The 56,279-nt window shown below is 62.7% G+C and carries 55 protein-coding genes and 1 tRNA gene (1 of these 56 cut by a window edge); 19 read left to right on the top strand and 37 right to left on the bottom strand.

Features of this window, described 5'->3' with window-relative positions; all coding sequences use genetic code 11:
- The first annotated feature begins 132 nt into the window (after window positions 1–132).
- Window positions 133–1,041 carry an RNA polymerase sigma factor RpoH gene (gene rpoH, locus ACX82Z_RS21475; protein ID WP_459591116.1) on the top strand — a complete coding sequence of 303 codons (909 nt, stop codon included), beginning with the start codon at window positions 133–135 and terminating at the stop codon, window positions 1,039–1,041.
- A 51-nt stretch (window positions 1,042–1,092) separates the two neighbouring features.
- Here rpoH and ACX82Z_RS21470 read toward each other — a convergent pair whose 3' ends face one another.
- Window positions 1,093–2,664, bottom strand: a complete 1,572-nt coding sequence (locus ACX82Z_RS21470; protein WP_459591115.1) for a hypothetical protein — start codon at window positions 2,662–2,664, stop codon at window positions 1,093–1,095.
- A 61-nt stretch (window positions 2,665–2,725) separates the two neighbouring features.
- Window positions 2,726–4,024, bottom strand: coding sequence for an adenylosuccinate synthase (locus ACX82Z_RS21465; RefSeq protein ID WP_459591114.1), 1,299 nt, complete (start codon window positions 4,022–4,024; stop codon window positions 2,726–2,728).
- Window positions 4,025–4,219: 195 nt separating this feature from the next.
- On the opposite strand from ACX82Z_RS21465, the gene ACX82Z_RS21460 reads away from it, so the two are divergent.
- Genes ACX82Z_RS21460 through ACX82Z_RS21450 form a run of 3 tightly spaced genes read left to right on the top strand, consistent with a single transcriptional unit; the run spans window position 4,220 to window position 5,710 of the window.
- The gene (locus tag ACX82Z_RS21460) at window positions 4,220–5,113 is read left to right on the top strand and encodes a DMT family transporter (protein WP_459591113.1); all 894 of its coding nucleotides are present in this window, start codon (window positions 4,220–4,222) and stop codon (window positions 5,111–5,113) included.
- A gap of 55 nt (window positions 5,114–5,168) precedes the next feature.
- Complete coding sequence (locus tag ACX82Z_RS21455) at window positions 5,169–5,327, top strand: YqaE/Pmp3 family membrane protein (protein WP_459591112.1); 159 nt, start codon at window positions 5,169–5,171, stop codon at window positions 5,325–5,327.
- Window positions 5,324–5,710: a DUF4112 domain-containing protein gene (locus ACX82Z_RS21450; protein ID WP_459591111.1), complete on the top strand. Its 387-nt coding sequence runs from the start codon at window positions 5,324–5,326 to the stop codon at window positions 5,708–5,710. Before ACX82Z_RS21455 ends, ACX82Z_RS21450 begins: the two co-directional genes overlap by 4 nt.
- Window positions 5,711–5,758: 48 nt before the next feature.
- Here the strand turns inward: ACX82Z_RS21450 and serA are convergent, their stop codons facing one another.
- From serA to ACX82Z_RS21345, 21 genes are all read right to left on the bottom strand, one after another.
- Window positions 5,759–7,354: a phosphoglycerate dehydrogenase gene (gene serA / locus ACX82Z_RS21445; protein WP_459591110.1), complete on the bottom strand. Its 1,596-nt coding sequence runs from the start codon at window positions 7,352–7,354 to the stop codon at window positions 5,759–5,761.
- 56 nt (window positions 7,355–7,410) lie between these two features.
- Window positions 7,411–7,845 carry an L-alanine exporter AlaE gene (gene alaE, locus ACX82Z_RS21440; RefSeq protein ID WP_459591109.1) on the bottom strand — a complete coding sequence of 145 codons (435 nt, stop codon included), beginning with the start codon at window positions 7,843–7,845 and terminating at the stop codon, window positions 7,411–7,413.
- A gap of 3 nt (window positions 7,846–7,848) precedes the next feature.
- Window positions 7,849–9,051 carry a phosphoserine transaminase gene (locus tag ACX82Z_RS21435; protein ID WP_459591108.1) on the bottom strand — a complete coding sequence of 401 codons (1,203 nt, stop codon included), beginning with the start codon at window positions 9,049–9,051 and terminating at the stop codon, window positions 7,849–7,851.
- A 166-nt stretch (window positions 9,052–9,217) separates the two neighbouring features.
- On the bottom strand, window positions 9,218–9,901 hold the full coding sequence (locus ACX82Z_RS21430; RefSeq protein ID WP_459591107.1) for an outer membrane protein: 684 nt from the start codon (window positions 9,899–9,901) through the stop codon (window positions 9,218–9,220).
- Window positions 9,902–10,068: 167 nt separating this feature from the next.
- A complete protein-coding gene (locus ACX82Z_RS21425) occupies window positions 10,069–10,869 on the bottom strand; it encodes an outer membrane protein (protein ID WP_459591106.1) in 801 nt (266 codons plus the stop codon).
- Window positions 10,870–11,072: 203 nt separating this feature from the next.
- Complete coding sequence (glmM, locus tag ACX82Z_RS21420; protein ID WP_459591105.1) at window positions 11,073–12,425, bottom strand: phosphoglucosamine mutase; 1,353 nt, start codon at window positions 12,423–12,425, stop codon at window positions 11,073–11,075.
- Between the two features lie 154 nt (window positions 12,426–12,579).
- Entirely contained in the window at window positions 12,580–13,254 is a 675-nt protein-coding gene (locus ACX82Z_RS21415; protein WP_459591104.1) for a DUF1028 domain-containing protein, read from the bottom strand.
- Complete coding sequence (locus ACX82Z_RS21410) at window positions 13,251–13,766, bottom strand: RNA pyrophosphohydrolase (protein WP_459591103.1); 516 nt, start codon at window positions 13,764–13,766, stop codon at window positions 13,251–13,253. Before ACX82Z_RS21410 ends, ACX82Z_RS21415 begins: the two co-directional genes overlap by 4 nt.
- 10 nt (window positions 13,767–13,776) lie before the next feature.
- On the bottom strand, window positions 13,777–14,898 hold the full coding sequence (locus tag ACX82Z_RS21405; RefSeq protein ID WP_459591102.1) for a divergent polysaccharide deacetylase family protein: 1,122 nt from the start codon (window positions 14,896–14,898) through the stop codon (window positions 13,777–13,779).
- Window positions 14,899–15,011: 113 nt separating this feature from the next.
- Window positions 15,012–16,343: a S41 family peptidase gene (locus tag ACX82Z_RS21400; protein ID WP_459591101.1), complete on the bottom strand. Its 1,332-nt coding sequence runs from the start codon at window positions 16,341–16,343 to the stop codon at window positions 15,012–15,014.
- Window positions 16,333–17,625 carry a murein hydrolase activator EnvC family protein gene (locus tag ACX82Z_RS21395; RefSeq protein ID WP_459591100.1) on the bottom strand — a complete coding sequence of 431 codons (1,293 nt, stop codon included), beginning with the start codon at window positions 17,623–17,625 and terminating at the stop codon, window positions 16,333–16,335. The genes ACX82Z_RS21400 and ACX82Z_RS21395 overlap by 11 nt, the downstream gene beginning before the upstream one ends.
- A gap of 118 nt (window positions 17,626–17,743) precedes the next feature.
- Window positions 17,744–18,223, bottom strand: coding sequence for a 23S rRNA (pseudouridine(1915)-N(3))-methyltransferase RlmH (rlmH, locus tag ACX82Z_RS21390; protein ID WP_459591099.1), 480 nt, complete (start codon window positions 18,221–18,223; stop codon window positions 17,744–17,746).
- A gap of 67 nt (window positions 18,224–18,290) precedes the next feature.
- Entirely contained in the window at window positions 18,291–18,650 is a 360-nt protein-coding gene (gene rsfS / locus ACX82Z_RS21385) for a ribosome silencing factor (protein ID WP_459911934.1), read from the bottom strand.
- A 156-nt stretch (window positions 18,651–18,806) separates the two neighbouring features.
- Window positions 18,807–19,394 (bottom strand): nicotinate-nucleotide adenylyltransferase, encoded by a 588-nt coding sequence (locus ACX82Z_RS21380; protein ID WP_459911933.1) that lies wholly within the window; start codon window positions 19,392–19,394, stop codon window positions 18,807–18,809.
- 29 nt (window positions 19,395–19,423) lie between these two features.
- A complete protein-coding gene (locus ACX82Z_RS21375; protein ID WP_459591098.1) occupies window positions 19,424–20,707 on the bottom strand; it encodes a glutamate-5-semialdehyde dehydrogenase in 1,284 nt (427 codons plus the stop codon).
- A complete protein-coding gene (proB, locus tag ACX82Z_RS21370) occupies window positions 20,691–21,839 on the bottom strand; it encodes a glutamate 5-kinase (RefSeq protein WP_459591097.1) in 1,149 nt (382 codons plus the stop codon). Before proB ends, ACX82Z_RS21375 begins: the two co-directional genes overlap by 17 nt.
- A gap of 5 nt (window positions 21,840–21,844) precedes the next feature.
- Window positions 21,845–22,882, bottom strand: a complete 1,038-nt coding sequence (gene obgE / locus ACX82Z_RS21365) for a GTPase ObgE (RefSeq protein WP_459591096.1) — start codon at window positions 22,880–22,882, stop codon at window positions 21,845–21,847.
- Window positions 22,883–23,020: 138 nt separating this feature from the next.
- On the bottom strand, window positions 23,021–23,608 hold the full coding sequence (locus ACX82Z_RS21360) for a GNAT family N-acetyltransferase (protein ID WP_459591095.1): 588 nt from the start codon (window positions 23,606–23,608) through the stop codon (window positions 23,021–23,023).
- A gap of 127 nt (window positions 23,609–23,735) precedes the next feature.
- Complete coding sequence (gene rpmA / locus ACX82Z_RS21355) at window positions 23,736–24,005, bottom strand: 50S ribosomal protein L27 (protein WP_459591094.1); 270 nt, start codon at window positions 24,003–24,005, stop codon at window positions 23,736–23,738.
- Between the two features lie 25 nt (window positions 24,006–24,030).
- Complete coding sequence (gene rplU / locus ACX82Z_RS21350) at window positions 24,031–24,651, bottom strand: 50S ribosomal protein L21 (RefSeq protein WP_459591093.1); 621 nt, start codon at window positions 24,649–24,651, stop codon at window positions 24,031–24,033.
- Between the two features lie 178 nt (window positions 24,652–24,829).
- Window positions 24,830–25,663 (bottom strand): shikimate dehydrogenase family protein, encoded by an 834-nt coding sequence (locus tag ACX82Z_RS21345; protein WP_459591092.1) that lies wholly within the window; start codon window positions 25,661–25,663, stop codon window positions 24,830–24,832.
- An 87-nt stretch (window positions 25,664–25,750) separates the two neighbouring features.
- Here ACX82Z_RS21345 and ACX82Z_RS21340 point away from each other — a divergent pair, with 87 nt between their 5' ends.
- From ACX82Z_RS21340 to ACX82Z_RS21320, 5 genes are all read left to right on the top strand, one after another.
- Window positions 25,751–26,410, top strand: coding sequence for a GntR family transcriptional regulator (locus ACX82Z_RS21340; protein ID WP_459591091.1), 660 nt, complete (start codon window positions 25,751–25,753; stop codon window positions 26,408–26,410).
- Between the two features lie 63 nt (window positions 26,411–26,473).
- Window positions 26,474–27,478, top strand: a complete 1,005-nt coding sequence (locus ACX82Z_RS21335) for an ABC transporter substrate-binding protein (protein ID WP_459591090.1) — start codon at window positions 26,474–26,476, stop codon at window positions 27,476–27,478.
- Between the two features lie 66 nt (window positions 27,479–27,544).
- Window positions 27,545–28,315 (top strand): ABC transporter ATP-binding protein, encoded by a 771-nt coding sequence (locus ACX82Z_RS21330; protein WP_459591089.1) that lies wholly within the window; start codon window positions 27,545–27,547, stop codon window positions 28,313–28,315.
- Window positions 28,316–28,319: 4 nt separating this feature from the next.
- Window positions 28,320–29,156, top strand: coding sequence for an ABC transporter permease (locus ACX82Z_RS21325; RefSeq protein WP_459911932.1), 837 nt, complete (start codon window positions 28,320–28,322; stop codon window positions 29,154–29,156).
- A 10-nt stretch (window positions 29,157–29,166) separates the two neighbouring features.
- Entirely contained in the window at window positions 29,167–30,438 is a 1,272-nt protein-coding gene (locus ACX82Z_RS21320; RefSeq protein WP_459591088.1) for an FAD-dependent oxidoreductase, read from the top strand.
- A 47-nt stretch (window positions 30,439–30,485) separates the two neighbouring features.
- Here the strand turns inward: ACX82Z_RS21320 and ACX82Z_RS21315 are convergent, their stop codons facing one another.
- Window positions 30,486–33,896 carry an autotransporter domain-containing protein gene (locus ACX82Z_RS21315; protein WP_459591087.1) on the bottom strand — a complete coding sequence of 1,137 codons (3,411 nt, stop codon included), beginning with the start codon at window positions 33,894–33,896 and terminating at the stop codon, window positions 30,486–30,488.
- A gap of 263 nt (window positions 33,897–34,159) precedes the next feature.
- Here ACX82Z_RS21315 and ACX82Z_RS21310 point away from each other — a divergent pair, with 263 nt between their 5' ends.
- Window positions 34,160–34,918 (top strand): DeoR/GlpR family DNA-binding transcription regulator, encoded by a 759-nt coding sequence (locus tag ACX82Z_RS21310; protein WP_459591086.1) that lies wholly within the window; start codon window positions 34,160–34,162, stop codon window positions 34,916–34,918.
- Window positions 34,919–35,081: 163 nt separating this feature from the next.
- Here the strand turns inward: ACX82Z_RS21310 and ACX82Z_RS21305 are convergent.
- The 5 genes from ACX82Z_RS21305 to ACX82Z_RS21285 form a co-directional block, all read right to left on the bottom strand.
- Window positions 35,082–35,171, bottom strand: a tRNA-Ser gene (locus ACX82Z_RS21305).
- Between the two features lie 126 nt (window positions 35,172–35,297).
- Window positions 35,298–36,149: a PPC domain-containing DNA-binding protein gene (locus tag ACX82Z_RS21300; RefSeq protein WP_459591085.1), complete on the bottom strand. Its 852-nt coding sequence runs from the start codon at window positions 36,147–36,149 to the stop codon at window positions 35,298–35,300.
- Complete coding sequence (locus ACX82Z_RS21295) at window positions 36,146–36,880, bottom strand: SDR family NAD(P)-dependent oxidoreductase (protein ID WP_459591084.1); 735 nt, start codon at window positions 36,878–36,880, stop codon at window positions 36,146–36,148. Before ACX82Z_RS21295 ends, ACX82Z_RS21300 begins: the two co-directional genes overlap by 4 nt.
- On the bottom strand, window positions 36,880–38,481 hold the full coding sequence (locus ACX82Z_RS21290; RefSeq protein WP_459591083.1) for an acyl-CoA synthetase: 1,602 nt from the start codon (window positions 38,479–38,481) through the stop codon (window positions 36,880–36,882). The genes ACX82Z_RS21295 and ACX82Z_RS21290 overlap by 1 nt, the downstream gene beginning before the upstream one ends.
- Window positions 38,482–38,501: 20 nt before the next feature.
- Window positions 38,502–39,317, bottom strand: coding sequence for an IclR family transcriptional regulator (locus tag ACX82Z_RS21285; RefSeq protein ID WP_459591082.1), 816 nt, complete (start codon window positions 39,315–39,317; stop codon window positions 38,502–38,504).
- A 205-nt stretch (window positions 39,318–39,522) separates the two neighbouring features.
- Here ACX82Z_RS21285 and ACX82Z_RS21280 point away from each other — a divergent pair, with 205 nt between their 5' ends.
- From ACX82Z_RS21280 to ACX82Z_RS21265, 4 genes are all read left to right on the top strand, one after another.
- Entirely contained in the window at window positions 39,523–40,524 is a 1,002-nt protein-coding gene (locus tag ACX82Z_RS21280) for a DctP family TRAP transporter solute-binding subunit (RefSeq protein ID WP_459591081.1), read from the top strand.
- Between the two features lie 80 nt (window positions 40,525–40,604).
- Window positions 40,605–41,090 (top strand): TRAP transporter small permease, encoded by a 486-nt coding sequence (locus tag ACX82Z_RS21275; RefSeq protein WP_459591080.1) that lies wholly within the window; start codon window positions 40,605–40,607, stop codon window positions 41,088–41,090.
- Complete coding sequence (locus ACX82Z_RS21270) at window positions 41,083–42,405, top strand: TRAP transporter large permease (protein WP_459591079.1); 1,323 nt, start codon at window positions 41,083–41,085, stop codon at window positions 42,403–42,405. The genes ACX82Z_RS21275 and ACX82Z_RS21270 overlap by 8 nt, the downstream gene beginning before the upstream one ends.
- Before the next feature lie 52 nt (window positions 42,406–42,457).
- Window positions 42,458–43,423, top strand: a complete 966-nt coding sequence (locus ACX82Z_RS21265) for a threonine ammonia-lyase (protein ID WP_459591078.1) — start codon at window positions 42,458–42,460, stop codon at window positions 43,421–43,423.
- A gap of 5 nt (window positions 43,424–43,428) precedes the next feature.
- Here ACX82Z_RS21265 and ACX82Z_RS21260 read toward each other — a convergent pair whose 3' ends face one another.
- The 7 genes from ACX82Z_RS21260 to ACX82Z_RS21230 all read right to left on the bottom strand — a co-directional run bounded on the left by ACX82Z_RS21260 (window position 43,429) and on the right by ACX82Z_RS21230 (window position 50,525).
- Window positions 43,429–44,865, bottom strand: coding sequence for a sulfate adenylyltransferase subunit 1 (locus ACX82Z_RS21260; protein ID WP_459591076.1), 1,437 nt, complete (start codon window positions 44,863–44,865; stop codon window positions 43,429–43,431).
- Entirely contained in the window at window positions 44,865–45,818 is a 954-nt protein-coding gene (gene cysD, locus ACX82Z_RS21255) for a sulfate adenylyltransferase subunit CysD (RefSeq protein WP_459591075.1), read from the bottom strand. Before cysD ends, ACX82Z_RS21260 begins: the two co-directional genes overlap by 1 nt.
- Window positions 45,815–46,594: a phosphoadenylyl-sulfate reductase gene (locus tag ACX82Z_RS21250; RefSeq protein ID WP_459911930.1), complete on the bottom strand. Its 780-nt coding sequence runs from the start codon at window positions 46,592–46,594 to the stop codon at window positions 45,815–45,817. The genes cysD and ACX82Z_RS21250 overlap by 4 nt, the downstream gene beginning before the upstream one ends.
- Before the next feature lie 105 nt (window positions 46,595–46,699).
- A complete protein-coding gene (locus ACX82Z_RS21245) occupies window positions 46,700–47,740 on the bottom strand; it encodes a sulfate/molybdate ABC transporter ATP-binding protein (RefSeq protein ID WP_459591074.1) in 1,041 nt (346 codons plus the stop codon).
- 18 nt (window positions 47,741–47,758) lie between these two features.
- On the bottom strand, window positions 47,759–48,652 hold the full coding sequence (cysW, locus tag ACX82Z_RS21240) for a sulfate ABC transporter permease subunit CysW (RefSeq protein ID WP_459591073.1): 894 nt from the start codon (window positions 48,650–48,652) through the stop codon (window positions 47,759–47,761).
- Window positions 48,636–49,502, bottom strand: coding sequence for a sulfate ABC transporter permease subunit CysT (gene cysT, locus ACX82Z_RS21235; protein WP_459591072.1), 867 nt, complete (start codon window positions 49,500–49,502; stop codon window positions 48,636–48,638). Before cysT ends, cysW begins: the two co-directional genes overlap by 17 nt.
- Window positions 49,503–49,505: 3 nt before the next feature.
- Window positions 49,506–50,525 (bottom strand): sulfate ABC transporter substrate-binding protein, encoded by a 1,020-nt coding sequence (locus tag ACX82Z_RS21230; RefSeq protein ID WP_459591071.1) that lies wholly within the window; start codon window positions 50,523–50,525, stop codon window positions 49,506–49,508.
- 257 nt (window positions 50,526–50,782) lie between these two features.
- On the opposite strand from ACX82Z_RS21230, the gene ACX82Z_RS21225 reads away from it, so the two are divergent.
- Window positions 50,783–51,976, top strand: coding sequence for an AI-2E family transporter (locus ACX82Z_RS21225; RefSeq protein ID WP_459591070.1), 1,194 nt, complete (start codon window positions 50,783–50,785; stop codon window positions 51,974–51,976).
- Window positions 51,977–52,056: 80 nt separating this feature from the next.
- Here the strand turns inward: ACX82Z_RS21225 and fsa are convergent, their stop codons facing one another.
- Complete coding sequence (gene fsa, locus ACX82Z_RS21220) at window positions 52,057–52,710, bottom strand: fructose-6-phosphate aldolase (protein ID WP_459591069.1); 654 nt, start codon at window positions 52,708–52,710, stop codon at window positions 52,057–52,059.
- Window positions 52,711–52,790: 80 nt separating this feature from the next.
- Between fsa and ACX82Z_RS21215 the strand changes: the two genes are divergently transcribed.
- The 4 genes from ACX82Z_RS21215 to atpA form a co-directional block, all read left to right on the top strand.
- Complete coding sequence (locus ACX82Z_RS21215; RefSeq protein ID WP_459591067.1) at window positions 52,791–54,986, top strand: primosomal protein N'; 2,196 nt, start codon at window positions 52,791–52,793, stop codon at window positions 54,984–54,986.
- 63 nt (window positions 54,987–55,049) lie between these two features.
- The gene (locus tag ACX82Z_RS21210; RefSeq protein WP_459591066.1) at window positions 55,050–55,445 is read left to right on the top strand and encodes an AGROH133_08824 family phage infection protein; all 396 of its coding nucleotides are present in this window, start codon (window positions 55,050–55,052) and stop codon (window positions 55,443–55,445) included.
- A 211-nt stretch (window positions 55,446–55,656) separates the two neighbouring features.
- Window positions 55,657–56,217: a F0F1 ATP synthase subunit delta gene (locus ACX82Z_RS21205; protein WP_459591065.1), complete on the top strand. Its 561-nt coding sequence runs from the start codon at window positions 55,657–55,659 to the stop codon at window positions 56,215–56,217.
- Window positions 56,217–56,279, top strand: the 5' portion of a protein-coding gene (gene atpA / locus ACX82Z_RS21200) for a F0F1 ATP synthase subunit alpha (protein WP_459591064.1). 1,467 nt of this gene lie beyond the right edge of the window; only the first 63 of its 1,530 coding nucleotides appear in the window; it begins with the start codon at window positions 56,217–56,219; the stop codon falls past the right edge of the window. Before ACX82Z_RS21205 ends, atpA begins: the two co-directional genes overlap by 1 nt.

Below are 56,279 nucleotides of genomic sequence, written 5' to 3'. Positions count from 1 at the left end.
ATGTTTCTCGGCGAAATGCTCCGTGCAATTCGTCGTTTCGATCCCTATATTGACCGATATGGCGCAAAAGCTCGATGCCGAGCGCCTCCGTCCGCCGAAATCGGGGACGGGCTATGAGAGAGAGGGTGCTATATGGCCCAGACACTACCAAGCATTGCCACCGGAGAAGGCGGGCTTTCCCGCTATCTTGAGGAAATTCGGCGCTTTCCGATGCTTCAGCCGCAGGAAGAGTACATGCTCGCCAAGCGGTACCTCGAGCATGAAGACACGCAGGCTGCCCACAAGCTCGTCACAAGCCATCTGCGTCTCGTCGCAAAAATCGCGATGGGCTATCGCGGCTATGGCCTGCCGATCGGCGAGGTCATTTCGGAGGGCAATGTCGGCCTGATGCAGGCCGTCAAGAAATTCGAGCCCGAGCGCGGCTTCCGCCTCGCGACCTATGCGATGTGGTGGATCAAGGCCTCGATCCAGGAATACATCCTGCGTTCGTGGAGCCTGGTGAAGATGGGCACCACCGCCAACCAGAAGCGCCTGTTCTTCAATTTGCGCAAGGTGAAAGGCAAGATTCAGGCACTGGACGACGGCGACCTGAAGCCCGAGCACATCACCGAGATCGCCACGCGCCTCAACGTGTCGGAAGAAGAAGTCGTTTCGATGAACCGCCGCCTGTCGGGCGACGCGTCGCTCAACGCGCCGATCCGTGCGACGGAAGGCGAGTCTGGCGAATGGCAGGACTGGCTGGTCGACGATCAGGAAAGCCAGGAGGACATGCTCGTCCAGCAGGACGAACTGGAAAGCCGCCGCGCGCTTCTTGGCGATGCGATGGGTGTCCTCAACGATCGCGAGCGCCGCATCTTCGAGGCACGCCGCCTGTCGGAAGACCCGATGACGCTCGAGGAGCTTTCCGGCGAGTTCGACATCAGCCGCGAGCGCGTGCGCCAGATCGAGGTGCGGGCATTCGAAAAGGTTCAGGATGCGGTGAAGGCCGGGGCACGCCGTCAGGCACAGTCCCTGCGCACGATCGAAGCCGACGCTCGCTAGTATCTTCGCCCAATACGAAATGCGAAACGCCGGCCCTTGGGCCGGCGTTTTTTATTGGCCTTCTTCGCCGTCGCTTTCAACGAGCGGCGCTTGCGCGCTCCAAGCGCGAAGCGCTTCCTGGAAGACCCGGTCGCCCGGAATACCCTTTTCCATGGTCATGAGGGCACGTCGTCCCGACCCGTAGACGATCGGAACGTCGATCCAGCTCTGGCGGCTCAGGAGATTGGTGTTGGCATGCTGCTCCGCCGAAGAATCGGAAAGAGCAACGAGGAAGAAACCGTCCGCGATCTTGGCGGGAATGCCGATCAGGGGGCTGCCCGCCGCCTGCTCCGTGTCCTTCATCGCGATCCGCAGCACGTTGTCGATGGTGCCGCCCTCGAAATTGTCGGGCGTCAGGAAAATCATCTCGATGATATGGCTGGCCGGCAGCGACTGATCGCCATTTCGCCGGATCGTCATGCGCAGTTGCAGATCGCGCGCGGGAACCGTGACCTCCGCCCGGATCGCCGCTTCCGGCGGCAGATCGCCACCGGGCGATTCCTGCACGAGCGACCACAGAATCGTTCCCGTCTCGGCGGAACCCTCGGCGTTCGCCGTGCGCTCCTCATAAAAGATCGCGCGCTGACCGACCGCCAGTGGCGGCTGTTCTTCGTCCTGCGTCTCGCCGGGAGCCGGCGCGGATGTCGCGCCCTGCGCGTCATCGGGCGGCGTCACCGCCGCGATTGAGGTCCCCTCGCCGAGCCTGCGCTCGTCGCCGGCCGCGCCCTCGTCGACTTCGCTGCCATCTTCCATCAGGCGCTGGGTAAACTTTTCCGCATCTGCGTCCGCGTCAGTCGGTGCTGCCGCTTCCTCGTCGACGGGCGCTTCGGCGGCATCGTTACCCGTCGCCACTGGCGTGGTTTCCTCAGTCGTCGGCGCCGCACCGATGATCGATGCGAATTCGTCCCGGTTGAGCCATACGCCGTACCCTGCACCGGCGATCAGCAGAAGGAGGAGGAGCGACGCAATGGTCCCCGCACCAGGACGTCTCTTACGACGCGGCGGAACGCGCGGCGCATAGATCGGCTGTGCGGAAGCGAGCGTGTCGTTTTCGTCCTCGTCGTCCCGGCGAAAACGGTCGTCGTCTTCGGCCCGTCTGTCATCCGCCGGCCAACGATCCTCATCTTCGTAGCTGTCCACATACGAAGGTTCGACGCGGTCGTCGGAGTAATCGTCCCACTGGTCGCCGTCCGATGCGGGCGATTCGCGAGGGTAATCGTCGGCGTCGTCGCGTGCATATAGCTGATCGGCAACGAACGGCTCTTCCTGCCTGTACGGCTCCTCAACGGGATCGGCAGCACGCGGCGCTTCCGGCTCGTTACCGAAGAAGCTGGAAAAGTCGTCCTCGAAATCGGGATCGGCGGCGGGCGGCGGAACGTCATATTCCTCGCGAACCTGCGCGATGGCCGCTTCCAAAGAATTGCGCTGCCTGTCCGCCACAGCGGCCGGCGGAGCCGGGCTGAGCGCGGCGAGCTTCGCCTCGATGGTCGCACGCGCCTTGTCATAGACCTTCTCGCGCATCTGCGGCGAGTTGTCTTTCAGGCCGTCGATCGTCTTTTTGAGAACCGCTACGAAATCTGCCATGCGAAACTAATGCCTTATCTGGCCTCCATTGCGGAAGTCAGTGATCCCTATGGGTACGAACCTAGTCTTGAAAAGGATCGGTCACAAGTATGGTGTCGTCGCGCTCGGGGCTTGTCGAAAGAAGCGCGACGGGCGCACCGATCAACTCCTCGATGTGACGTACATACTTGACCGCCTGCGCGGGAAGGTCGTTCCAGGACCGCGCATTGGCCGTCGTGCCTTCCCATCCTTCGAGCGTCTCGTAGATCGGCTCGACACGCGCCTGTGCGCCCTGGCTTGCCGGCAGATAGTCGATCACCTCGCCGTCGAGACGGTAGCCGGTGCAGACCTTGATCTCATCCAGGCCGTCGAGCACGTCGAGCTTGGTCAGCGCGATACCGTCGATGCCGTTGACGGCGACGGCCTGACGCACGAGCACGGCGTCGAACCACCCGCAGCGCCGCTTGCGACCCGTCACCGTGCCGAATTCGTGGCCGCGCGTTCCAAGAAAATTGCCGATCTCGTTGTCCTGTTCGGTCGGGAACGGGCCTTCGCCGACGCGCGTCGTATAGGCTTTGGTGATGCCCAGAACGTAACCGATCGTGCTCGGCCCAACGCCTGAACCCGTCGCCGCCTGCCCGGCAACGACGTTGGACGACGTCACGAACGGATAGGTGCCATGGTCGATATCGAGAAGCGTGCCCTGCGCGCCTTCGAACAGGATGCGATCTCCCGCGCGCCGCGCATCGTCCAGCACCTTCCAGACCTTGTCCATGTAAGGAAGGATCGTGCCGGCGATCGAGGTTAGTTCCTCCATGATCGTCTCGTGGGCGACTTCCGGATGGCCAAGCCCGCGACGAAGCGCATTGTGGTGCGTCAGCAGGCGATCGACCTTGAGAGGCAGCGTGTCGAGGTCGGCCAGATCCATGACGCGCACGCCGCGCCGTCCGACCTTGTCTTCGTAGGCGGGACCGATACCGCGCCGAGTGGTGCCGATCTTGGTGCCCGAATTTGACGCGGCATCCTCGCGAAAACCGTCGAGTTCGCGGTGAAGCGACAGGATCAGCGCAGTGTTTTCGGCAATCTTCAGCCGGTCAGGCCCGATATCGACGCCCTGCCCCTTCAACCGGTCGACTTCGGCGACGAAAGCATGCGGATCGAAGACGACGCCGTTGCCGATGATCGACATCTTGCCCGGACGTACGACGCCGGACGGCAGGAGGGACAATTTATAGACCTTGCCATCGACGACCAGCGTGTGACCGGCATTGTGCCCGCCCTGAAACCGCACAACGACATCGGCGCGCTCGGAAAGCCAGTCGACGATCTTGCCTTTGCCCTCATCGCCCCATTGCGAACCGACGACCACCACATTGGCCATGAAAAACCTGCCTTCATCGATACCGGGGGAAAGCCCCGTGGAAAAACCAGTGGCTCTATAGCGGGCAATCAAGGCATGCGCGACCCCTTTGCGCACGAAAGCTTGCCCTCAGGACCAACGATTATTTGCATCGCGGCCCGTTTACCCTGCGGCGTGCGCTGAATAGACAGGATTTCCATCCAGTCGAAGGCCATCATGGTTCGCATCGCCTATATCCTCCTGATCCTGACAGCCCTGATGTGGGGCGGCAACGCCGTCGCCGGCAAGCTTGCCGTCGGCCATATCTCGCCGATGCTTTTGACTCTGATGCGCTGGTCGGTGGCACTCATCGTCGTCGGCGCGATCGGCTGGCGGCAATTGCGCGCGGACTGGGCGGTCGCCCGTTCCGGCCTCGTGCTCCTGCTCATTTTGGGCGCTGTCGGCTTCAGCGGGTTCAACGCCGCGCTCTACAGCGCACTTCTCTACACGTCCGCGATCAACGTCTCGATCGAGCAGGCCGCAATGCCCATGATCATCATGGCGGCGAACTTCCTGCTGTTCTCGATGCGCGTCACATCGCTGCAGATTGCAGGCTTCGTGCTTTCCATTATCGGCGTCGCCGTCGTGGCTAGCCATGGCGAACTTTCCCGACTGGTCGAACTCGACGTCAATCGCGGTGACGCGCTGATGGTGCTGGCCGTTTTATTTTACGGTGGCTACACGGTCTTCTTGCGTTTCAAGCCGGCCATCCACTGGCAAAGCACGATGATCGTGATGGTGTTCGGCGCAATCGTCGCAGCCCTTCCTTTCGTCGCGTGGGAAGCAGCAAGCGACAGGCTTATCCTGCCCGATCTGCGCGGCTGGGCGATCGTCGCCTATACGGCGCTGTTCCCATCGCTCTTGTCGCAGATATTCTTCATGCGCGGCGTGGAACTGATCGGTGCCAACCGCGCCGGTCTGTTCATCAATCTGGTGCCGATCCTCGGCACGCTCCTGTCGATCATCGTTCTCGGCGAAGCGTTTCACGCCTATCACGCGGCCGCGATCGTGCTCGTCATGAGCGGCATCGCAGTCGCCGAATATAGCGGGCGAAAGGCTGCGGGCGCCTGAGGGAAACTTAACGTCGCTCACGCGTTAAGAGCGGTCTTCATGGGGAATCTTGTGCATGGACATCGTCCGCATTCTGCTTGCTATCCTTTTGCCGCCGGTCGGCGTTTTTCTTCAGGTCGGTTTCGGCCTGCAGTTCTGGCTCAACATCCTTTTGACCCTGCTCGGCTACATTCCCGGCATTATCCACGCCATCTGGATCATCATGCGCAGATGAAGACGCCCGGCAGCGGCCGCGAAGTGGCGGTCGGTCCCGATTTCGCGGCCGAACTCAACGAGACGCAGAACCTAGCCTGGCTGCTCGACGCGCGCTGGCGCATTCCCTTGACGCGCATCCGCTTCGGCGTCGATCCGCTGCTCGGTCTCGTGCCGGGAGCCGGCGACGTCGTGGCGGGCGTCGTTTCCGTCTATGTGATCTTGAAGGCTCGGCGGCTCGGGGCGCCGAAAAGCCTCCTCTGGCGTATGGCGGCCAATGTCGCGATCGACACGGTCGTCGGCTCCGTGCCGATCGTGGGCGTTCTCTTCGACGTCTATTACAAGGCGTCGATGCGCAATCTGCGCCTTCTGCACGGCTGGCTGGAACAACGCGGCAAGATATGAAAAAGGCGCGGGATCGCTCTCGCGCCTTTTGATTGCGGTGGCCTTCGATCAGATAGCCACGTCGAAATGCAGCGGCTTGGCCGACTGGATCGCCGGATGCGCGCGCACTTCCTCGAGCACCTTTTCCGGGAAAGGTCCGTCGAGATAAAGCAGCGCGATCGCATCGCCGCCCGGCTTGTTTCGGCCGAGCTGGAAGTTCGCGATGTTCACGCCGTTCTTGCCGCACACCGTGCCGAGAAGGCCGATAATGCCCGGCGCGTCGGCATTGGTCGTGTAAAGCATGTGTTCGCCCACCTCGGCGTCGAGATTGATGCCCTTGATCTGGATGAAGCGCGGCTTGCCGTCCGAAAAGCACGTACCGGCGATTGAGCGCTCCATCGACGCCGTCTTGACCTTGAGACGGATATAGCCGTCAAAGACGCCCGACTTGTCGCGCTTGACCTCAGACAGGACCACGCCGCGTTCCTTGGCCATGATCGGAGCCGAGACCATGTTGACATCCGCGACCTGAGGCCGGATCAGGCCTGCCAGCGTGGCCGAGATCAGCGCGCGGGTATTCATCTGCGCCGTCGATCCGTCGAACAGGATCTCGACTTCCTCGATGGGCTCCTCCGTGACCTGCCCGACGAACGCGCCGAGCACTTCGGCAAGCTTGATGAATGGCTTCAGGCGCGGTGCTTCTTCGGCGGTGATCGAAGGCATGTTGATCGCATTCGTCACCGCGCCCTTGACGAGATAGTCCGCCATCTGCTCGGCGACCTGAAGCGCGACGTTTTCCTGCGCCTCGGAGGTGGATGCGCCAAGGTGCGGCGTCGCAACCACATTCTCCATGCCGAAGAGCGGGCTGTCGGTCGCAGGCTCCACTTCGAACACGTCGATGCCCGCGCCGGCGACCTTGCCGGACTTTAGTGCTTCGATCAGGTCCGCTTCGACGATCAAACCGCCGCGCGCGCAATTGATGATGCGCACACCATCCTTCATCTTCGCCAAGGCGTCCTTGTTGATGATGCCGCGCGTCTTGTCGGTCATCGGCGTATGAAGCGTGATGAAATCCGAGCGGGTGAAGATTTCGTCCAGTTCGACCTTTTCGACGCCGAGTTCGGACGCGCGCGATTCGGACAGAAACGGATCGTAGGCGATGACGCGCATCTTGAGGCCGACACCGCGTGCCGCGACGATCGATCCGATATTGCCGCAGCCGATCACGCCCAGCGTCTTGCCGGTGATCTCGACGCCCATGAAGCGGTTCTTCTCCCACTTGCCCGCATGGGTGGAGGCGTTAGCTTCAGGCAGTTGCCGCGCGATGGCGAACATCAGCGCGATGGCGTGCTCGGCCGTCGTGATCGAATTGCCGAAGGGCGTGTTCATGACGATGATGCCGCGCCGTGAGGCGGCCGGGATGTCGACATTGTCGACGCCGATGCCGGCCCGGCCGACGACCTTCAGGTTTGTCGCTGCGGCGATCAGCTTTTCGGTGACCTTGGTCGCCGAGCGGATTGCAAGGCCGTCATACTGGCCGATGACTTCAAGGAGCTTTTCCTTGTCCTTGCCGAAATCCGGCAGATAGTCGACTTCGACGCCGCGATCCTTGAAAATCTGGACGGCGGTAGGGGAGAGTTTGTCGGATACGAGTACGCGGGGCATATCGTTGCCTTTCGAGTGATCGGCCAAAGCCGCAATGAGATGAAATGGAGTGAACCTCAGCCGCCGAGCGACATCGGTTTTTGGCCCGGGCCATCCAGCCCGAAGCCTTTTCTGACGAATTCGAGCCAGAGCCCGTAAGGGCGTCCGAGAACGAACATGAGCGCGGCGAAACCGAGCGTGCCCCACAAGATGCCGCTGCCCTCAGCGCCGCCTGCGATGATGATCGCGATGTAGATCGGCACCTGGAACGCAAGCAGCGCGAAGCTGTCGACAGACAGCGAAGCCCATCTGGTCGTCGGCTTCGCCTTGTCGAACACAAAGTTCCGCCAAAGCGTGTAGGGACGCGCGGTCAGCACCATCAATGGCGCGCCGATCAACCGCGATGTCGTGACTTCGTCCCACGACATGCCGGCGATGAAGCGCTCATTCAATCCGCTGGCGATGGTGAAGAATATCACCAGCGCGAGCGTGTCCGCCACGAAGCTGCGCATGGATCACGCAGCCGCTTTGAGCGTGGCCTTCTGGCTGGCAAATGCCCAGTCGAGCCAGGGCATCAGGGCTTGAAGATCGGCGGCCTCGACCGTCGCACCGGCCCAGATGCGAAGACCCGCAGGCGCATCGCGATAGGCGCCGATATCGAAGGCGACGCCTTCCTTGTCGAGCGCGGAGACCATCGCCTTGGCAAATGCCTGCTGCTCGTCGTCGGCAAGTGCCGTAAAAGCCGGATCGACGATCGACAGGCAGACCGATGTGTTCGAGCGCGTCGCAGGATCGACGGCGAGATGCCCGGCCCAGTCCGACGCCGCAACGAAATCGTCGATGACCTTGAAATTGGCGTCGGCACGCGCGACCAGCCCGTCGAGGCCGCCCTGCGACTGCGCCCATTGCAGCGCGTCGATATAATCTTCGACGCACAGCATCGACGGCGTGTTGATCGTCTCGCCCTTGAAGATGCCCTCGATCAGCTTGCCGTTCGACGTCAGGCGGAAAATCTTCGGCAGCGGCCAAGCCGGCTTGTAGTTCTCGAGCCTTTCGACAGCGCGCGGCGACAGGATCAACATCCCGTGCGCGGCCTCGCCGCCCAGCACTTTTTGCCAGGAGAAGGTCACGACATCGAGCTTGTCGAAATCGAGCTTCTGGGCGAACGCAGCGGAAGTCGCGTCGCAGATCGTCAACCCTTCGCGGTCGGCCGGAATGAAATCGCCGTTCGGCACGCGAACACCGGAAGTCGTGCCGTTCCAGGTGAACACCACGTCGCGCGAAAAGTCGATCTGCGAAAGGTCCGGCAGTTCGCCGTATGGCGCTTCGATCTTGCGGGCGTCGTCGAGCTTCAACTGCTTGAGAACGTCGGTGACCCAGCCGGAGCCGAACGATTCCCACGCAACCATGTCGACGCCGCGCGCGCCGAGCAGCGACCACAGCGCCATCTCGACCGCGCCGGTGTCCGATGCCGGTACGATGCCGATGCGGTAGTCGGCAGGAACCTGAAGCACGTCGCGGGTCAGGTCGATAGCCTGTTGCAGCTTCGCCTTGCCGACCTTGGCGCGATGCGAGCGGCCGAGCGGCGCGTCGGCGAGCGCATCGAGCGACCAGCCGGGACGCTTGGCGCAGGGACCTGAAGAAAAATTGGGGTTTGCCGGACGGGTTTCCGGCTTGGACGTCGCACGCAATTCGGGCGTGGGAATAGTGGTCGTCATCGTGGCTATCCTTCCAGATAGATAGCTCCTCGTTGGGGAGGAGTGGCCCACGGACGGCGATATTCCTTTCGCAAAACGGCGTCAAGAGGAAAGCATCTGTCGCAAAACAGGCACGCGCAAAAAAGGCGGACCGAGGCCCGCCTGTTCATTCAGTATGGAAGCGCTCCTACCAGAGGTCGTAGCGCAGGCCGACCTTGATCTGGTGATAATCGACGCCTTCTTCGATGGTCGCGGTGTTGAAGTCGCGATATTCGGTCTTGGGCGAGTCGAGATACTGATAGCCGAGATCGACCGACAGATTGTCGCTGATCTGGTAGTTCACGCCTGCATTGAGCGCGTAGGCGAGACGGTACTGGTTGGAATCGATCTCGACAGGGAAGATGAAGTCGCTGGAATTGCGCGTATGAAGCACGCCGATACCCGCGCCCACATAGGGCGTAAACCCGGCAATCGTACCGAGATCGAGATAGGCGTTGGCCATTCCGTACCACGCCTTGTTCTCATCTTCGAGCGTACCAGAGAGAGCCGTGTCCACGCGGTAGCGATCGCTTCCGACGAACCCAACATTCACGTCGGAGCGCAGGAGATCGTTGAAGTGGTAGCCGATACCCACCGAGCCGGCGAACCGGTTGTTGCGAAGATCGCCGACGATGGGATCGAAATCATAGATCGGATCAGAGGCGATGTAGGTCACGTCGCCGCGCAGATACCAGCCCGAGCCGACTTCGACCGGCACGTATTCGGGCGCCTGCTCGATGAAGATCGGCGGATTGTAATCGGCGGCGAAAGCGCCGCCGCATAGCGTGGCGACGAATGCTGTGGAAGCGAGAAGGCGCAATGCGGTCCGCATATTGGTTGAACTCCGATGGCTGGCGACGGGCGTCCGAACTCCCGATTGCGAGCAGTATTAACCATGCCGGTTAATTCGCGGTTAAGGATAACAACCAGTTAGCAGGAGGCATCCGCGCGAAAACAAAAGGCCCGGACGATGCCGGGCCTCTCGTGAATGCGTTTCGCTTAGTTGAACTTGTAGCGGAAGCCCAGTTTCAGGTCGTGCGACTGAAGGTCCTTGAAGGTCCAGCCATCGTTCGGAACCGTGAAGGACGGATCGTAATTCTGCCCCGGTCCCGTCTGGCCGTCTCCGAGGAACGTATAGCTGTAGCCGAAATCGATGGCAGCGCGTTCGGTCAGGTCGTAGCTGACGCCCGCGTGAAGAGCCCAGGCCAGTTCCCACTGCGAGTTGCTGTCGGCATAGCCGCCGCCGCCGGTGAAGATGTTGCTGTCGTTGAACCCGGAAATGGTATTGCGCGACGCGCCGATGCCCGCGCCGATATAGGGCGACAGACCGGCATACTTGCCCAGATCGGCATAGACGTTCGCAAGAAGCAGAACTTCGGACTTCTTGGCGCGGTAATCGTTGATGCCGAAGATCGTGTCCGGATCGCCCGCAGCCGTGATCCGGTCGAGCGCCGTGAAGTTCGACTTGCCGCGATACTCGGCCGTCACGTCGGTGCGGAACCAGTCGTTGAACTGATAGCCGATGCCGCCACCGAAGATCGGCGCAGAACCGAAGCCGCCTTTGTCGAGCCAGATGACATCGATCGCCGGATCGTCATAACGGAAATAATCGAGGCCCTTGAAGCGCTGGTTCGACATGCCGATGTGGCCGCGCAGATACCAGCCGCCGAACGCGACGGGCTGCTCGGGAATGTAGTCCTTGTAGACCGGCTCTTGATAAATATCCGCCGCAAGGGCCGGAACGGCCGGGATGGCGATGATGCCGGCTACGGCCAATGCCGCGACGTTGATCGATTTCATGCTCTTCACCTCACGAAGCGCCGGGACGCTTAGCCACCCCCGGTAAACTGGTTCGGACGTGAAGATGCACGGCAAAGGTTAAATGCTGCTTAACCCTAATTATTTACCTTAATAAAGCGTATCCGAAACCATTCTTGGCGCAACAAAGACAAAGCCCCCGCGATACCGAGGCTTTGTCTTTGTTCGAATTCAAACGGACTTGATCAGGCGGCGCTGCGGGCAGTCGCGATCACCTGGACGAGCTCGTCCACGACCTTCTCGACCATCGCTTTGTCGTCCGCTTCCGCCATAACGCGGATCAGCGGTTCGGTTCCCGACGGCCTTATGACGAGCCGTCCCGTCTTGCCGAGCATGGATTCGGCATCCTTGATCGCCTGCTTGACCGGCTCGGTCTCGAGCGGTGATGCGCCGGAAAACCGCACATTCTTCAAGAGCTGCGGCACGGGTTCGAACTTGCTGCACACCTCGCTTACCGGCTTTCCGGCACGCTTGACGCAAGCCAGCACCTGGAGAGCGCAGACGAGACCGTCGCCGGTCGTCGAAAAGTCGGTGAGAACGACATGGCCGGATTGCTCGCCGCCGACATTGAACCCGTGGGCGCGCATGTGCTCGACGACGTAACGGTCGCCGACCTTCGTGCGGTGAAGACCAAGGCCCAGATCGCCCATGAAGCGTTCGAGGCCGAGATTCGACATGATCGTGGCGACCAGCCCGCCCCCGGCAAGACGGCCCGCCTTGTGCCAGGTTTCGGCAATCAGCGCCATGATCTGGTCGCCGTCGATGACGGTGCCGTTCTCGTCCACGATGACGACGCGATCCGCGTCACCGTCGAGCGCGATGCCGATATCGGCGCGGACCTCGTGAACCTTTTTCGACAGATTGAGCGGATGGGTCGATCCGCAATCCTCGTTGATGTTGAAACCGTTCGGATCGTCGTTGATCGTCACGACATCGGCGCCAAGCTCCCACAACGCGTTGGGAGCGACCTTGTAAGCTGCACCGTTCGCACAATCGACGACGATGCGAAGACCGCTCAGCGACATGGCGCGCGGCAAGGTGCGCTTAGCGAACTCGATGTAACGGTCCTGAACGCCGTCGATGCGCTTGGCCCGGCCAAGCCCGTCCGACGTCGCCAGAGCCTGATCGAGATCGCCATCGATCATATCCTCGATTTCCTGCTCGATCGTGTCCGACAGTTTGTAGCCGTCCGGCCCGAACAGTTTGATGCCGTTGTCGAAGAAGGGATTGTGCGAGGCGGAAATCATCACGCCAATATCGGCGCGAAGCGAACGGGCGAGCATCGCCACCGCCGGAGTGGGGATAGGTCCAAGCAGAAAGACGTCCATGCCTGCCGCGCAAAAGCCCGCGACCATGGCGTTTTCGATCATGTAACCCGACAGGCGCGTATCCTTGCCGATGACGACGCGGTGACGGTGCGTGCCGCGCTGGAATGACAATCCGGTCGCCATGCCGACGCGCATAGCGGTCTCGGCCGTCATCGGGAATTTGTTGGCGCGGCCGCGAATGCCGTCGGTCCCGAAATAGCGTCTCGTCATCGAGTCGTCCTGTCGTTGAAAACCACGTTATTTGCCACGACGTCACCAGTATCGCGCGTCAAGAATTGTTACCTGCCTAAAGACGTCACGATCTGCGGGCCAAGGCATTACCTTAAGCATCCCACAAGTTCTTAACGTTTCCCTGAAGTTCGGTCTATACGGCGCGATCGTCGATCTCGCCCATGGGGTTGGCGCGCGTCGACATGCGTTTGATGTGCGGATAGAGATCGCGCGAGAAGACCGCGTAGACGCGCCGCAATTCCGCGATCGGATCGTCGTGCTCATCCACCCGGACATCCCAGAGCGGATATTCTTCCGTGTCTACGACATAGACCGTCGACGACTTTTCTTGCTTGCGGTCGCCACCGCTGGCGTCTCCGGCCGCAACCGCCTCGACGAGCCTTCCGGCGAGCGGAAGATCGGCATGGGCGTCGAAAGCATCGCGAATGGCGGCTATCACCTGCGGTCCTTCGAGCCGGTTGCCCTGGATCGTCAGGTTTGGAAAGATCGCATGGCCGGCCCAGTCGATGCAGTCGCTTCCGGTCCACACAGCACCGTTGCCCGTCGCGTCCATCACCGCGAACTGGCGATTCTCGATCTCCGGATCGTCACCTTTCAAAATGCGCAGAACCTCTTCGGCGCTCTTGCCTTCGCGCAGCAGCGTCAGCCCGTCGATACCCAGATACGGATTGACCAGCGCCTGCGTGGCCACCGCTCCTGCTTTCGGCCACGCATAGGTCAAAAGCTTGCCGACTGCCGGCATCGCCGTCACCGCGCCGATACCGAACTGGCCGGTGCGGGCACATCTGGCAATCAGCGAGAATGTCATGCGGTCCGGCCGGCTGGAGCCAGATGGCCGAACGCCTCGATGACCGAAAGATAAACGCCACGTTTGAACGGAACGATCAGGTCCGGCAATTCCTGCATCGGCTTCCACGCCCAGTCGTCGAATTCGGCCGAATGGCCGCCAGGCGGCGGGTCGATCTCGATTTCGCCGTCCTCACCTTCGAAGCGGAAGGCGAACCAGCGTTGCGTCTGCCCGCGATACTTGCCCTTGAGCGCGATCCCGACGAGATGTTCCGGCAGGTCATAGTCGATCCAGTCCGGTGCCTCGGCGATCAGGGAAATGCTGCGCATGCCCGTCTCTTCGTAAAGTTCGCGGCGGGCGGCGACGAGCGGGTCCTCGCCCGGATCGATGCCGCCTTGCGGCATCTGCCAGAGGCGGCTCGCACCGGCCATCTCGCCATCGGGTTCGGCAATGCGCCGCCCGACCCATACGAGGTCGTCCCGGTTCAAGACCATGATGCCGACGCAAGGCCGGTAAGGAAGCTGCTTTGTCATGACGGCCGTTTTATCTGCGCTCGGGGTCGGTGGCCAGCGACGAATAGGCAACGATCTCGATACCGCGACGACGCGCTTCGGCGACCCATGACGTAACGGCGTCGACCGTCACGTCGAAAGCCGCCCCGACCACGACTGCCGAGCCGGTTGCGCGCGCGATCCTTTCCGCCTCGTCGAGCCTTTCGAGGATCGCGCCGCGATCGCGAACCGCATCGATCGTGACGTCTGCGGCGGCAAACGGCACACCGGAGGTCTGGGCCTCGTCGGCGGCAAGGCTGCGGGCCGACGATCCGTCGTCGAGATAGCCGAGCCCGCGATCGGCAAGTTCCGCCATCAATTCGCGTACCGCGCTTTGATCGCTCACCAGCCGCGCGCCCATATGGTTCATGATGCCGGTATAGTTCGTGATGCGCCCGAGCGACCAGTAAAGCTCCTCGCGGAAACCTGACGGATCGGCGCCCACCGTCAGCGTGCCGCGCCCCGGATCGACGCTTGGATAATCGAATGGCTCCATCGGCACCTGCATCAGGATTTCGTGGCCCTTGCGCCGTGCATTTTGCATCCAGCGGTCGAGGCTGTTTCCGGCCGACGCGAATGCGAGCGTGACTTCCGCCGGCAGCACCTCGATCGCGCGCTGCGTTCCTGTCTGCGACAGCCCCAGCCCACCAACGACGATGGTGATACGCGCGCCGCGCGCGCCTGACCACGGCCGCGCGTAGACGTCGAAGGGACGACGTCCATCCTCCGCGCGGCGCGGAAGCGGCCCGAAATCGGAAGCCTCGATCAGATCGGGGTCGGGCAGATGCGCCATGACCGCGCCCTGCGACAGCGATGCAGGATCGCGCACCGTCACACGTCCGTCGCCCTGCGGCTCGACACGCGTGACCGAAGGTCCACCTGCCCGCTCAGTTACAGCCGGGGCAGTTTCTTCGATCGGCGTTGCGATGACTACGGGTGGCGGCGAACGAAGGCCGTCATCATAAAGCATGGACGCAACCGACAGCGCGAACAGCACGATCGCAGCCCCCGCAACGGTTGCAAGCCGGATCGTCTCGCGGCGCTCGCGTCGACGCTTCGGGCGTGGTCCAAGCCCCAGCGGCCGGTCGATTTCCCTGTCGCCGAAATCAAGCACTGCGTTCGCCCCTATCCCGAATCATATGCCGAGAATCCTGCATCCTGGGCAAATATGCAAAGGCCGGCGAAGTCGCCTTCGCCGGCCTTTGGATTACAATGATCGCTCCTGAACTACTGCTGCAACACCGCACGATCGGGACTGGGCGGGAAAGACGGATCGGTCCGTTCTCCGCGCAGAAGATCGTAGGCGAAGTTGAGCTGGATATCGTCCTCGGGCTCCGGCGGCACATAGGACGAGGAACCGGAGCCGTCTTCACCCTCGCGCTCACCGCGAATATGACCCGGCAAGGCAGATTCACCGCGCGTCGCTTCCGCCGCGGCCGCTCTCAGTTCTTCCGGCAGCGGCTGATCGACCGAGATGTCCGGCGAGATGCCCGTGCCCTGGATCGAGGTGCCCGACGGCGTGTAATAAAGCGCCGTCGTCAAGCGAAGGGCACCGTTCTCGCCAAGCGGAATGATGGTCTGGACCGATCCCTTGCCGAAGGAACGCGATCCGACCACCGTTGCGCGTTTATGATCCTGCAACGCACCAGCCACGATTTCGGACGCACTCGCCGACCCGCCATTGATGAGGACGATGAGCGGCTTGCCGTCAATCGAATCGCCTGGCCGCGAATCGAAGCGCGTCACATTGGAGGCTTCGCGGCCACGGGTCGAAACGATCTCGCCCCGGTCGAGGAACGTGTCCGAAACGCTGACCGACTGGTCGAGCAGACCGCCCGGATTGAGCCTCAGGTCGAGGACGTACCCCTTGAGTTCGTCGTCCGGGATCTGTGACTTGATATCCTCGATCGCCGCGTCCAGATCGGTCTGCGTCTTTTCCGTGAAGGAATTGATCCGGATGTAGCCGATGTCGTCTTCGACCCGGTGACGCACGGCACGAACCTGGATAATGGCGCGCGTGATCTCGATATTGATCGGCTCGGCGGCACCTTCGCGAACGATCGTCAGATCGATCGACGTATCGACCTTGCCGCGCATCTTGTCCACGGCGTCCGCGAGCGTGAGGCCGCGCACTTCCTCGCCGTCGATATGCGAGATCAAGTCACCAGCCAGAACCCCGGCGCGTGCCGCAGGCGTGTCCTCGATTGGCGAAATCACCTTGACGAGGTCGTTTTCCATCGTGACTTCGATGCCGAGGCCACCAAATTCGCCGCGCGTCTGCACGCGCATGTCCTGCGCGTCGTCGGGCGTCAGATAGGACGAGTGCGGATCGAGCGATGTCAGCATGCCGTTGATGGCATTCTGGATCAGCTCCGAATCGTCGGGCGCGCTGACATATTGCGCGCGCACGCGTTCGAAAATGTCTCCGAAGATCGCCAGTTGCCGATAGGTCTCCGAGCCTGCCGCGTTAGCCGACGTTCCCACGCCGCCATGGACCAGGCTCATTGCGGACGCGCCCATCAACGCGCCGGCAATCAGAAGAGACATTCTACGTATCATTTCCTGTCCTTCCAGAACTGCGTTCCGCCCACCACGGTGAGGGATCGACGGGTTTTCCATCTTTGCGGAACTCTACATAGAGTTCCGGACCGTTGTTCGCATTGCCGAAGGCGGCTGCACTTGCCACCCTGGCTTCTCCCATGGCGCCGATCGGCTCGCCCGTCATCAAGGCCTGACCCAGCGCGACGCTCACGCTACTCATCCCTGCCAGGACGATATGATAGCCTTCGCCGACATTAAGGATCAAGAGTTGTCCGTATGATCTGAACGGTCCCGCATAAAGAACCGTACCCGCCGCAGGTGCCGTGACGATTGCCCCCGAATGTGTCCGAACCATGTCGCCCATCAGAGGTCGGCCCGCAACGTCGGGCTGGCCGAAACGCGGCCCGATCTGCCCGCGAACCGGTAGGATTATCTGTTTTTTGAGCGCACTGAAAGGAAGGCTCTGCGCTGTCTGCGGCGCGCGATCGCGGGCGCGCTGCCGGGTCGCTTCCTCGGCCTGACGCGCGGCTTCCACTTCTGCATCGCGTGCGCTCGAAATGTCACTTTCGAGTGATGCTATCAGGTCCTGCAACGAATCGGCCTGTTCGGCCATGGCGGAGGCGCGCGCCTGCTCGGCCGCCAGATCGGCTTGCGATCGCTCTTCCAGCTTGCGCTTTTCCTCCACAAGTCCGGCCAGACGGTGCTTTTCGCCGGCCTGATCGGCAACGGTGCGAAAAAGCTTCGACCGCTCGTCCTCAATGGAGGTTTTGAGCGCAGACAGTTCCTTCAGATCATCGAGCAGCGCCACCGTTTCGGATCGCATTTCCGGCACGACCGAGCCGAGCAGGATCGCGCTGCGCACCGATGCCAACGCGTGCTCGGGCTGGACGAGCACGGCCGGCGGCGGGTTCAGCCCCATTCGCTGCAAGGCTGCCAGCACCTCGGCCAGCAATTCGCGCCGTTCGCCGAGCGATCCGCGCAGCCGGTCCTCGCGATACCGCATCCCTTCAAGCCGATCGGCGATCGCCTCGATATCCTGCTGAAGCTTGCGCTCGGTCTTGGCCGCCTGGACCAATGCGGCCGATAAGGCAGCGTGATCCTTGCGCACCGCGTCGACCTCGGCTTCGAGTTCGGCGGCGCGCTCGCGCGTGACCACGATCTGCGAACTGATAGCTTCGAATTCTTCCGACGACTGGGAGTGGCGCAATTCAAGCGCGGCGATGTCGTCGACATCCGGGCTCGCCAGCGCGATCTGCCCGGCGCATAAAAGCGCCGTCAGCGCCGAAGCGATGCGGGTCATCCACCTGATCGTCGAAAAACTGCGCGCCATATCCAAACCGAATCGTCCCGTGCGATCCTGCCGCCGCGTTCGTTAACGAACGCTCAACCATGTGAGGGTTGTGAACAGGAACGGCAGTTCAATCGCGATGATAAGGATGGTTCGAGAGGATTGTCGTCGCGCGATAAAGCTGCTCGGCCAAAAGAACGCGCACGAGCTGGTGCGGCCAGGTCAGCGCGCCGAAGGACAGAACGAGATCGGCCCTTGCCCGCAACGCCGGATCGTGACCGTCTGCCCCGCCGATCGCAACGACAACGCCGCGTGCGCCATTGTCTCTTTGCCTGGAAAGATAGCCGGCGAAGCCACGCGAGTCGATGGATTTGCCGCGCTCATCGAGAAGCACGAGCATGGCGTCGCCGATCGTGGCTTCGAGTTTTTGCGCCTCTTCGCGCATGCGCTGCTCGGCGCTGCGGGCCTGACTTTCCGCGATTTCCGAGACGCCGGAAAACTCAAGCCCCACGGCCGGTCCCGCCTTTGAGAGCCGGTCGAGATAGCGCGCAACGAGATCGCGCTCCGGCCCGGCCTTCATGCGGCCGACCGCGTGAATGGAAAGACGCAACGTCCCGCTCCGTTCGTCGCGCGCGCCGATGTCCTGACCGGCGCGCCGTCAATCGATCCTGTGCCTTCTAGTGCACGGTTCCGTCATCGAGATCGGGCGCCTGCCACATCTTCTCGATATTGTAGAATTCGCGCACCTCGGGCCGGAAGATATGGACGATCACATCGCCGGTATCGACAAGCACCCAGTCGGCGCTGGCGAGACCTTCGACACGCGGCACGCCGAGCCCTGCCTCCTTGACCGCCTGGATCAGATGATCAGCGACGGCGGCGACATGGCGATGCGAGCGGCCCGACGCGACGACCATATAATCGCCGAGGCTGGACTTGCCCTGAATGTCGATGGGGACGATGTTTTCGGCCTTGGAGTCTTCCAGACTGGCAAGCACCGAGTTCAGGATCTGGGACGGCTCGACAAGGCGGGTCATCCCGGATGACGAAGGCACGGTTTCGGCCTTCTCTTGAAGTGCTGTTCTCAGCGTTTTTCCTTTCGATCAAGAACAACAGGCAGGGCAGCATTTGCCCTGTCCATTAGATAGGCAGAGTCGCGTTAAGGTTTCAAGACGTCCCTGGCACTCGCGCGATCACGATATACGCCCGCTCCGGATTGCGGTCGATGAAAGCGGCGAACGCGGGCCGTGGATGAACGTCCAGGCGGGCGGGCGCATGCGTGCCAGAAGGCCCGCATCCGTTTCATCGATCCGATGGCGGGAAAAGGTCTGCGCCATGCGGGCCGAAAGAAACGAAAGGGTCGAGCCCGGCCGGTCGATCACCGCGATCGGCACCGTGCGGGCGATGTCGCGCCAGCGCTGCCACAGGTGAAACTGGCGAAGATTGTCCGCGCCCATGATCCAGACGAAATCGACGCCCGGATTGCGTGCCCTGACAAAGGCAATCGTATCGGCCGTATAGCGCACGGCAGCGCCCGCTTCGAAAGCCGTCACCTTGATGCGCGGATCGGTAGCAAGCCTCTGCGAGGATGCGATACGGTCGGCGAGCGACGGTTGATCGCGCCCGGCCTTCAGCGGGTTGCCCGGGGTTACGATCCACCACAGCGCATCGAGGCGAAGGCGGCGAAGCGCCGTCTCAGCGACGAGCAAATGCCCGTCATGCGCCGGATTGAACGAGCCGCCGAAAAGGCCGACGGCCATGCCCTTTTCGGCATGAGGCATGCGCAGATAATGCTGCGGAATCGCGCTGCTCAAGGTCGCGTCTGGCCCTGGCCACGCACGCGATATTTGAACGAAGTCAGTTGCTCGACACCGACAGGCCCGCGCGCATGCATTCGGCCCGTCGCGATGCCGATCTCAGCCCCCATCCCGAACTCACCCCCATCGGCGAACTGCGTCGAGGCGTTGTGAAGAAGGATGGCCGAATCGATTTCGTTGAAAAAACGCTCCGCCGTCGCCGCGTCGTCCGTCACGATGGCTTCGGTGTGATGCGAAGAATAATGCTCGATATGATCGATCGCGCCGGAAACACCGTCGACCAGCTTCACCGAAATAATCGCGTCGAGATATTCGGTCGACCAGTCCTGTTCGTTTGCCGGCTTCGCCTTCCTGACTACGGCGCGAATGTCGTCTTCGGCACGGATTTCGCAGCCCGCCCCATCAAGCGCTTCAAGGATCGGCAAAAGATGCGTGTCTTTGACCGCGCGATCCACCAGCAGCGTTTCAGCCGATCCGCAAATCCCGGTGCGGCGCATCTTGGCGTTGACGGCGATCTTCACGGCCATGTCGAGATCGGCAGCCTTGTCGATGTAAAGATGGCAGATGCCTTCCAGATGCGCGAAGACCGGCACGCGCGCTTCGGTCTGCACGCGCGAAACGAGGCTCTTGCCGCCGCGCGGCACGATGACGTCGAGATTGCCCGACAGCCCCTTGAGCATCTCGCCGACCGCCGCACGATCCGTCGTCGGCACGAGCTGGATCGCATCTTCGGGCAGTCCGGCCGCTTTCAGACCCTGGACGAGGCAAGCATGGATCGCGCGTGAGGAATTGAGCGAATCCGAGCCGCCGCGCAGGATCACGGCGTTGCCCGCCGCAAGGCAAAGCGCGCCGGCGTCGGCCGTCACGTTCGGCCGGCTTTCATAAATGACGCCGATGACGCCGAGCGGCGTTCGCACGCGCTCGATATGAAGACCGTTCGGACGATCCCATTCGGCAATCACTTCGCCGATCGGGTCCTTCAGGTCCGCGACCGCACGGATACCTTCGGCCATCGCGCCGATGCGCCCGGCGTCAAGCTTCAACCTGTCCATCATCGCGGGCGAAAGCCGGGCTTCCTCGCCATTTTCCATGTCGATCGCATTGGCGGCTAGGATATCAACCTGCCCGGCGATCACGGCGTCAGCCATGGCGATCAAGGCCGCATGCTTTTGCTGCGCCGACGCCAGCGAAAGCGGTCGCGCGGCGGCGCGGGCCTTGCGCCCGATGCCTTCCATCAAACCGGCTATGTCGCTCGTTGCGTCATGCGTCGTCAGCATCGACCTTGTCCTTCTTCGTAAGGCGCGACATGACGAGGTCGTCGCGATGGATCATCGCCGTGCGCGCCTGATAGCCCAGAACCTTTTCGATCTCGGCCGTTTTCAGCCCTGCGATCTTTACGGCATCGCCTGCATCATAGGCAACAAGTCCGCGCGCAACCTCCATCCCGTCGGGGCCGAGGATCGCTACGGTATCGCCGCGCGAGAACTGCCCGGAAACAAGCGTCACACCCGCCGGCAAAAGCGACTTTCCCGCATCGAGCGCCCTCACCGCGCCGGCATCGACAGACACACGTCCCGCCGGTTCGAGCTGGCCGGCAATCCACGTCTTGTAGCCGCGCACAGGATTGGCGCTCGCCTTGAAATAGGTCGACCGCTCGCCCGCATCGATCGCGGCGAGCGGATTTTTGCGCAGGCCCGACGTGATGATCATCGCCGTACCGGCGGCGGTCGCGATCTTGCCGGCGTCGAGCTTGGTGCGCATGCCGCCACGCGACAATTCAGACGCGGCAGCACCCGCCATACTTTCGATCTGCGGCGTGATCGCTTCGACCAGCGGGATAAATTGCGCATCGGGGTCCTGCGCCGGCGGCGCGGTATAAAGCCCGTCGATATCCGACAGGAGCACGAGCAGGTCGGCGCCCATCATGGTCGCGACACGCGCGGCCAGACGGTCATTGTCGCCATAACGGATTTCGGACGTTGCAACCGTATCGTTCTCGTTGATGACCGGCACCGCATCGAGCTTGAGCAGCGTCGAGATCGTCGCACGCGCGTTGAGATAACGCCGCCGTTCCTCGGTGTCGCCGAGTGTGACGAGCACCTGCCCGGAGCGCAGGCCGACGCGGGAAAGCTCTTCGGCCCACGCGCCGGCAAGGGCGATCTGCCCTGCAGCGGCCGCCGCCTGGCTTTCCTCCAGCCGCAGCGCGCGACGACCAAGACCCAAAATGTTGCGGCCGAGCGCGATCGCACCCGACGAGACGACAAGAACTTCGGAGCCTTTTTGTGCCAGGCCCGCAATGTCGTCGCACAGACCCGCAAGCCAGTCACGCTTCAACCCTGTCGCGCGATCGACGAGCAGCGCCGATCCGATCTTGACGGTGATGCGGCGGTGGGCGGACAGAAGGGCCACGAGGCTTACTCCGCCACCCACCGGGGATCGTCTGACGGCGGCGCTTCGGCCGACCGTGCGGACGTCACTTCCGCCATCAGCGCACGCAGCACGTCCTGTACGCCCTGACTGGTCGCCGCCGAAAGGAGCATCGGGGCATGCCCCGCTACCTCTTCCAATTCGGCGGCCTTTGCGGCCAGCGTTTCTTCATCGACCGTATCGGCCTGGCTGAGCGCAAGAATCTCGGGCTTTTCGTCGAGGCCATGGCCATAGGCTTCGAGTTCGCCGCGCACGGTCTCATATGCGCCCGCCACATCATCTTCGCGTGCGGAGACGAGATGAAGAAGAACGCGCGTACGCTCGACATGGCCGAGGAACCGATCGCCGATGCCGACGCCTTCATGTGCGCCTTCGATCAAGCCGGGAATGTCGGCGATGACAAATTCGCGTGCATCGACCCGCGCCACGCCGAGGCCCGGATGGAGCGTCGTGAACGGATAATCCGCGATCTTGGGCTTTGCCGCCGTCACCGTGGCGAGGAAGGTCGACTTGCCGGCATTGGGCAGGCCGACGAGGCCTGCATCGGCGATCAGCTTCAGCCGCAGCCAGATCGTGCGCTCCTCGCCTTCAAGGCCGGGATTCGCACGGCGCGGGGCCTGATTGGTCGAGGTCTTGAAATGCTGGTTGCCGAAGCCGCCATTGCCGCCCTTGGCCAGCAGGAACCGCTGGCCGACGACTGTCAGATCGCAGACCACGGTCTCGTTGTCTTCCTCGAAGACTTGCGTGCCGACAGGCACCTTGAGCACGACATCCTTGCCACCCGCGCCGGTACGGTTGCGGCCCATGCCGTGAACGCCGGTCTGCGCCTTGAAGTGCTGCTGGTAACGGTAGTCGATCAGCGTGTTCAGCCCGTCGACCGCCTCGGCCCACACGTCGCCGCCACGACCGCCATCACCGCCGTCCGGCCCGCCGAACTCGATGAACTTCTCGCGCCGGAACGAAACCGCGCCCGCGCCTCCGTCGCCGGAGCGGATATAGACTTTGGCCTGATCGAGAAATTTCATCGGATTGCAATCGTTTGGACGTTTTTCATGTTGGGCGATCCTCTACCGCATATGCGGTGCGAGCGCGAGGGGCGGAAACCGCAGCTCTGCAATGCTTCAGGCGGCATCGAACCGCTTGTGGTCCGATGCCGCCCGAACTCAGGCCAGCCCCCAGCTTCTCAGGCTCACCCAGGTCTTGCGGTCGAGACGGTAGCGCTCGACCGGCACCCGGCCGGCAACCTGCGAATCCAGCATGCCCTGCCCGGAATACTGGAAGCCGCATTTGTGGATGACCGAACGCGAGCCGGGATTGATGACCCGGCACGAGACGTGCAGCGTATCGATTGTCGTAGCGCGGAATGCCAGATCGACCAGGGCATGCGCAGCCTCAGTCGCATAGCCGCGTCCCCAATAGGGTTCGCCGATCCAGTAGCCGAGTTCCAGCCCGCGCGCGGTCGGATTGAGGCCCGCGCAACCGATGAACGCGCCGTTTTCGCCGAGCGCGATCGCGTAGGCGCAGCCTTCACCCGCTTTGCGCACGGCATTGACGAATTGCTGCGCGTCGGCGGGGCCGTAGGGATGCGGCATGCGACCGAGCATCTCGGCAATCTTGCGGTTGTTGGCGAGCTCCGCCAGTTCCTCAAGATCGTCGACATGCGGCGGACGCAGCACCAGCCTCTCGGTGACGAGGACGGGGCAGTCGATCCGCAAACTCTCGTCTTCTAAGTCTTCCTTTTCCAGAACCATGGGTCTTCCTCCAGATCAAAACGGCAAAAGGGGAGATGGCGACCCATCTCCCCTGATGTTTTGTCCTGGATTTTTGACCAGACACCGGACCCGAGATGGGGCGCCGGTGTTGTGGTGCGGATCCGGCCTACTCCGCTGCTTCCGTAATCGGGTTCACCGACACGTAGGTTCGCTTGTTCGCTTTGCGCGCAAACGAGACCACACCTTCTTGCATCGCAAAAAGGGTATGATCCTTGCCCATGCCGACATTGGAGCCGGGATGCCACTTGGTCCCGCGCTGACGGATGATGATGTTGCCCGCTACGACGGCTTCGCCGCCGAACTTCTTCACGCCGAGGCGCTTGGATTCGGAATCGCGACCGTTGCGCGAGGAACCGCCGGCTTTCTTGTGTGCCATAGGAGTTCTCCTTTAACCTTCGTTCTTACTTGGCTGCGTCGGCGGCGGCCTGATCGACCTTCGCGCGCGGCGGCTTGCCGGCAATGAGTTCCTTGGCCTGTTCGACCCATTCGTCGCGCTCGATACGTCCGCCGAGCGAGAGTTCTTCGTCGAGCTTGGCGATTTCCGACTTCTTCAGCTTGGCAACCTGCTTCAGCGAGGTGATGCCGGCTTCCTCGAGTTTCGTCTTGAGCGCCGGGCCGACACCCGAGATCAGCGAAACGTCGTCCTTGAACGCGCCAGCGTCAGCTGCAGCTTCCTTCTTAGGCGCCGCCTTCTTCGAAGGCTTGGCGCCGTCGACGAGGATTTCCGAGATACGGACCGTCGTCAGGAGCTGGCGATGACCGCGCTTGCGGCGCGAATTCTGGCGGCGGCGCTTCTTGAAGGCGATGACCTTCTCGCCGCGATTCTGGTCGAGGATCTCGGCCGAAACCGAAGCGCCCGAGACGAGCGGCGCGCCGAGCGTGACATCGTCGCCATTGCCGTGCGCAAGCACGTCGCCGATCTGGATGATATCACCGACATTGCCTTCGAGACGGCCGATTTCGAGAACCTGGTCGGCATTGACGCGGTACTGCTTGCCGCCGGTTTTGATGACTGCGAACATTTTTTGTCCTTTCTGTTCGTCCCCGGCTCTGGATGCGAGCACCCGGCCGGCTTCTTGTTCAGTCGGTTGAAGATGTCCTGTCGGCCTCATCCGAACGGATTTTTCCAACAGGAAACCGGCGCAGCGCAGAGGCTACACCGGATTTTCCGCCCGCACATACGTCAGCAAGGCCGTAAAGTCAACGCGGATCGCCGGTCGATGCGGCGGCATTCAATGCCTTCAGGAGGTAGCCGAACTGGCCGAGCGTCATGGCGTGACCATTGATCGTTGCAAGTCCGCGCCCGGCCGCCATTCCCAGGAGTTGCGTTTCGACCGGGTCAGTAATCGCGTCGGCGACGATCGCATGAGCGGGCAAGGTCGCGATAAGGCCTGAGGAAAAGACGCTGCCCGGCGCGTGCCTCATGCCGACCGGGGTCGCGTTCACCGCCATGTCGAAGGCATCGAGTGATGCAGGCATGCCGATCGTGACCGCCACGCCGGTCGGCGCGAGGCGCACCTGAAGCGCGCTTGCTTCCGCCTCGTTTGCAGACCAGATGGCGACATGGCTGCCGCCGCGCCGTGCAAACTCGTATGCGATTGCGCTGCCCGCCGCGCCGGCTCCGGCCAGAACGATGGACTTTCCTTTCGGATCGAAGCCGTTTGCTTCCGCCCCGTTCCAGAACCCCGCGCCGTCCGCCATGTCGCCGAAAAGCCGGCCATCGGCATCGCGGCGCACGACATTCACGCTTTCGAGTTGGCGCGCCGTCTCGCTGACCTCATCCACGAGTTCCAGAAGCGCGCGCTTGTGCGGCAGTGTCGCGACGAACCCGTCGCAATTGGACGCATCGCGCACGGTTCGAACGAAATACGGCAGCGCCTCTGCGCTGACATCGAGCGGCACCATGACGCGGTCGACGCCATGCTCGGCGAAGTACCGATTGAAGAGCACGGGCGAACGCACCTGCGCAATCGGGGTGCCGATCATGAAAATAACGCGCGTTGCGCCTGTCACGACGATGCCTGCCTGATCCATGAAGTCGTCTCCTCCGCTTGACGTCGGAACGTTTAATCCATAACAGCCAAAATATTGAAGATTTTTTCGCGCGTTGGAGGAGAATGCGTGTTTGGGAGACAAAGCCGGGAGACCGAAACGGTCGTTCGCCTGCTTGCCGAGCAAGTTCGCCGCGACATCTCGACCGGCATTCTGGAACCTGACGCCAAGCTGAAGATCGACGAGTTGCGCCAGCGTTACGGCGGATCGGCGCACTCCTTTCGCGAAGCGCTCACCCAGCTTTCGAGCGAAGGTCTCGTGGAAGCCAGCGCCCAGCGCGGCTTTCGCGTCGCCTCGGCAACCCGAACCGACCTCGAAGACATCGCCCGTTTGCGCGCCGAGATCGAACCGCTCGGCCTTGGCTGGTCGGTCAAACATGGCGACCTGGCTTGGGAAGGCACGGTTCTGGCGGCATTCCACACCTATACGCGCCTTTGCCAGCAGGCCGTTTCGGACCGCGCCGGCATGGCGATCGAGTGGGACGAAGCGGGTCGCCATTTGCATGCCGCGCTCGTCGCGGCCTGCAGATCACCGCGATTGATCGACTTTCAAGCGCGTCTTTACATTCAAAGCCGGCGGTTCCGCTATGCCGGGCTTGTCGAGGGGCGTATCGATCTTAACGATGAAACACGCGACCTGCGCGCAGTGGTCGACGCCGCCATCGCCCGCGACGCGGTCTCGGCGCAGAACGCCCTGTCGCAACATATTCTCGGCGCTCTCAGGCACTGAGTAACCGGCCGCCACGGCCACCAGAATGAAAGCACCGTCTCAGGGAGGAAATCCATGCTTTCGATGACACGCAGAACCTTCGGCCTTCTGGCTGCAACGACAATGCTGATGGCCGCGAGCGCGGCAAGCGCCGAACCCGTCAAGGTCGGCATCCTGTCGCTGACCTCGCACTCGCCCTCGATCATCGCGCAGGGCAAGGGCTATTACGAAGAGGCCGGTCTTGAGGTCGAGTTCGTGCCCTTCCAGGCCGCGCAGCCCATGGCAGTTGCGATCGCATCCGGCGACGTCGATTTCGGCCTGACGGCGATGACCGCCGGCCTCGTCAGCCTCGCCGAACGCGGCGCGGTGAAGATCATCGGCGGCGCGATGGCCGAGGAAGAAGGCATCGAGGGCCACAAAGTTCTCGTCTCGAAGGCCGCGCATGAGGCCGGCGCAACGACGCCTGCCGACCTCGAAGGCAAGCGCTTCGGCATCACCACGGCCGGTTCGTCGTTCCACTACATGGCTCATAAGGTCGCCGACGGCGAAGGTTTCGAGCGCTCCTCGATGGAACTGGTCCCGCTGAATGCCGTGCCTGCCGTCATCGCCTCGCTGCGTTCGGGCCAGATCGACGCCTGGGCGATCCAGCCCAACATCGCCAACGGCCTGATCGCCAGCGGCGACGTTTTCGAGGTCGGCCGCATCGGGGACTATATCGACGGCTATCAGGTGACGACCCTGTTCACCTCGAGCGATCTCGCCGCCAACAATCGCGAACAGGTCGAGAGCTTTGTTTCGGCATTTTCCAAGGGCGTCGCGGACTACAATGCGGCTTTCGTCGAAAAGACCATGCCCGAAGAGGAAAGCGCCGAACTCGTCGCGATGATCCACGAATGGGTCTATTCGGATCGTCCTCTGGCCGACGCCGACGCGGCGATCCGCGAAGGCGCGATGCGCATCAACGAAGGCGCGAAGCTCAACCTCGCCAGCATCGAGGACCAACTCGAATGGTTCAAGTCCGAGAACCTCGTGCCGCAGGACGCCTCGATGGAAAACCTCGTCGATCCGAGCTTCGTCGAAACCTACTGAACGTGAGCGGCTGGTCCGGCGCAGTTCATCGCCGGGCCGGCCCCACCTGAAAACGCGGAGACGATCATGGATCTTGTGATCGACGGCATCACCCATCGCTACGGCCAGACCGATGTTCTGGACGATGTGAGCTTCGAACTGAAGCGCGGCGAAATCGTTTGCATCATCGGCCCGTCCGGATGCGGAAAATCGACGCTTCTCCGGTTCATCGGCGGTCTGGAGCGGCCGACATCCGGCCAGGTGCTGATATCGGGCGAGCCACCGGCCGGTTCGCTCAATCCGCTCACCTACATCTTTCAGGATTTCGCGCTTTTGCCGTGGCGCACCGTGGAGGGCAATGTCAGCCTCGTTCTGGAGGATCACGGCATTCGCGGACGCAAGGCCGACGCGATCATCGAGGACGTCCTTGGCCGCACCAAGCTTCTTGATTTTCGCACCGCCCTTCCCCGCCAGCTTTCGGGCGGCATGAAGCAGCGCGTCGCCATCGCGCGGGCGCTTTCGGTCAACCCCGCAGTCATGCTGATGGACGAGCCGCTCTCGGCGCTCGACAGCCAGACGCGCGAACTTCTTCTCGACGATCTCGTCGAACTGTGGTCGCGCGAAAAATTCTCCGCCTGCTATGTCACCCACAATCTCGCCGAGGCCGTGCGGCTTGGCCACAGGATCATCGTCCTGTCGCGCCGTCCCGGCCGCATCCGGCAGATCGTCGAGATCGACATGCCGCTGAATGAACGCGTCGAGCGCCTTGCCGAACTCGAAGACACGCAGCGTCACCTTTGGAACCTGATGCGCGACGAAGCGCGCGCGGCCGACATGGAGCTGTCCGATGTCGCTTGAAACCATGAGCACGACCGTCCCGGCTGATGCCGGGGAAAAACCGGCTGCACCCGCGGGAGCGCGGCCCGTACCGTTTCGCGGCGGCGGCTTTCGCACGAAGAAGTTCGGCTATGTCGGCCCGCTCGTCTTCATCGTTCTGATTGCGATCTGGGAACTGGGTTCGCAGACGGGAATCATCAGCCCGATCGCCCTTCCCGCTCCCTCCGAAGTCTTCGGCGCGTTTCAGGATCTCGTGCGCACGGGGCAGTTGTGGACCCATCTTCAGGCCAGCCTTTATCGCCTTTCGGTCGGCTGGTTCTTCGGCTCTCTGCTCGGCGTCACGGCGGGGCTTGCAATCGGCCTTTTCTCGGTCGCCCGCGCCGGCATCTCGCCGATCGTCTCGGCTTTGTTCCCGATTCCCAAAATCGCGCTTTTGCCGCTCTTCATCGTCTGGTTCGGCATCGGCGAAGGCTCGAAAGTGGCGACGATCCTTTTCGGTACCTTCTTCCCGACGGTGATCGCGACCTATGGCGGCGTCGACAATGTGGACCGGAACCTGATCCGCATGGGCCAGTCCTTCGGCCTGTCGTGGCTGTCCATCGTGCGCAAGATCATCATTCCGGGCGCGCTTCCCGCCATATTGTCGGGCTTCCGCATCTCCGCCTCCATCGCCATCGTCCTTCTCGTGGCCGCCGAGATGATCGGCGCGCAATATGGCATCGGCGCCTACATCCTGATGGCCGGTGCGATCTTCGCCACGGATCAGCTCATCGCGGGCGTCGCGATGCTGTCGGTCCTCGGCCTGACGGTCGGCTGGCTGATCGGCAAGGCTGAGCAGTATTTCCTCAACTGGCGCACCTGACGGATAGACTATGACCAAGCGAGTTGAAGCCGATTATGATGTCGTCGTGTGCGGCGGCGGGGCGGCGGGCGTTGCCGCTGCCATAGGCGCGGCGAAGGCCGGGGCGAAGGTATGCCTCGTCGAGAAATACGGGTTTCTGGGCGGCGCTGCGACGACATCGCAGGTCTATGCCTATTGCGGCCTCTATCAGCAGGGCCGCGAGCCGGTGAAGGCCGTCGAGGGCGTCGGTGCCGAAGTCGTCGAGGAGTTGCGGCGGCATGGGCTCGACGGTGAGGCTTTCCGCTCCGAGACGACCGGCAACTGGATCGTCCTGCTCGACGGCGAATTGCTGAAATTCGCGCTCGACAATCTCGTCCGCCGCTACGGCGTCGACGTCAAGCTTCATACGCGCGTCGCATCCGTCGCGCGCACGGCAGACCGGCTGGAGGCCGTCACGCTTGCCGGCATGAGCGGGCGCACCCGCGCGGTGGCCGAGGCCTTCGTCGACGCATCCGGCGATGCAAACCTTGCCATGCTCGCTGGCGTTCCCTTCCGCACCGGCGACGGGGATGGAAATCTTCAGGCGCTCACCATGCCGATCCGCATCGGCGGCATCGCGCCCGATCTCGACATCGACCGCAACGCATTGAGGGCCGCGATCTCGCGCTATAATGAGACCGGCGCGCACCCGATTCAGCGCACCGATGGCGGCATCATCATCCGCCTGCCGCTGTCACGCGACATGTGGTGGATGACCGTCGACGTCGCGCTGCCGGACCTCACCTCGGAAAGCTTCACGTCTGCAGAGATGGAAGCGCGTGCTCGCGCCAACGACTACGTCGCCATGCTGAAGCGTGAGCTGCCGGGTTTCGGGAATTGCTACCTCGTCGCCACCGGCCCGCAGATCGGCGTGCGCGAAACGCGCCACCCCGCCGCCCGCTACGAAATGACGGGAGAGGACGTCGTCTCCGGGCGGCTGCGCGACGACGGGATCGCAAGGGCAGCATGGCCGATCGAGCTTCACGGCGAAGCCGGCAAGCCGAGCTACACGTCGATCGGGGGAGCCGGCTACTGCCATGTCCCTTACGATTCCATCCGCGCGAAGGGGCTCGACAATCTGTGGTATGGCGGACGTGTCATCGGCGCGGACCCCAACGCCTACGGCTCGATCCGCGTCATGGGTACGGCCTTCGCGACGGGACAGGCGGCGGGCGTTGCCGCCGCCGATCATGTCGATGCGGACCACCGCAACAGCGCGGCGCGCGTTCAGGCCCGCCTTAAGGAGCAGAACGCCCTTATCTGATCTCCGAACGGACGCCGCGACAGGCGCGGCGTCCGCTTCTTTTGGCGTCAAAAGCGGATGTCGAGCCCTACCCGCCCGCCATGTTCCGAGCTTCCGGAACCGTACTGCCCCTGATACGATACGCCGAGCGTTGCAGCAGGCGTGATCGCAAAGTCGAGGCCCGCTTCGACCACCGCCGTATCCCGCGCGATCGCGGCACCGGTGATGGCGAAGGCATCGCTGCCGGTAAATGCCTGCGTCACGCTCGGCTCGACATCACCGAACGCATGGCGCCAGCCGGCCATGCCGTGCACTGTCACCGTCGCGTTGCCCAGCGCGAAATCGGTTTCAGCGCGAAGCCCGAGCGTCGTGAAGGTCGTGTCGGTCGACTGACTTGCGGCGGTCAGTGCGGCCGAGCCACCCGTTTCGGTGTAGCCGTCGCTGCGGTGGCGGACATGGGCCAGATTGACGAAGGGTTCGAGCCGAGCGCCCTCCAAATCCAATGCATAGCCAAGCTCGCCGAAAGCCTGGAACGTACCGGCGTTATAGGACGCGGTCAGTTCTTCCGAAAAGCCGGGGAAGGCGACCGAGCGCGCCGTATCGATGTCATGCCAGGTGTAGGCAAGACCGGTGCGCAGTCCGACGGCGCCCCATTGCGTGCCTCCGTAGACACCCAGATGGAAGCTGTCGGCAGAACCGGACGACGCGCGGTCTTCGACATCGAACGATGTTTGACTGTAACCGGCCAACATGCCGACGCGCCATGTGTCGAGCATGCCGTCGATACCGGCGACGACACCGCCGGTCGAGTGGTCAACACCGGCCGCATTGGAGGTTCCGTCGACCGAATTCCACGAACCGAAGACGTTGCCCCAGCCCGTCGCGCCCTGTGAGGCAACGGCATCCGGCGCAAGTCCCGGCATCTTGTCGAGACCGTCGTCGCCATATGCCATGACCGTCAGCGGGGTGACTGCCGCCGAGCCGAATGCACCGCGGATACGATTGTTGACGGCGTTGCGCACATCGGTAGAAGCTCCGACGAGCGCCGTCTGCGATGAGGCATGCACCTCGCCCGATAAAGTGTCGAAAACATTTTGGATAAGATCGATGTCGTCGGGAAGCTGAGCGACCGCGTCGAATACCGGACTACCGGCGGCAAAGCCGATGCTGTCGAGCGCCTCTGCGGTGGCCACCTGATTGCCTGTGGCGGCCATCGAGGAGAAAGCACGGCTGTTACGCCAGAGATCGAGCGTCACATTGCCCGCCGCGTAGTCGTAGACAAGTCGCGGCTGGAGAAAGGCGAAGTCCGAGGTGACGTCGCCGAAAGTGCCTTCCAGCGAACCTGCCGAAAGGATCGTGTAGGCCGAGCGCAGATCGTAAACGCCGCTGGCGCCGACATGTGCGACCGAGCCGCCTTCGAGGCTGGCCGTTCCTGTGACCGCCAGCATGTCGCTGTCGGTTCCGCCGGGGTTCGTCTCGATCTCGAAACGCGATCCGGCCTCGAATACGGCGTCGCCGGCAACGGTCAGCGTGCCGATCGAATTGCCAGGTGCGAGCGTACCACCGGATGCAACGATCAGATTGCCGACAGTTCCGGAGCCGCCGAGAAAGCCGCCATCGGCCACCGATGTCATCGAGGACGCGGCGATCGAACCATTGACGATGAGTGCGCCGGCCTCGATATTCGTCTCGCCGGTGTAGCTATGCGTATTGTCGAGGAACAGCGCACCGGAACCTTGCTTAGAAAGGCTTCCGTCGCCGGAGATTTCCCTGTCGATCAAAACGGCGTTGCTCGCCTGTTCCACGTCGATCGTACCGCCACCGCTGCCAAGCACCACATGACGGTCGAGCCTTTGCATGCGCTCGCCGGCGATGCGCAGGCTTCCATTATCCAGCACCAGATCAGCGTCTGAGCCGCCAAGGGCCGCATCCTCGTCGACGACAACCGTGCCGCCGTCGGCGACCAGCGTTTCACCGATGAAGGAATGATCATCGATGCAGTATTCTGCGATGGCCTGCTGAAGACGCGAATCGTCGCTTGCGCAGTCGAGCAGCGTTTTCTTCTCGTCATCGCTTAGCCAGGTGAGGATCGGCATGCCGTTTTCGTCGGAAATCTGCCCGAGATAGACGTCGTCGCGCATGTTGTTGCGCGACAGGTTGAACACGCCGTCCTTCGCCGCGAACTGCGAAGCGTCCCCGTCCCATGCGAGCCTCGTCCGCTCGACCGGCGTGCCATTTTCTTCCGTCTCGAATGCTTCGAGCCTCGGGCCGACCCAGCGCAATTCGTGCGCAACGGGTTCATGGTCCGATATCGCCTCGGTGGAACCGTCCGGGTGCGTGATGATGCTGACATCATCGACGATACCGAGATAGGGATCGTTGGGGTCGTCGGCGAGTTCCCACCATTTCGCGAAGGGACGAGCGGCCAGAAAATGGTCGATCCGCACACGGTCCCAGCTTGTCCATGTGTTCGTCGCATCCTCGCCGGCCGACGGCCAGGTCACGACACCGTTGCCCAGTTCATGCGGCGCGAACTGCTCGCGTTCCGACGGGTTCTGAAGAATCTGAAACTGCTTCTTCAAGACGTTCATCGTTTGCGGTGTGTTTCCGGCAACCGGATAGGTTTCGTCCTCGAATGTCAGGCCTTTCGCGGCCATGTCGAGGGCGATGATCGCTTCCCACTGACGCCAGCTCAGATCCGAAATGCTGGACGCGCCGGGATAGTCGTCCCGGTTGGCGTCGAAGTGATTTTGAAGGACCGTTCGAAAGCGCTCCCCGCCATTGCCGTCGATGGCGCGCATCTCAGCGGCATAGGTCTCGAATTCGGCGCGGCGCTCGTCCGGAACATATTCGCCGGCGAGTTGATGCCAGAGCGATCGCGCGCCGCCATCGACAATAGTGCGGGCGAACAGGTGAGCCTGCTGTTCGGCGCGGTGCAGCCCACGCTCGGAAACGTCGCCGGCGTTGAAATCGCCTGCCAGAATGAACGGGTTTTGCAGGCCTCGCGCCCACTCGCTGATCGCTTTCGCTTCCGCGATGCGGCGGGTCGGATCGTCGTCATAGTCCATATGGATGCTGCCGACGATCGTGGCGGGGCGCCCTCCATCGCCATCGACGAGCGTATGGGGCACGTTGCGCCCCTGCGAGGAAATGCCCGGTGCCGTGAAGATGTCGAGCGTGCCCGGCAATCTGGTGATCAGGCCGGGGCTGCCGCCTTCCAAGCCCTGATAGCTGCCAAGTCCTGCCCCTTCGAGTATCGCGGGAAGGCCGGTGACGTAGTCCGTGTTCGAAATTTCCTGAAACAGCAGGATATCGTAGTTGCCCTTGATCATGAAATCGCTGACGGGAGCGATGTTCCGGTCGAACTTGTTCCACACGTTGAGCGACAGGATTCGCAACGGCTCGTCCGCCTGCGCCCCTCCGGCAAGTCCGGCCAATACGCCGACACTGCACAAAAGTCGTGTGGCGATACGCGCCATTCGAGGTGACGCTTGTTTTGGTGAACATTCAGACGACATGGCTCTCTCCATTATTGGCGATGAAAAGCTGACCGCCAATGAGACGAGCGACGAGGACGAAGCGCGCGTAAGCGATCTGAAGTCCCGGAAACTATCGAAAGCAAATGTCAGTTTTGCAACATTTTGCTGTGTGGATGTTGGAATTCGGACACGAGCGTGGTGCGCATACGTGACAAACCATTTTTCGGACGTCAGGATTGCGATGGGAAGCTTGGGAGCAATCGATGGACAAGAAGGGCAGGCGTCAGGCCGTGCTGATGGATCATTTGACCCGTCAGGGCTATATCGCGGTCGACGACATAGCGCGGCTGTTTTCGGTAACCTCGCAAACCGCGCGGCGCGATATCATGGAGCTTGAGGAGGCCGGGAAGTTGCGCCGTCTCCATGGTGGTGCAACCCTTGCCATGACGGTCGACGCGCAGACCTATCGCCGCCGGCGCATAGAGAACGCCGCGGGCAAGGACAGGATCGCCCGGCTGGTGGCTGACATGATCCCGGATGGTGCGGCCCTCTTCATCGATACCGGCACGACCTGCGAGGCGATCGCAGCAGCGCTGATGGACAAAAGAGGCTTGCGCGTGGTGACGTACAGCCTGCGCGTAGCCAGCCTGCTGAGCGACAACACCGATTTCACCATCGCAATTCCTGGCGGCATCGTGCGCCAGGTCGATGGCGGGGTCTTTCGAGAGGAAACAGGGGATTTCATCCGGCGCTTCAAGTTCGACACGGCCATCGTCTCGGTCAGCGGCATCGACAGCGCAGGAGACCTTGGCGATGACGATCACGCCGAAGTGGCGGCGGTCACGGCGGCCATGGGCCAGGCGGAGCGCAAATTGCTGGCGGTCGACGCCAGCAAGTTCGGAAAACGCGGATTGGTTCGCCTCGCCTCGCTACGCGACATGGACGCCGTCGTGACGGATCGACAGCCCCCACCTGCCTATGCCACGTTAATAGGCAACGCAGAAACGCGCCTCCAATATTGATGGTGCCATGGAAACGTGAGCCGCTCGCCGGACAGGCATCGAACCTGTGAGGAGTTCCGGCCTTAAGACCACCGCAATTTATTTCCGGTAGCGAGCAGAGGATAAATACCTACCATCCGCGATTACAGGTTTTATCGCGCTACGTGACGGAATCGGCGGCGTTTGGCGGAGAGGGAGGGATTCGAACCCCCGATGGGCTTGCACCCATGCCGCATTTCGAGTGCGGTGCATTCGACCACTCTGCCACCTCTCCGCGGGTCGTGGTTCGCTCGTTGCCGAGCGCGGCGCACACATAGCCACTGATCCCGTATCAGGCAAGGGCCTTCGCGCGCTTTTCCTGATCGGTAACGACAAGTCGTCACGCGCAGGTCACCCCGACTTAACCCGCCATCTCTCGTATGAGTAGCTCGAACGTCACGCAAACGCGGTTGGAACCGGGCAAAAGCATGCCCTCGTGAAGCGCGCCCGACAGATCCACGAGCGCGACTTTCAGGTTACATGCGCCATTCGCCACGCGCCCCGACGTGAGAAAAACTTCCGTCGCGTATGAGTCAACGAAGCGACCATCGGCAAAATCGACGCCGACGAAACTCCCCACTCCGTCTACGCTCGCATCTGCGAAACCATGCGCGCAGCAAATGTCCGCGACGGCTTTGCCAAGTTCGACATTCGGCCGGATCGTACAAGCGAGCGCGCGCACGCCGTTTTCGCGCCCGGCAAGCGTATCTGCGGTTTCGGCGGCGAAGAGCTTGAAGTTCGTTTCGGCATCGTCGCGCGCGACGAAGTTTGCGCCCGCAAGTCCCCAGGCTTCGATCGTCACGTCTTTGGCTATCTCCGCCTCGTGCGGCAAGAGATGCCCGCCCAAGCGCTCACCGTTTTCCGTTTGCCAGATGCCATGGCAATGGATGAAGGGTGCACCATCGCGAACACCGGCAACGAGCCCAGCATCCTCGACAATAGCCATGCCGGCGGGCGCGAAGGTCTCGCTGTACCAGGCCGCATGGGCATCATTCGGAGATGGGGCGGGCATGACATAGCGCAGCGGTTCAAGCTGCACGCCCGCAAGCCGCGCATAGCCGCTCGAAAAGCCCGCCGCGCCGAGTACGCCGGTAACGGCCCGATTGACGCTTTCGCCGGCTTTCAGATCAAGAGATACGCGATGCGCCGTGCAGGGTGCGACCTTCATGCGCTCCGGCGCGACCGGCCCGGGATGGCGTATGAAACGGCTCACACTGCCAGCCCCGCATGGACGAAGCCGCCATCGACGGCCAGCACCTGACCGTTGACGTAACTGGCGTCGTCCGAAAGCAGGAACGCGACAGCGGTGGCGATTTCGCGCGGGTCCCCGTATCGGCCCTGCGGCACGCGTGAAGCCCACTGCCGGCGCACATCCTCGGTGTGGACGGAACGGGCGAGAGGCGTATCGACCGGCCCGGGCGCTACAGCGTTGACACGGATGCTGTGCGCACCGAGTTCCGTCGCCAGAACCATGGTCATCAAATTGACGCCGCCCTTGGACGAACCATAGGCAACGCGGCCCTTGTTGCCGGTCAGGCCCGAAACCGAACTGATATTGACGATGGACCCGCCACTTCCTGCTGCGATCCAGCGCCGCGCCGCCGCGCGCGCGACGAGGAACGAGCCGGTAAGGTTCACGTCAACGATGCGGCGAAAATCGGCAACATCCGTTTCGATCGCGGGCCGGTCCATGCCGATGCCGGCCGAGTTGACGACGCCGGAAAGCTGTTGTCCGGCCGCATCCATCGCCCGCTCGACAGCGTCCTCATCGGCGACGCTGCCGGCAAGACCTTTCGCCGTCGTGCCGAGCCGGTCGCAGGCATCACGCACCGCATGTTCGTCGAGATCGAAGATAAAGGGGGCGACGCCGCGTTCCACCAGCAGCGCGGCCGTGTCGAACCCGATGCCGGACGCACCGCCCGTGATGAAAACCACGCCGCCCATCAGCCCGCCCTCGCCATGATCGGCGCGAGATCGCCGCGCTTTTCCAGTTCCTCGCGGATCATCTTCTTGGCGATCTTGCCATAGGCCGATTTCGGCATCTCGTCCCAGAAGACGAAGAGCTTCGGCATCTTGTAGCGCGAGATCTTCTCGTCCAGGAATTCGCGCAGTTCGATGTCCGCCTCGCTTAAGCCGGGTTTGAGCACGCACACGGCGACACCGACTTCTCCCCACATCGGATCGGGCACGCCCAGAACCGCCGTCTCGAAAATGGCTGGATGGGTCAGGATCTTTTCCTCGATTTCGCGCGGATAGATGTTGGAACCGCCGGAGATGTACATGTCCGACGCACGGCCCGTGAGATAGACGAAACCTTCCGCATCCATGTGGCCGAGGTCGCCGGTGCGGAACCAGCCGTTGCGGAACGACTTCGCATTGGCGTCGGGATTGTCCCAGTAGCCGGCGAAGACGGCCGGGCCGACGACGCAGATTTCGCCGGTTTCGCCCGGGCCGAGCGCCGTGCCGTCGTCGTTCTGGATTTCGACCTGCATGCCGGTCCGCTCGAAACCGCAGGTGCCGATCCGCGCATGCGGGCCATCCTGAGGGTCGTGCAACGCGGCCGGCAGGACGGTGATGTTTCCCGTCACCTCGCCCAGCCCGAAATACTGGACCATGACGGGTCCGAGTTTTTCGAGCGCCTTTTTCTGGTCGGTTCGGTACATCGGCGCGCCGGCATAGATCACGTATCGCAGCGACGAGTGGTCGAATTGATCCACCGACGCATCTTCGACCAGAAGCTTCACGATCGTCGGCACGGTGAAGATATTGGTGACGCGCCATTTTTCGACGAGTTGCCACACGGTCGGCACGTCGAGCTTGTCGGTCGGCAACAAGATGGTCTTCACGCCATGGGCAACCTGCGCCAGCTGATGAACCCCTGCCCCGTGCGACAGCGGCGCGACGACGATCGACGCGTCGTCGCGCGTCGTTCCCGGCATCAGGTCGCACAGATGATTGGTGACGACGAAACCCATCTGGCCGTGCGTCAGAACGGCGGCTTTCGGCCTGCCCGTCGTGCCGGAGGTGAAGAAAAACCAGCACGGATCGTCCCGATCCACCGCTTCCATGGGCACGGTTTGTCCCGCGTGACGCTCGACGATGGCGTCGTAATCCTCGCCGAATTCGGCATCGCCGATCGCCACCACCGACTTCACGCCTGGGACCTGTTCGCGCACGATCTTCGCATGGCTGGCGAACTGCGCCGCGCAAATCATCGCGGTCGCGCCGCTTGCCGTGGCGAGATAGGCGACTTCCTGCGGCGACTGCCGGTAGTTCGTGGGAACCCACACCGCGCCGATGCGGAAACACGCGAACATGGATTCGAACATCTGGTTGCAGTTAACCGACTGAACCAGCACCCGGTCGCCTTTGCGCACGCCAAGTTCGCCGACGAGCGCCGAAGCGAAGGCCTCGACGCGCGCCTCGATCTGCCGCCATGTCCATGTCTCGTCGCGCCAGACGAACCCGATGTCCTCGGGATGGCGCCGCGCCGCCTGGGCGAGAAAATTCGCAAGGTTCATGGCACGCGTTGTGGCTGGCTGCATTCTGGACATCCCCGAAAATTCTAGGCTTGTTTTCGCCCGTTTTCCGAAACGGGTGTGAAATAGACCGATTGACGTTGAGCGAGTTTTGCTTCGACGCGCCGTGCTTCCGCATGAAGGGCCGCGACGATTTCGCTGCAGCGCGGCTCCTGCAACCGCGTGTCGATCGCGGCAATGGAAAGTGCGCCGACAGGCCGGCCGGCGGGGTCGAGAATGGCAACGCCCACGCCCCATGAATTGGCGACGATCAGCCCCGGATTGAGCGCGTATCCCGTCTGACGGGCGCGAGCGACGTCCTCGCGGATTCGCTTGGGCAAAAGCAGCGGATAGCGGCTTTCCAGCACGTCTCGGTTTGCCGTCAGAATCTCGTCGATCTCGGCATCGGACAGAGCCGCGAGGATCGCGAGCGAGCCTGCCCCGCAGCCGAGCGGATGCTCGAACCCGGCCTGAAGCGCATGCGTTCGCACCGGATATGTGCCTTCTTCGCGATGCAGGCAGACGGAGACGGCGTCCCGGCGCACCGAGACGAACGCCGAATCCGCAGTCTGGCGCGACAGGCGAACGACGCTGTCCATGGCGAACTGCAAAATGCCGTGGCGCGACGCGGCCAGCGCTCCGGTCACATAGGCTTCAGAACCGAGATGGTAGTGGCGTGTTTCTTCGTCCTGCTCGACGAATCCGGCACGGATCAGCGCGAGCAGCAAGCGGCGAACGGTCGCCTTGTTCAGTCCTGTCTCGCGAACGAGCGCAGCCAGCGACGTGCCGGTGTCGGCATGCCGGCCGACAAGGGCGAGCAGGCCCAGTGCCCTGTCGACGCTTTGCGCCCCGTTGAACTGCAAAAATCCATCCTCCCGAACCTCCAGCGAGGTTCACACTATGGAGCCAGACGCTAGTCGCCGATCTCACGCCTGTAAAGATGCCTCAAGAAATCCCTTGCAATTGAGGCTTTGACACGTATCGTTCGGCTGCGTGGAGGAAATTTTTAGGTTCACAATATGAACCGATGAGTTCGACTAGGTCGGACAACGGTTCGAGGGAGGAAGAATGAATTTCAGGATCAAGCTCGCGGCGCTCGCATCCGCCGCCGCAATGTGTGCCGTTTCGACCTACGCGTCGGCCGAGACGTTCCGCCTGTCGCATAATACGGGCGACACGACGACATGGCACCGTGGAGCAGAACGCTTCAACGAATTGCTGGGCGAGGCGACCGGTGGCGAAATGTCGGTGCGCATTTTCCCCAATGCCCAGCTTTCGGGCGGCGATCAGATGCGTCAGGCCGAAATGGTGGGACGCGGTGCGCTCGATTTCGTCGTGACGTCGGCGATCAACGTGACGCCGCTCGAACCGCAGATGGCCGTTTTCTCGCTGCCATATCTCTACGCCAATTACGAGGAGGTCGACCGCACGACGGACGGCGCGCCCGGCGACCGCATGAAGGAAATCATGCTCAACCACAATGTCGTGGTTCTGGCATGGGGTGAAAACGGCTTTCGCGAGATTACCAACAGCCAGCGGCCGATCGTGACCCCGCAGGACATGCAGGGTCTCAAGGTTCGCGTCGCCGGCCCGATGTATATCGACGTCATGAACTCCCTGGGCGCGAACCCGCAGCAGATGCAGTGGACCGAAACCTTCACCGCGCTCCAGCAGGGCGTCGTGGACGGTCAGGAAAACCCCATTGGTGCGGTCATCATTCCGCAGCGTGTCTACGAGGTCCAGAACCACCTGACGACGTGGCACTATTCCTACGACCCGATCTTCATCGGCGTATCCAAGCGCCTGTGGGATTCATGGGACGCGGAAGTGCAGGCCAAGGTGCAGGAAGCCGCGAACGAGGCCATGGCCTACCAGAAGGAAATCACGCGCTCCGAAACGGCCGAAGGTCTCGATGTTCTCCGCGGTCACGGCATGGAAATCCACGAATCCACGCCCGAAGAACTGCAGGCGTTCCGTGATGCGACGCAGCCCGCTTTCGACAAGTGGGCCGCTCAGGTCGGCGAGGAACTCGTCACCGAGTTCCAGAGCGCCATCAGCGCGTCGAACTGATAAGACCGGTACGTAACAAGCCGTTCGCACGGAAGCTGCGGACGGCTTGTGCGATGTTTGCAAGCGTGGAAAGAGAGCGTATGCGCACCCTCCTGCGGGATTTCGAAAAGATCGCATGCTTCGTCATCTTTTCCGCGATGACGTTGCTTGGCTTTGCCAATGTCGTGGTGCGCTATCTGACCAACTCCTCGCTTGCAGCGTCGGAGGAACTCCTCGTCAACGGCTTTCTCCTGCTGACGATCCTCGGTGCGGCCATCGCCGCGCGTAACGGCGAACATCTGGCCGTGACGCTCGTCTACGATCTGGCGCCCCGCTGGCTCCGTAAATCGATCCTCATCGTTTCATCTGCTCTGGCTGCGGGGCTTCTGGCGGCGTCGACCTGGTTCACCTTCGAACTTCTGCGCAACGAACTGGCGACCGGTATGCGCTCCTATGCCCTGCAACTGCCTGCCTGGTATTACAGCGCAGCCTTGCCGTTCGCATTCGCACTGGTGCTCGTGCGTTACATCCAGCACGCATGCGACGAATGGCGCAGCCGCGAGACGACGGAGATCCCCCTTGTTTGATCTCGGTGCCGGCACGCAGATGGTCGTTGTCTTCTTCGTCATGCTTTTCCTGCGCGTGCCCGTCGCCTTCGCGCTTGGCCTGTCGGCCATATGGGGCATGTGGCAGATCGGTTTCGGGCTGGAACTGGCCGGCGACCTGATCGCCACCGGCATCGCGCGCTATTCGCTTCTGGCGATCCCGTTCTTCATCCTTGCAGGAACGCTGATGGGCGCGCTCGGCATCGCCGCGCGGATGATCTACTTCTTCCGTGTGCTGATCGGCGGCCTGCCCGGCGGCATGGGCGTCGTCGGCACGGTCGTTTGCCTCTTCTGGGGGGCGGTGTCGGGATCGGGTCCGGCGTCGGTCGCCGCCATCGGTCCGCTCATCATCAAGGGAATGGAAGAGGATGGATATACCCGCCCCTTCGCAGCGGGACTGGTCTGTTGCGGAGCGGCGCTGTCGATCGTGATCCCCCCGTCGATCGGGCTCGTAATCTACGGCGTCATCGCCGAAGTCTCGATCTCGCAACTGTTCATAGCGGCCATCATACCGGGCATGCTGCTCGGCGTGATCATGCTTCTGACCCTTCCCTTCGCGCAGCGCACTGCAGCACCCGCCGGTGCGCCGAGCCTCGAAGCGCTCGCCCCGGTCGACGACCGTGACCTGCCTTACGGTCGCCGTCTCCTGAAAGCGTTTCGCGAATCCTTCTGGGGGCTGATGACGCCGGTCGTCATTCTCGGCGGCATCTATTCGGGCATTTTCACACCCACGGAAGCAGCCATCGTGGCGACCGTCTACGCCGTTCTCGTCGGTGGCATCGCCTATCGCACCTTGTCCTTCTCGCGGCTTTACGAGGCCGTCGTGGCGGCCAGCGCATCGTCTGCGGTCGTGATGCTGGTGGTCGCCTATGCAAGCCTCTTCGGCTGGATGGTCACGGTCGACGATCTCGTCGGGCAATATTCCAGCGTGCTCCTGTCGCTGTCCGAAAACCCCTGGGTCATCCTGGCGGTGATCATGCTCATCCTGCTCATCGCAGGCATGTTCATGGACGCCATAACGATCATGTTCATCGCCCTTCCCATTTTCCTCCCGGTCGCCCGTGAGATGCAATGGGATCTCGTCTGGTTCGGCGTGCTCGTCATGATCAATCTGGCGATCGGACTTTTCACGCCACCGGTCGGCATCAATCTTTATGTCGCCGCCAACGTCACGAAACTGCCTCTCGAACGCATCGCATACGGCGTCCTGCCGTTTTTGGTCGTCTGCCTCATCGGACTGGCGATCGTCGCCGCCGTCCCGCAAACGTCCAGCTTTCTGGTCAATCTGCTGCGCTGAAAGCGCAACTTTCCGCTGGCGCACCGATGCGGCGATTGGCATAAGACGGCCCATGACCGACATCGCACGCATCCGGGCAGCCAGCGCCCGTCTCGACGGGAAAGCCCGCAAAACGCCGCTCCTGTCGTCGCCATTTCTCGACGAGATCGCCGGCAGGCGCATCTTCGTGAAGGCCGAATGCCTCCAGCACACCGGCTCGTTCAAGTTTCGCGGCGCATGGTCGGCGATTTCGGCGCTTGCGCCCGAAACGCGTGAACGCGGCGTCATCGCCTTTTCGTCGGGCAATCACGCGCAGGGCATCGCCTATGCCGCGAAGCTGCACGGCATCCCGGCCGTGATCGTCATGCCCTTCGACGCGCCGAAGATGAAGATCGACAACACCCGCACCTATGGCGCCGAGGTCGTGCTTTACGATCGCATCAAGGAAGACCGCGATGCGATCGGCGAGAAACTGGCCGCCGAGCGCGGCCTCACCCTCATCCGTCCGTTCGACGAACCGGAAGTGATCGCCGGTCAGGGCACGGTCGGGCTGGAGATCGCTGAACAGGCTGCTGAACTTGGCGTTTCAGCAGGCGACATTCTCGTCCCATGCGGCGGCGGCGGTCTGACCTCCGGCATCGCGCTGGCGCTGGAGAGCGAATCGCCTTCGTTTCGCGTGCGCACCTGCGAGCCGCAGGGCTTCGACGATGTCGCCCGCTCGCTCGAGGCCGGCGAAATACGCTCCAACGAACCGGGAGCCTCATCGATCTGCGACGCGATCGTGACGCCCCATCCCGGCCGCATCACCTTCCCGATCATGAAGCGCCTGTGCGGCCCGGGCATCGCGGTCAGCGACGACGACGCACGCCGCGCCATGGCGCTCGCCTTCACGCGGCTGAAGATCGTCGTCGAACCGGGCGGTGCGGTGGCGCTTGCCGCAGCTCTGTTCCACGGCGACACGCTTTCGGGAGACGATGTCATCGTCGTCGTTTCCGGCGGCAATGCCGACCCGGAGACGTTTTCGACGCTCTTCGGCTAAGGTTTCTATCCCTCCGGTTCGATCTCGACCTCGCCGCGCCGAGCCCTGATCTCCGGCAGCGCCAGCACGATATCGGCCAGATCGCGCGGCAACGTCAGCGTCACGCGCTCGTCGGGGAAATGGCCCGGCTCGACCCGGTCCGCGATCATGCCGCCGGCGATCGTGTTGTTGGTCTGCGGGCTGATCAGGATGAAAGCGCCGGTATCGCGGCAATCCTCGAACCGGTCGAAGTTCGCCGCGCTCTCGAATTCGAGCCGGACGCGCCCGATCGCGTTGACCGGCAGCGCGCCGGACTTCGCCCAGCTTCCATTGGCCAGATCGTAGGTCTCGTCGATATGGATGCGCACCCGCAAGAGCCTGCCGGCGGCCTTCAGCCAATAGCGTCCGCCATCGGAAAGCCCTTCCGCCTGCAAGGTGACGACCGTGGCGGCAAACGCATGGCCGGAGAGCGGCGGCTCGTTTTCATCGGCGAGAACGTCGCCGCGCGCCGCATCGACCTGACGGTCGAAAAGGAGCGTGACCGCCTCGCCCGCCGATGCGCGCTCCGCTTCCCCGTCGAAGGTGACGATCTTCGAAACGCTTACGCGTTCGCCGGACGGCGCGACGACGATCTCGCGCCCGACCGAAATCTCGCCGGCCGCAATCGTCCCCTGATAGCCGCGAAAGCTTTCGCCGGGACGCGACACGCGCTGGACAGGCATGCGAAACGGCAGGTTCGAGGCGGTTGCAGGCTGCGCCGTTTCCAGCGCCTCGATAAGCGTGGGCCCCGAATACCAGCCGATCGCCTCACCGGCGGGCGTCACAATGTTTTCGCCCTTGAGCGCCGAAAGCGGGATCGCCGTGACACGCATTTCGCCAAGCCCGGCGGCGAAGACGCGAAATGCCCGCTCGATCTTCTGGAAGATTTTCTGGTCGTAGCCGACGAGATCGATCTTGTTGACGGCGAGGATCACTTGCCGGATTCCCATCAGATGGACGATGGCCGCGTGGCGGCGCGTCTGCTCAAGCAGCCCGGCACGCGCATCGACCAGCAGGACGGCGAGATCGGCCGTCGACGCGCCGGTGGCCATGTTGCGGGTATATTGTTCGTGCCCCGGCGTATCAGCGACGATGAAGGCCCGGCGCTTCGTCTGGAAATAGCGATAGGCAACGTCGATCGTGATGCCCTGCTCCTGTTCAGCCTTGAGGCCATCGAGCAGCAGCCCGAAATCGGGCAGCGACAAATCGTTCTGCTTCGAACCTTTGGCGAGAAGTGCTGCGCGATGGTCCTCGGAAACGGATTTCGTATCCCACAAAAGCCGTCCGATCAGTGTCGACTTTCCATCGTCCACGCTGCCGCAGACGAGGAAGCGCAAACGCCGCCCGTCCTTTGGATCGGATGCGCCTTCGATTTCAGGTTCGAAGTCCTGATCGAGTTGAACGATGTCGGCATCGAGCGTCATCAAAAATACCCCTCGAGCTTCTTCTTCTCCATCGAGCCGGCCTCGTCGCGGTCGATGGCCCTGCCCTGCCGTTCGGAGACGGTCGAGGTGGTGATTTCGGTGATGATGTCGTCGATCGTCGTCGCCTCTGAGCGGATGCCGCCCGACAGCGCGAAACAGCCGAGCGTGCGGAAGCGGATCATTCCTTCCTGCTTCACCTCGCCTGGCCACAGTTCCAGCCGTTCGTCCTCGGCAAGAATGATCATGCCGTCGCGCTGCACGAAGGGCCGGCGCTTGGCGAAGTAGAGATCGACGATCGGAATGCTCTCGGCCTTGATGTAGTGCCAGACGTCGAGCTCGGTCCAGTTCGACAGCGGGAAGACACGCACGCTCTCGCCCTTGCGAATGCGGCCGTTATAGAGATTCCACAGTTCCGGCCGCTGGTTGCGCGCATCCCAGCGATGCTCTGGTGTGCGGAAGGAAAAGATGCGCTCCTTCGAACGCGACGCATCCTCGTCGCGCCGCGCACCGCCGAAGGCCGCGTCGTAGCGCGCGGCGTCGAGCGCCTGCCGCAGCGCTTCCGTCTTCATCACATCGGTGAAGTAGGACGAGCCATGCGCAAAGGGGCTGAGGTTCTCAGCAGCGCCGCGCGGATTGGTGTGAACGTGAAGGTCGAGGCCGAGCTCTTTCGCGGTCCGGTCGCGAAAGGCGATCATCTGCGAAAACTTCCAGCCCGTATCGACATGCAGCAGGGGAAACGGCACCGGCTCGGGATAGAACGCCTTGCGCGCGACATGCAGCAAGACGGAGGAATCCTTGCCGACTGAGTACAGCATGACGGGCCGCTCGAACTCTGCGGCGACCTCGCGGAAAATATGGATCGCCTCGTTTTCGAGCGCCTTGAGGTGCGGGGAGAGCGGAGAGGACTGGTGATTGTCGTCGGTTGCGAGAATGCGGGCTGCGGATGCGGTCATGATATCGGCACTGACACTTTCGGGGACGCGGGAGGGATTATCGGAGAAGAAGCGGCGGCTTTGACGTGCAGCCCACATTCGCGGGTCTGATCCTGTTCCCACCACCAGCGACCGGCGCGCTCCGGTTCGCCGGGCTTGATCGCGCGGGTACAAGGTTCGCAGCCGATCGAGGGGTAGCCGCGCGCGTGAAGCGGATTGAGCGGCACGTCGTGCGCTCTCGCATATGCCTCGATGGCGTCGAGCGTCATGTCGGCAAGCGGATTGACCTTAATCAGGTCGCGCGAAGCGTCGAACTCGGCGAGAGGCGTTTGCGCCCGCGCGCCGGACTGGCCACGACGTACGCCCGTGATCCAGAGCGACGCCCCGTCGAGGGCCAGAGCCAGTGGACGCAATTTGCGGATGTCGCAGCAGGCGTGCCGCGCTTCTACGCTGTCGTAAAAGCCGTTGATTCCATAGCGCGCCCGATAGTCCTCGATGTCGATGGGTGCGGGCCGGAAGCGCTCGATGGAAAGCGCGAAGCGCAGCTCCGTTTCCTCGATCAGCGCGCGCGTCTCGTCGAACAGGCGGCCGGTGTCAAGCGTCACGATCTCCACTGCGGACGCCGCGCCTGACCGCGCGATCGCGGCAGTGATCACTTGATCCTCGATGCCGAGGCTGGTCGTGAACACGGCCCGCCCGGCGAACCGGGCGACGCGACGAAGTCTCGCCTCCAGATGGAGCGGGGCGAGTTCGTCCGCGAGACGTTTGGCAATCTGGCTTGGCGTATCGTGCGTCATGACGGAATAATGGGCGATAGCCCGGCCCCGATACAGGAAACGTGCCCTCATTCCGTCCGCGAATTGAGCAAATTCGAGCCGGTTTTCCAGCTTCGGGAAAAATTGTCACTGCGTCGGAAAGAGCTTCCAGGAATTGGGACGGAACGCGATGCGGCTTCCTTCCTGTATCGAGCGGTGCGCCGGAACCTCGATCTCGATGCGATGGTCCGGCCCGCCCACCGCCAGTTCGACGCGCCGTTTCGCCTCGACGCGGCGCGAGGCGGTGACGGTTCCCGCAATGGCACCGCCCGACCCTTCCAGAACCTCGATATCGTGCGGCCGGAAGAAAAGCTGCGCGGGACCGGCCGGCGCATGCGCCGCGTCCAGTCCCAGCAAGCGATCTTCCAGCCAGACCTTCCCGTCCTCGACGCGCACGGGAAGTCGGCTCGATTCGCCGATGAAGCCGTAGACGAAAGGCGAGTTCGGCGCGTCATAGACGTCATCGGCCGAGCCGATCTGCTCGATGCGGCCCTTGCTCATCACGACGACGCGGTCGGCCAGTTCCAGCGCTTCTTCCTGATCGTGCGTGACGAAGACGGTCGTATGGCCGGTGCGGTCGTGGATCTCGCGCAGCCAGCGGCGAAGGTCGCGGCGCACTTGCGCGTCGAGCGCGCCAAAAGGTTCGTCGAGCAGCAACACCTTCGGCTCGATAGCGAGCGCTCTTGCGAGCGCGACGCGCTGGCGCTGGCCGCCGGACAACTGGTTCGGATAGCGGCTCTCCAGTCCCGACAGTTGCACGAGATCGAGAAGTTCGAGCGCGCGGCGGCGGATTTCGCTTTTTGGCGGGCGCGTCGCGGCTGGGCGCACTTTCAGGCCGAAACCGATATTGTCCGCGACCGTCATATGCCGGAACAGCGCATAATGCTGGAAGACGAAGCCGACATTGCGCTCCTGCACGCTCTTGGCGGAGGCGTCCTCACTGCCGAAATGGATCGCACCGCCTGTCGGGAAATCGAGACCGGCGATAAGGCGCAACAGTGTGGTCTTGCCCGAGCCGGACGGCCCCAGAAGCGCGATCAGTTCGCCCGAATGAATGTCGAGCGAAACGTCGTCGAGCGCGGCAACGCCGGAAAAGCTCTTGTCGATCGAGTTGACGCGAAGGTCCATTGATGTGTCTCCGAAGTTTCAGTGCCGCGCGCCGTGCTCGCGTCCGTAGACGCGCTCCAGAACGGTCTTGAGCACGAGCGTGACGAGGGCGAGCAGCGCCAGAAGCGAGGCAACGGCGAAGGCGGCGACGAAATTATATTCGTTGTAGAGAATCTCGACTTGCAGCGGCATGGTGATGGTCTCGCCGCGCAGCCGGCCCGAAACGACCGAGACGGCGCCGAATTCGCCCATCGCCCGCGCGTTGCAAAGCAGGACGCCGTAAAGCAGACCCCATTTGATGTTGGGAAGCGTGACGTAGCGAAACGCCTGCCACCCGTTCGCGCCAAGCGAGATCGCCGCCTCCTCGTCGCCCGTCCCCTGATCCTGCATCAGCGGAATCAGTTCGCGCGCGATGAACGGAAAGGTGACGAAGATCGTCGCCAGCACCACGCCCGGCACCGCGAAAAGGACTTGCAGCCCCCACGAATTGAGCACCGGGCCGAGATAGCTGCCCGCCCCGAAAAGCAGGATGTAGACGAGGCCGGCGATCACCGGCGAGACCGAAAAGGGAAGGTCGATGAGCGTGATGAGAAACGCTTTTCCCCTGAACTCGAATTTGGCGATCGACCATGCCGCCGCCACGCCGAAGACGAGATTGAGCGGCACGGCGATCGCCGCGACGAAAAGCGTCAGCTTGATCGCCGCGCGGGCGTCCGGCTCGACGACCGCGGCGAGCGCCACCTGCCAGCCGCGCCGAAGCGCCTCGGCGAAAACCGCGACGAGCGGCATGAACAGGATCAACGCGAGAAAAGCCACGGCAATCGAGATAAGCGTCCATTTGGCGACCGGACCTTCTGCTGTCGGATCACGGAAAGGAGCTTGCGGCGTTGCCGCGAACGAGCCCTGCAAGGCCAGACTATCCGCCATAACCATACCTCCTGCGGCTCCATGCCTGGATCAGATTGATCGCAAGCAATACGATGAAAGCCAGCACCAGCATGATCGCGCCGATGGCGGTGGCGGCCGGATAGTTGAATTCCTCAAGCCGGATCACGATCAGCAAAGGCGCGATCTCGGAGACGAACGGAATGTTGCCGGCGATGAAGAGGACGGAGCCGTATTCACCGACCGCGCGGCCGAAGGCGAGCGAAAAGCCGGTCAGGATCGCCGGCGCCAGCCCAGGCAGGACGACGCGCCAGAGCGTCTGGAAACGGTTCGCCCCCAGAGAGGCGGCCGCCTCTTCCACCTCACGGCTGATTTCCTCCATCACTGGCTGCACTGTGCGAACGACGAAAGGCAGGCCGATGAAAATCAGCGCGATGACGATGCCGATCGGCGTATAGGCGATGCGGATGCCGTAGGGCTGGAAGAACTGGCCGATCCAGCCATTCGGCGCGTAGATCGCGGTCAGCGCGATTCCCGCTACAGCCGTCGGCAGTGCGAATGGAAGGTCCACCGCCGCGTCGATCAGCCTGCGGCCGGGAAAGCGGTAGCGAACCAGCACCCAGGCGACGATCACGCCGAAGACGACATTGACCGAGGCGGCGAAGATCGACGTCCAGAAACTCGTTTTGAGCGAGGCGACAAGGCGCGGATCGCTCGCCAGCCGCCAGAACTCGGGCCAGCCGAGCGCGGCGGAGCGCCAGCCGAGACCGGCAAGCGGAATAAGGATCAGGACGGAGAGATAGAAGATTGTGAAGCCGAACGTCAGCCCGAAACCCGGGATGACGCTCGGCTGTTTCCATTGCCAGCGCGAAGCGGGCAAGGCCGTTACGGCGCGCATGCGTTACCGGCCAGGCTGGTAGATCTGGTCGAAGACGCCGCCGTCTCCGAAGAAGCGCGGCTGCACGTCGGCCCATCCACCCAGATCGTCGATGGTGACGAGTTCGAGGTCAGGGAAGCGTTCAAGCGCCGATGGCTCGACCACATTGGGGTTGCTGGGACGGTAAAAATGCTTGGCGGCGAGGTTCTGTCCGACATCCGAGTACAGATAGTCGAGATAGGCGGTCGCAACCTCACGCGTGCCCTTCGCATCGACATTGGCGTCGACGATTGCGACCGGTGGTTCGGCGAGGATCGAGATCGACGGGACGACGATGTCGAACGCGTCCGGCCCCAGTTCCTCGATGGCGAGAAACGCCTCGTTCTCCCATGCCAGCAACACGTCGCCGATGCCGCGCTGGACGAAAGTGGTGGTCGATCCGCGCGCGCCGCCATCGAGCACAGGGACGTTGCGGTAGATATTCCCGACGAACTCGGCCGTTCTTGTCTCGTCGCCCTCGAATTCGCGCAGGCCCCATGCCCAGGCGGCCAGAAGGTTCCAGCGCGCCCCGCCCGACGATTTCGGGTTCGGCGTGATCACCTCGACCCCATCCTTTGCAAGATCGCCCCAGTCGGCCAGCCCTTTCGGATTGCCTTTGCGCACGAGGAACACGATGGTCGAAGTGTAGGGCGAGCTGTTGTTGGCGAGCGTGCCGCGCCAGTCCTCCCTGATTTTGCCGGTATTTTCCGCGATTGCGTTGATGTCGGCTTCGAGCGCCAGCGTCACGACATCGGCGTCGAGCCCGTCGATGACGGCGCGGGCCTGCTGACCGGACCCGCCATGCGTGGTCTGGATGCGTACGGCCTCACCCTTTTCCGCCTCCCAGTGTTCGGCGAATGCGGCATTGAACTCGCGATAAAGTTCGCGGGTCGGGTCGTAGGAGACATTGATGATGGTCTGCTGCGCTTGAGCCGGCACGAAACCGCTCAACTGGACCGATGCAGCCAGAGCCGCCGTAAAAAGCAGGTTCCTGCGATTGAACATTGAACTGCCTCCGTTGATGACGAATGCAATCGTAGGGACTGGAACGGCGGCGTGAATGTCGGCTTCGACCAAACTTGCCGCCTTAGGGGAACCCGTGTTCCAAAATCCGGGTCGCCGGCGCAAAATACGTGTATGACGATGGGCGGGTCCGCTGACGCACGGTGTCATGCGACCTTGACCCGCATGTCAAAAGAATGCCTTGCTCACCATGTTATGACGATCTGAAACAGATCGCGCCCGACCGCAGACGGAAGCCCGTGAACGAACATCAATCCCGTACGCCCCCGATCGAGCCGCGCTGGCTCGGCCCGACGACCTCAGGGCGTATCGCGCTCGTTCCGCCCTTGTCGGCGGCGCGCTGGCTTCTCATCCTGGTTGTGGCTGCCGGCATCTATTTCTTCCACGGCTTTCTCGTTCCGGTGCTGGCCGCCCTCGTCATTGCCTTTGCAAGCTGGCCGATCTACCGGCGCCTGCGCGAGCACATCGGCGGCTCAAACACGCTGGCCGCCACCATCGCCATCACGCTCATCGTTTCGTTTCTCGTCGTGCCGCTGATCATGGCGGTGAGCTATGCGGCGACCGAGATGCGCGACTGGTTCTTCTGGGCCGTGGAGGCAAACCGCACCGGCAGTCCGACACCCGAATGGATGACGGCGCTGCCTGCCGTCGGCGACTGGATCGACGAACAGTGGGAGCGCTATATCGGCCATCCCGGCGCCATCGGCGAACTCGTGCAGATCGTATCGGGCGCCAATATCGGCAACATCTACCGCGCTGTGCTGGCGACGGGCGGCGGGTTGTTCAACCTGTTCCTGACGCTGCTCTTCATGCTGATCGCGCTGTTTTTCGTCTATAAGGACGGCGAGCGCTTCGTCGGCCAGGTCGACCGCATCGGCGAGCGCATCCTGCCGACGCGCTGGAGCCGCATCTCGCGCGTCGTCCCGGCCACCATTTCCTCGACCGTCACCGGCATGACGCTGATCGCCATCGGCGAAGGCATCGTGCTCGGCATCGCCTACTGGATCGCTGGCGCACCCTCGCCCGTCACGCTCGGCGTTATCACCGGCTTCATGGCGATGATCCCCGGCGGCGCACCGCTCTCCTTCTCGCTGGTCTCGCTCTATCTGATCGCCTCGGGTTCGCCCGTCGCCGGCATGCTTTTGTGGATTTGGGGTTCGGTCGAGCTCTTCATCGTCGACAAGACATTGCGTCCGAGGCTCGTCGGCGGGCCGATCAAGCTGCCGTTCCTGCCGACCTTCTTCGGCCTCATCGGCGGCGTGAAGACCATGGGCTTCCTCGGCCTCTTCATCGGCCCGGTGCTGATGGCCCTCCTCGTCGCCATCTGGCGCGAATGGGTGCGCGAGGTCGAAATCGCCGAGCCGACACCCGCTGCCGAACCCGTACCGCCGGATTCGCCGCACGCAACACCACCAGCCTCCACGCTTGGATAGAAAGCGTCAGTATCCCGATGTCACAAAAAAACCCCGCTCCAAGGCGGGGTTTTCCAAATGCGGTGGGTGCGATCTTGAAATCAGCCGATCTTCTGGCCGGTCTTGGCCCAGTCGGCGAGGAAGGATTCAAGGCCCTTGTCGGTCAGCGGATGCTTGACGAGCGCCTTCAGCGTCGCAGGCGGCACGGTCGCAACGTCGGCGCCGATCATCGCGGCGAGCTTGACGTGGTTTACCGTGCGGATCGAAGCCGCGAGGATGTTCGTCTGGAAATCGTAATTGTCGTAGATGGTGCGGATTTCCGAGATCAGCTCCATGCCGTCGACGCCCATATCGTCGATGCGGCCGATGAAGGGCGAGATGTAGGTTGCGCCGGCCTTGGCGGCGAGCAGCGCCTGAGTCGCCGAGAAGCACAAAGTGACGTTGGTCTGGCGGCCGTCGTCCGTCAGCGCCTTGCAGGCTTTCAGGCCGTCGAGCGTCAGCGGCAGCTTGATGCAGATATTGTCGGCGATCTTCGACAGGGCGTCGGCCTCGCGCATCATCTCGGCATATTCGACTGCGGTCACCTCGGACGAGACCGGGCCATCTACGATGTCGCAGATTTCCTTCGTTACTTCCTTGATGTCGCGCCCGGCCTTGAGGATCAGCGAGGGATTGGTGGTCACGCCGTCGAGCAGGCCATACTCGTTGAGTTCGCGGATTTCTGCCACGTCGGCGGTGTCGACGAAGAACTTCATGGGATGCACTCCTTGATCGGCAGGTCTGCCATTCATGTTGGCTCTTGCACTACCGCAAGATCGGGGCAAGGTCACGTCCAATGAAACAAGATTCGCTTTCGTCGCTGTTCGACCTGACCGTCGTTCCGGTGCTGGTTCCGCTGCCCGCGGACCGGCCCTATTCCTATGTGGTGCCGCAGGGGATGAAGGTCGAGCCGGGATCGATCGTGCGCGTACCGCTCGGGCCGCGTCAGGTGGCAGGTGTCGTGTGGGACGGCGATGGCGGCCGCGTCGATCCGAAGAAGCTGCGCGCGATCGAGGAGGTATTCGACTGCCCACCGATTGCCGAGCCCTTGCGCCGTTTCGTCGACAAGGTCGCCGCCTATACGCTTTCGCCGCCCGGCATGGTCGCGCGCATGCTCCTTCGTGCGCCCGCCGCCTTCGATCCCGAACCGATGATCGACGGGCTTGTCATTTCCGGCCAGCATCCTGACCGGATGACCGACGCGCGCCGGCGCGTGCTCGAATTGGCCTCCGACGGACTTGCCTGGACCCGTTCGGGGCTGGCGCGCGCCGCCGGAACGTCGCTGACGGTGATCGACGGGCTGAAGGCGCAGGGCGTCTTCGATGAAGTCGAGATCGCCCCGCCCCCGGTCGTCGCCGCGCCGGACCCGGACTACAAGCACGCGGAACTGACCGGCGAACAAAAACAGGCGGCAGACCATCTGATCGCGCGAGTGCGCGATGGCGGGTTCTCCACCACTCTCATCGACGGCGTGACCGGCTCAGGCAAGACGGAGGTCTATTTCGAAGCGATTTCCGAGGCGGTGCGTGCCGGCAAACAGGTGCTCGTGCTCGTACCCGAAATCGCGCTGACTGCTGCATTCCTTGAGCGCTTTCACGACCGGTTCGGCGCAAAGCCAGCCGAGTGGCACTCCGATCTTGCGCCTAAAACGCGCGAACGCGTCTGGCGGCAGGTCGCGGAGGGCCGCGTAAAGGTCGTCGCAGGCGCGCGGTCGGCGCTGTTCCTGCCATTTCAGGATCTCGGCCTCGTCATCGTCGACGAGGAGCACGACCCGGCCTACAAGCAGGAAGACCGGGTTTTCTACAACGCCCGCGACATGGCGGTTTTGCGCGGGCATATCAGCGGATTTCCGGTCGTTCTCGCCTCCGCGACGCCGTCGGTCGAAAGCCGCGTCAACGCGATTTCCGGCCGCTATGGACGCGAGGTGCTGTCGGGCCGTTTCGCAGACGCCGCGCTCCCCGACATCCGCTCGGTCGACATGCGCCGTCACCCGCCCCAGCGCGGCGGGTTCCTGTCGCCGGTTCTGATCGAGGCCGCACGCCGCGCCGTCGAGCGCGAAGAGCAGGCGCTGTTCTTCCTCAACCGGCGCGGTTACGCGCCGCTGACGCTGTGCCGCGTATGCGGGCATCGCTTCCAGTGCCCGTCCTGTTCGAGCTGGCTCGTGGAGCATCGCTTTCGCGGCCAGTTGATGTGCCACCATTGCGGACACAACGAAGCGCGTCCCGAGGCGTGCCCGTCCTGCGGAACGCTCGATCATCTGGTGCCGTGCGGACCCGGCGTCGAGCGGATTGCGGAAGAAGTCGTCTCGCATTTCCCCGATGCGCGCGTGATTGTTTTGTCGTCCGATATGCTCGGCGGCGTGAAACGGCTGCGCCTCGAACTCGACGCCATCGCCAAGGGCGAGGCCGACATCGTCATCGGCACGCAACTCGTCGCCAAGGGGCACAATTTCCCCAACATGACGCTGGTCGGCGTCATCGACGCCGACCTCGGATTAGCAAATGGCGACCCGCGTGCGGCTGAGCGCACGTTCCAGCTTCTCAGCCAGGTGACGGGTCGGGCCGGGCGCACCGGCAAGAAAAGCGCAGGTCTGCTCCAGACATATCAGCCTGAGCATCCGGTCATGCGTGCGCTCGTTTCGGGCGACGCGGAAGCCTTTTACGACCGTGAGGTTGCCGAGCGCGAGCGCGGACGCCTACCTCCCTTCGGCCGGCTGGCGGGCGTCATCGTCAGTGCAGCAACACGCGCCGAAGCCGAAGGTCATGCACGCGGCCTTCGTCAATCCGCACCACAGACAAACGAGATCATGGTGCTCGGCCCGGCCGAAGCGCCGCTATCGCTCGTCGCCGGCCGTCACCGCTTCCGCCTGCTGATCCATGCCGAGCGGCGCGCGGACATCCAGTCCTTCATTCGAGAAATGCTGGCAAGGGGACCGAAGGAACGCGGCTCGGTCAGGGTGAACGTGGACATCGACCCGCAAAGCTTTTTGTAGCTGATATCTGAAGAAACTCGGCTAATGTCGCGCGCGATTCGCGTGATCATCTGGGGGCGTTTGATGGAACTTTCATTTCCGTGGCCGTATTCGCAAGGCGAGTGGCTGGCATGGTCGTCGGCGGCGATCACGGTTCTGTTCGGCCTGATGACGCTGTTCGCGCCGCGCTTCTCTTTGCGCATCCTGCGCCTGCAAACGACGCCCGATCATCCCGAGGCGGTCGCGGAATCGCGCGCGACCATGTCGGGCTTTTATCTCGGCGTCGGCCTGTGCTGCATTTTGCTCGCCCAGCCCCTGCTCTACTTGACGCTCGGCGCATGTTGGGCGCTGACGGCTTTCGGGCGGGTCGTATCGATGCTGTCGGACCGGGGCAATACGCCTTACAACTGGGTCGCGCTCATCGTCGAGATCGTGCTGGGCGCTCTTCCGATGGCCTTCGCGCTCGGCTTCGCCGTCTGATATCCACGGCTGCGACAAAACGGACGAAAACCGCGCCGCAAGGCGTGTTGCGAGTCCTGAATGCCTGTGCTAGACGGCAATCGACTTTTGACCGGGGCGGGCGGCGAGGCCGCATGTCCGAGGGGAAATTTTCAACAAGGCCAAGGGCTTAGGCGGTTTTTACACCGACGTCCGATTTTGCGGCCTTCCAGATGAAGAGAAAACACGGTTCGTGGCACAGTCTGGCTCGATGATTACAGGTGTTTCGGAGCGCTATGCGCGCTCGCTGTTCGAACTGGCGCGGGATGAAAACGCGCTTGCCGAAACCGAAACCGATCTTTCCCGCTTCGCCGAACTTCTGGGCGGCAGCGATGATATGAAGCGGCTCATTTCGAGCCCGGTCTTTTCCGCCGAGGACCAGTCTCGCGCCATCTCGGCCATTCTGGACAAGGCAGGCTTCAAGGGCCTCGTCGCCAACTTCCTGCGCGTCGTCGCGCAGAACCGCCGTCTTTTCGCAGTTCCCGGCATCATCGACGCGTTCCGCCGCATCGCGGCCGAGGCACGCGGTGAGGTTTCGGCCGACGTCATTTCCGCGCACGAGCTTTCCGCCGCGCAGGAAAAGGAACTCAAGGCGGCGCTGAAGAGCGTCGTCGGCAAGGACGTCGCGTTCAATCTCACGGTCGATCCCTCTATCCTCGGCGGCCTCGTCGTCCGGGTCGGATCGCGCCAGATCGATACGTCGCTCAAGACTAAACTCAATTCGCTCAAGCTTGCACTGAAAGAGGTCGGCTGATGGACATCCGCGCCGCGGAAATTTCCGCAATTCTCAAGGACCAGATCAAGAATTTCGGCCGT

It is taken from the genome of Aliihoeflea sp. PC F10.4, from assembly GCF_054612275.1.
The sequence above is the reverse complement of the archived record's forward strand: the minus strand, read 5'-3'. Positions and strand labels throughout refer to the sequence as shown.

Bases quoted from the DNA above. Each gene is read 5' to 3' on its own strand.
- rpoH (WP_459591116.1), top strand. From the start codon at position 133: ATGGCCCAGACACTACCAAGCATTGCCACCGGAGAAGGCGGGCTTTCC.
- ACX82Z_RS21470 (WP_459591115.1), bottom strand. From the start codon at position 2,664: ATGGCAGATTTCGTAGCGGTTCTCAAAAAGACGATCGACGGCCTGAAA.
- ACX82Z_RS21465 (WP_459591114.1), bottom strand. From the start codon at position 4,024: ATGGCCAATGTGGTGGTCGTCGGTTCGCAATGGGGCGATGAGGGCAAA.
- ACX82Z_RS21460 (WP_459591113.1), top strand. From the start codon at position 4,220: ATGGTTCGCATCGCCTATATCCTCCTGATCCTGACAGCCCTGATGTGG.
- ACX82Z_RS21455 (WP_459591112.1), top strand. From the start codon at position 5,169: ATGGACATCGTCCGCATTCTGCTTGCTATCCTTTTGCCGCCGGTCGGC.
- ACX82Z_RS21450 (WP_459591111.1), top strand. From the start codon at position 5,324: ATGAAGACGCCCGGCAGCGGCCGCGAAGTGGCGGTCGGTCCCGATTTC.
- serA (WP_459591110.1), bottom strand. From the start codon at position 7,354: ATGCCCCGCGTACTCGTATCCGACAAACTCTCCCCTACCGCCGTCCAG.
- alaE (WP_459591109.1), bottom strand. From the start codon at position 7,845: ATGCGCAGCTTCGTGGCGGACACGCTCGCGCTGGTGATATTCTTCACC.
- ACX82Z_RS21435 (WP_459591108.1), bottom strand. From the start codon at position 9,051: ATGACGACCACTATTCCCACGCCCGAATTGCGTGCGACGTCCAAGCCG.
- ACX82Z_RS21430 (WP_459591107.1), bottom strand. From the start codon at position 9,901: ATGCGGACCGCATTGCGCCTTCTCGCTTCCACAGCATTCGTCGCCACG.
- ACX82Z_RS21425 (WP_459591106.1), bottom strand. From the start codon at position 10,869: ATGAAATCGATCAACGTCGCGGCATTGGCCGTAGCCGGCATCATCGCC.
- glmM (WP_459591105.1), bottom strand. From the start codon at position 12,425: ATGACGAGACGCTATTTCGGGACCGACGGCATTCGCGGCCGCGCCAAC.
- ACX82Z_RS21415 (WP_459591104.1), bottom strand. From the start codon at position 13,254: ATGACATTCTCGCTGATTGCCAGATGTGCCCGCACCGGCCAGTTCGGT.
- ACX82Z_RS21410 (WP_459591103.1), bottom strand. From the start codon at position 13,766: ATGACAAAGCAGCTTCCTTACCGGCCTTGCGTCGGCATCATGGTCTTG.
- ACX82Z_RS21400 (WP_459591101.1), bottom strand. From the start codon at position 16,343: ATGATACGTAGAATGTCTCTTCTGATTGCCGGCGCGTTGATGGGCGCG.
- ACX82Z_RS21395 (WP_459591100.1), bottom strand. From the start codon at position 17,625: ATGACCCGCATCGCTTCGGCGCTGACGGCGCTTTTATGCGCCGGGCAG.
- rsfS (WP_459911934.1), bottom strand. From the start codon at position 18,650: ATGACCCGCCTTGTCGAGCCGTCCCAGATCCTGAACTCGGTGCTTGCC.
- ACX82Z_RS21380 (WP_459911933.1), bottom strand. From the start codon at position 19,394: ATGCCTCATGCCGAAAAGGGCATGGCCGTCGGCCTTTTCGGCGGCTCG.
- ACX82Z_RS21375 (WP_459591098.1), bottom strand. From the start codon at position 20,707: ATGCTGACGACGCATGACGCAACGAGCGACATAGCCGGTTTGATGGAA.
- obgE (WP_459591096.1), bottom strand. From the start codon at position 22,882: ATGAAATTTCTCGATCAGGCCAAAGTCTATATCCGCTCCGGCGACGGA.
- ACX82Z_RS21360 (WP_459591095.1), bottom strand. From the start codon at position 23,608: ATGGTTCTGGAAAAGGAAGACTTAGAAGACGAGAGTTTGCGGATCGAC.
- rpmA (WP_459591094.1), bottom strand. From the start codon at position 24,005: ATGGCACACAAGAAAGCCGGCGGTTCCTCGCGCAACGGTCGCGATTCC.
- rplU (WP_459591093.1), bottom strand. From the start codon at position 24,651: ATGTTCGCAGTCATCAAAACCGGCGGCAAGCAGTACCGCGTCAATGCC.
- ACX82Z_RS21345 (WP_459591092.1), bottom strand. From the start codon at position 25,663: ATGGATCAGGCAGGCATCGTCGTGACAGGCGCAACGCGCGTTATTTTC.
- ACX82Z_RS21335 (WP_459591090.1), top strand. From the start codon at position 26,474: ATGACACGCAGAACCTTCGGCCTTCTGGCTGCAACGACAATGCTGATG.
- ACX82Z_RS21330 (WP_459591089.1), top strand. From the start codon at position 27,545: ATGGATCTTGTGATCGACGGCATCACCCATCGCTACGGCCAGACCGAT.
- ACX82Z_RS21325 (WP_459911932.1), top strand. From the start codon at position 28,320: ATGAGCACGACCGTCCCGGCTGATGCCGGGGAAAAACCGGCTGCACCC.
- ACX82Z_RS21320 (WP_459591088.1), top strand. From the start codon at position 29,167: ATGACCAAGCGAGTTGAAGCCGATTATGATGTCGTCGTGTGCGGCGGC.
- ACX82Z_RS21315 (WP_459591087.1), bottom strand. From the start codon at position 33,896: ATGGCGCGTATCGCCACACGACTTTTGTGCAGTGTCGGCGTATTGGCC.
- ACX82Z_RS21310 (WP_459591086.1), top strand. From the start codon at position 34,160: ATGGACAAGAAGGGCAGGCGTCAGGCCGTGCTGATGGATCATTTGACC.
- ACX82Z_RS21295 (WP_459591084.1), bottom strand. From the start codon at position 36,880: ATGGGCGGCGTGGTTTTCATCACGGGCGGTGCGTCCGGCATCGGGTTC.
- ACX82Z_RS21290 (WP_459591083.1), bottom strand. From the start codon at position 38,481: ATGCAGCCAGCCACAACGCGTGCCATGAACCTTGCGAATTTTCTCGCC.
- ACX82Z_RS21280 (WP_459591081.1), top strand. From the start codon at position 39,523: ATGAATTTCAGGATCAAGCTCGCGGCGCTCGCATCCGCCGCCGCAATG.
- ACX82Z_RS21275 (WP_459591080.1), top strand. From the start codon at position 40,605: ATGCGCACCCTCCTGCGGGATTTCGAAAAGATCGCATGCTTCGTCATC.
- ACX82Z_RS21265 (WP_459591078.1), top strand. From the start codon at position 42,458: ATGACCGACATCGCACGCATCCGGGCAGCCAGCGCCCGTCTCGACGGG.
- ACX82Z_RS21260 (WP_459591076.1), bottom strand. From the start codon at position 44,865: ATGACGCTCGATGCCGACATCGTTCAACTCGATCAGGACTTCGAACCT.
- cysD (WP_459591075.1), bottom strand. From the start codon at position 45,818: ATGACCGCATCCGCAGCCCGCATTCTCGCAACCGACGACAATCACCAG.
- ACX82Z_RS21250 (WP_459911930.1), bottom strand. From the start codon at position 46,594: ATGACGCACGATACGCCAAGCCAGATTGCCAAACGTCTCGCGGACGAA.
- ACX82Z_RS21245 (WP_459591074.1), bottom strand. From the start codon at position 47,740: ATGGACCTTCGCGTCAACTCGATCGACAAGAGCTTTTCCGGCGTTGCC.
- cysW (WP_459591073.1), bottom strand. From the start codon at position 48,652: ATGGTTATGGCGGATAGTCTGGCCTTGCAGGGCTCGTTCGCGGCAACG.
- cysT (WP_459591072.1), bottom strand. From the start codon at position 49,502: ATGCGCGCCGTAACGGCCTTGCCCGCTTCGCGCTGGCAATGGAAACAG.
- ACX82Z_RS21230 (WP_459591071.1), bottom strand. From the start codon at position 50,525: ATGTTCAATCGCAGGAACCTGCTTTTTACGGCGGCTCTGGCTGCATCG.
- fsa (WP_459591069.1), bottom strand. From the start codon at position 52,710: ATGAAGTTCTTCGTCGACACCGCCGACGTGGCAGAAATCCGCGAACTC.
- ACX82Z_RS21215 (WP_459591067.1), top strand. From the start codon at position 52,791: ATGAAACAAGATTCGCTTTCGTCGCTGTTCGACCTGACCGTCGTTCCG.
- ACX82Z_RS21210 (WP_459591066.1), top strand. From the start codon at position 55,050: ATGGAACTTTCATTTCCGTGGCCGTATTCGCAAGGCGAGTGGCTGGCA.